This window comes from Streptomyces sp. NPDC101234, from assembly GCF_044767525.1.
In the GTDB taxonomy this organism is placed as follows: Bacteria; Actinomycetota; Actinomycetes; order Streptomycetales; family Streptomycetaceae; genus Streptomyces; species Streptomyces sasae.
Genome location: NZ_JBIWOA010000002.1, coordinates 169,589 through 217,497, shown reverse-complemented (window position 1 = coordinate 217,497; position 47,909 = coordinate 169,589). Strand labels below are relative to the sequence as shown.

Annotated in this window: 43 protein-coding genes (1 of these 43 cut by a window edge); 20 read left to right on the top strand and 23 right to left on the bottom strand. The window is 72.3% G+C overall.

Going from position 1 to position 47,909, the window contains the following annotated elements; genetic code table 11:
* The coding region (locus tag ACIRR9_RS04265; protein WP_403747368.1) for an RICIN domain-containing protein at nucleotides 1–801 on the top strand (801 nt) is incomplete at its 5' end.
* 4 nt (nucleotides 802–805) lie between these two features.
* Here the strand turns inward: ACIRR9_RS04265 and ACIRR9_RS04260 are convergent.
* The 3 genes from ACIRR9_RS04260 to ACIRR9_RS04250 form a co-directional block, all read right to left on the bottom strand.
* Nucleotides 806–2,764 (bottom strand): ATP-binding protein, encoded by a 1,959-nt coding sequence (locus ACIRR9_RS04260; RefSeq protein ID WP_403747366.1) that lies wholly within the window; start codon nucleotides 2,762–2,764, stop codon nucleotides 806–808.
* The gene (locus ACIRR9_RS04255; protein WP_403747363.1) at nucleotides 2,761–3,423 is read right to left on the bottom strand and encodes a DUF4255 domain-containing protein; all 663 of its coding nucleotides are present in this window, start codon (nucleotides 3,421–3,423) and stop codon (nucleotides 2,761–2,763) included. Before ACIRR9_RS04255 ends, ACIRR9_RS04260 begins: the two co-directional genes overlap by 4 nt.
* A gap of 112 nt (nucleotides 3,424–3,535) precedes the next feature.
* Complete coding sequence (locus ACIRR9_RS04250) at nucleotides 3,536–4,144, bottom strand: response regulator transcription factor (protein ID WP_185149239.1); 609 nt, start codon at nucleotides 4,142–4,144, stop codon at nucleotides 3,536–3,538.
* 498 nt (nucleotides 4,145–4,642) lie between these two features.
* Between ACIRR9_RS04250 and ACIRR9_RS04245 the strand changes: the two genes are divergently transcribed.
* Nucleotides 4,643–7,378 (top strand): LuxR C-terminal-related transcriptional regulator, encoded by a 2,736-nt coding sequence (locus ACIRR9_RS04245; RefSeq protein WP_403747360.1) that lies wholly within the window; start codon nucleotides 4,643–4,645, stop codon nucleotides 7,376–7,378.
* 9 nt (nucleotides 7,379–7,387) lie between these two features.
* On the opposite strand, the gene ACIRR9_RS04240 is transcribed toward ACIRR9_RS04245, so the two are convergent.
* Nucleotides 7,388–8,623, bottom strand: coding sequence for an amidohydrolase (locus ACIRR9_RS04240; RefSeq protein WP_403747358.1), 1,236 nt, complete (start codon nucleotides 8,621–8,623; stop codon nucleotides 7,388–7,390).
* A 62-nt stretch (nucleotides 8,624–8,685) separates the two neighbouring features.
* Here ACIRR9_RS04240 and ACIRR9_RS04235 point away from each other — a divergent pair, with 62 nt between their 5' ends.
* Nucleotides 8,686–9,762 carry an Lrp/AsnC family transcriptional regulator gene (locus ACIRR9_RS04235; protein WP_403747355.1) on the top strand — a complete coding sequence of 359 codons (1,077 nt, stop codon included), beginning with the start codon at nucleotides 8,686–8,688 and terminating at the stop codon, nucleotides 9,760–9,762.
* Between the two features lie 81 nt (nucleotides 9,763–9,843).
* Entirely contained in the window at nucleotides 9,844–10,077 is a 234-nt protein-coding gene (locus ACIRR9_RS04230; RefSeq protein ID WP_403747352.1) for an antitoxin, read from the top strand.
* 2 nt (nucleotides 10,078–10,079) lie between these two features.
* Here the strand turns inward: ACIRR9_RS04230 and ACIRR9_RS04225 are convergent, their stop codons facing one another.
* The 4 genes from ACIRR9_RS04225 to ACIRR9_RS04210 form a co-directional block, all read right to left on the bottom strand.
* Nucleotides 10,080–11,018, bottom strand: a complete 939-nt coding sequence (locus ACIRR9_RS04225; RefSeq protein ID WP_403747351.1) for an MIP/aquaporin family protein — start codon at nucleotides 11,016–11,018, stop codon at nucleotides 10,080–10,082.
* A 95-nt stretch (nucleotides 11,019–11,113) separates the two neighbouring features.
* Nucleotides 11,114–11,779, bottom strand: coding sequence for an SDR family NAD(P)-dependent oxidoreductase (locus tag ACIRR9_RS04220; protein ID WP_403747348.1), 666 nt, complete (start codon nucleotides 11,777–11,779; stop codon nucleotides 11,114–11,116).
* Between the two features lie 101 nt (nucleotides 11,780–11,880).
* Complete coding sequence (locus ACIRR9_RS04215) at nucleotides 11,881–12,522, bottom strand: DUF4328 domain-containing protein (protein ID WP_384565214.1); 642 nt, start codon at nucleotides 12,520–12,522, stop codon at nucleotides 11,881–11,883.
* Nucleotides 12,523–12,620: 98 nt separating this feature from the next.
* On the bottom strand, nucleotides 12,621–13,289 hold the full coding sequence (locus tag ACIRR9_RS04210; protein WP_403747346.1) for a hypothetical protein: 669 nt from the start codon (nucleotides 13,287–13,289) through the stop codon (nucleotides 12,621–12,623).
* A 137-nt stretch (nucleotides 13,290–13,426) separates the two neighbouring features.
* On the opposite strand from ACIRR9_RS04210, the gene ACIRR9_RS04205 reads away from it, so the two are divergent.
* Nucleotides 13,427–14,356 carry a formylglycine-generating enzyme family protein gene (locus ACIRR9_RS04205; RefSeq protein WP_403747343.1) on the top strand — a complete coding sequence of 310 codons (930 nt, stop codon included), beginning with the start codon at nucleotides 13,427–13,429 and terminating at the stop codon, nucleotides 14,354–14,356.
* A 16-nt stretch (nucleotides 14,357–14,372) separates the two neighbouring features.
* On the opposite strand, the gene ACIRR9_RS04200 is transcribed toward ACIRR9_RS04205, so the two are convergent.
* Both ACIRR9_RS04200 and ACIRR9_RS04195 read right to left on the bottom strand, forming a co-directional pair.
* Nucleotides 14,373–15,110 (bottom strand): DUF4232 domain-containing protein, encoded by a 738-nt coding sequence (locus ACIRR9_RS04200; RefSeq protein WP_403747340.1) that lies wholly within the window; start codon nucleotides 15,108–15,110, stop codon nucleotides 14,373–14,375.
* Between the two features lie 160 nt (nucleotides 15,111–15,270).
* Complete coding sequence (locus tag ACIRR9_RS04195; protein ID WP_403747338.1) at nucleotides 15,271–15,990, bottom strand: DUF6445 family protein; 720 nt, start codon at nucleotides 15,988–15,990, stop codon at nucleotides 15,271–15,273.
* 211 nt (nucleotides 15,991–16,201) lie between these two features.
* Between ACIRR9_RS04195 and ACIRR9_RS04190 the strand changes: the two genes are divergently transcribed.
* The gene (locus ACIRR9_RS04190) at nucleotides 16,202–16,993 is read left to right on the top strand and encodes a DUF4142 domain-containing protein (protein ID WP_403747335.1); all 792 of its coding nucleotides are present in this window, start codon (nucleotides 16,202–16,204) and stop codon (nucleotides 16,991–16,993) included.
* Between the two features lie 25 nt (nucleotides 16,994–17,018).
* On the opposite strand, the gene ACIRR9_RS04185 is transcribed toward ACIRR9_RS04190, so the two are convergent.
* Complete coding sequence (locus tag ACIRR9_RS04185) at nucleotides 17,019–18,665, bottom strand: glycoside hydrolase family 13 protein (RefSeq protein WP_403747334.1); 1,647 nt, start codon at nucleotides 18,663–18,665, stop codon at nucleotides 17,019–17,021.
* A gap of 305 nt (nucleotides 18,666–18,970) precedes the next feature.
* Here ACIRR9_RS04185 and ACIRR9_RS04180 point away from each other — a divergent pair, with 305 nt between their 5' ends.
* Complete coding sequence (locus tag ACIRR9_RS04180; RefSeq protein WP_403747332.1) at nucleotides 18,971–19,927, top strand: LAETG motif-containing sortase-dependent surface protein; 957 nt, start codon at nucleotides 18,971–18,973, stop codon at nucleotides 19,925–19,927.
* A gap of 107 nt (nucleotides 19,928–20,034) precedes the next feature.
* Here ACIRR9_RS04180 and ACIRR9_RS04175 read toward each other — a convergent pair whose 3' ends face one another.
* The 3 genes from ACIRR9_RS04175 to ACIRR9_RS04165 all read right to left on the bottom strand — a co-directional run bounded on the left by ACIRR9_RS04175 (nucleotide 20,035) and on the right by ACIRR9_RS04165 (nucleotide 23,020).
* Nucleotides 20,035–21,018 (bottom strand): nucleoside hydrolase, encoded by a 984-nt coding sequence (locus tag ACIRR9_RS04175; RefSeq protein WP_403747330.1) that lies wholly within the window; start codon nucleotides 21,016–21,018, stop codon nucleotides 20,035–20,037.
* 205 nt (nucleotides 21,019–21,223) lie between these two features.
* The gene (gene thrS / locus ACIRR9_RS04170; RefSeq protein ID WP_403747329.1) at nucleotides 21,224–22,441 is read right to left on the bottom strand and encodes a threonine--tRNA ligase; all 1,218 of its coding nucleotides are present in this window, start codon (nucleotides 22,439–22,441) and stop codon (nucleotides 21,224–21,226) included.
* 231 nt (nucleotides 22,442–22,672) lie between these two features.
* Nucleotides 22,673–23,020, bottom strand: a complete 348-nt coding sequence (locus ACIRR9_RS04165) for an alpha/beta fold hydrolase (protein WP_403747327.1) — start codon at nucleotides 23,018–23,020, stop codon at nucleotides 22,673–22,675.
* 161 nt (nucleotides 23,021–23,181) lie between these two features.
* Between ACIRR9_RS04165 and ACIRR9_RS04160 the strand changes: the two genes are divergently transcribed.
* Nucleotides 23,182–23,952 (top strand): hypothetical protein, encoded by a 771-nt coding sequence (locus tag ACIRR9_RS04160; RefSeq protein ID WP_403747325.1) that lies wholly within the window; start codon nucleotides 23,182–23,184, stop codon nucleotides 23,950–23,952.
* Nucleotides 23,953–24,048: 96 nt separating this feature from the next.
* On the opposite strand, the gene ACIRR9_RS04155 is transcribed toward ACIRR9_RS04160, so the two are convergent.
* Nucleotides 24,049–25,656 (bottom strand): amidohydrolase, encoded by a 1,608-nt coding sequence (locus ACIRR9_RS04155; protein ID WP_403747324.1) that lies wholly within the window; start codon nucleotides 25,654–25,656, stop codon nucleotides 24,049–24,051.
* Between the two features lie 206 nt (nucleotides 25,657–25,862).
* A complete protein-coding gene (locus ACIRR9_RS04150; RefSeq protein WP_403747322.1) occupies nucleotides 25,863–27,206 on the bottom strand; it encodes a helix-turn-helix domain-containing protein in 1,344 nt (447 codons plus the stop codon).
* Nucleotides 27,207–27,366: 160 nt separating this feature from the next.
* Between ACIRR9_RS04150 and ACIRR9_RS04145 the strand changes: the two genes are divergently transcribed.
* On the top strand, nucleotides 27,367–27,531 hold the full coding sequence (locus tag ACIRR9_RS04145; RefSeq protein WP_403747319.1) for a hypothetical protein: 165 nt from the start codon (nucleotides 27,367–27,369) through the stop codon (nucleotides 27,529–27,531).
* Nucleotides 27,532–27,581: 50 nt separating this feature from the next.
* Here ACIRR9_RS04145 and ACIRR9_RS04140 read toward each other — a convergent pair whose 3' ends face one another.
* On the bottom strand, nucleotides 27,582–27,806 hold the full coding sequence (locus ACIRR9_RS04140; RefSeq protein WP_403747316.1) for a hypothetical protein: 225 nt from the start codon (nucleotides 27,804–27,806) through the stop codon (nucleotides 27,582–27,584).
* Nucleotides 27,807–27,972: 166 nt separating this feature from the next.
* Between ACIRR9_RS04140 and ACIRR9_RS04135 the strand changes: the two genes are divergently transcribed.
* Both ACIRR9_RS04135 and ACIRR9_RS04130 read left to right on the top strand, forming a co-directional pair.
* The gene (locus ACIRR9_RS04135) at nucleotides 27,973–28,737 is read left to right on the top strand and encodes an NPP1 family protein (RefSeq protein WP_403747314.1); all 765 of its coding nucleotides are present in this window, start codon (nucleotides 27,973–27,975) and stop codon (nucleotides 28,735–28,737) included.
* A gap of 179 nt (nucleotides 28,738–28,916) precedes the next feature.
* Nucleotides 28,917–30,887 (top strand): Ig-like domain repeat protein, encoded by a 1,971-nt coding sequence (locus tag ACIRR9_RS04130; RefSeq protein ID WP_403747311.1) that lies wholly within the window; start codon nucleotides 28,917–28,919, stop codon nucleotides 30,885–30,887.
* 6 nt (nucleotides 30,888–30,893) lie between these two features.
* Here ACIRR9_RS04130 and ACIRR9_RS04125 read toward each other — a convergent pair whose 3' ends face one another.
* A complete protein-coding gene (locus ACIRR9_RS04125) occupies nucleotides 30,894–31,949 on the bottom strand; it encodes a hypothetical protein (protein ID WP_403747309.1) in 1,056 nt (351 codons plus the stop codon).
* A 428-nt stretch (nucleotides 31,950–32,377) separates the two neighbouring features.
* The gene (locus ACIRR9_RS04120) at nucleotides 32,378–33,535 is read right to left on the bottom strand and encodes a PP2C family protein-serine/threonine phosphatase (RefSeq protein WP_403747306.1); all 1,158 of its coding nucleotides are present in this window, start codon (nucleotides 33,533–33,535) and stop codon (nucleotides 32,378–32,380) included.
* Between the two features lie 106 nt (nucleotides 33,536–33,641).
* Between ACIRR9_RS04120 and ACIRR9_RS04115 the strand changes: the two genes are divergently transcribed.
* From ACIRR9_RS04115 to ACIRR9_RS04105, 3 genes are all read left to right on the top strand, one after another.
* A complete protein-coding gene (locus tag ACIRR9_RS04115) occupies nucleotides 33,642–34,082 on the top strand; it encodes a hypothetical protein (protein WP_403747303.1) in 441 nt (146 codons plus the stop codon).
* A 505-nt stretch (nucleotides 34,083–34,587) separates the two neighbouring features.
* On the top strand, nucleotides 34,588–35,493 hold the full coding sequence (locus ACIRR9_RS04110; protein ID WP_403748158.1) for a hypothetical protein: 906 nt from the start codon (nucleotides 34,588–34,590) through the stop codon (nucleotides 35,491–35,493).
* 114 nt (nucleotides 35,494–35,607) lie between these two features.
* Nucleotides 35,608–36,201 carry an HAD family acid phosphatase gene (locus tag ACIRR9_RS04105; protein ID WP_384572977.1) on the top strand — a complete coding sequence of 198 codons (594 nt, stop codon included), beginning with the start codon at nucleotides 35,608–35,610 and terminating at the stop codon, nucleotides 36,199–36,201.
* Here ACIRR9_RS04105 and ACIRR9_RS04100 read toward each other — a convergent pair.
* Complete coding sequence (locus ACIRR9_RS04100; protein ID WP_403747302.1) at nucleotides 36,180–37,556, bottom strand: PLP-dependent aminotransferase family protein; 1,377 nt, start codon at nucleotides 37,554–37,556, stop codon at nucleotides 36,180–36,182. The genes ACIRR9_RS04105 and ACIRR9_RS04100 overlap by 22 nt on opposite strands.
* Nucleotides 37,557–37,628: 72 nt before the next feature.
* Between ACIRR9_RS04100 and ACIRR9_RS04095 the strand changes: the two genes are divergently transcribed.
* The 4 genes from ACIRR9_RS04095 (at nucleotide 37,629) to metG (ending at nucleotide 44,259) form a co-directional block, all read left to right on the top strand.
* Complete coding sequence (locus ACIRR9_RS04095; RefSeq protein ID WP_403747300.1) at nucleotides 37,629–38,417, top strand: alpha/beta fold hydrolase; 789 nt, start codon at nucleotides 37,629–37,631, stop codon at nucleotides 38,415–38,417.
* Between the two features lie 37 nt (nucleotides 38,418–38,454).
* A complete protein-coding gene (locus ACIRR9_RS04090; RefSeq protein ID WP_403747298.1) occupies nucleotides 38,455–40,422 on the top strand; it encodes an FUSC family protein in 1,968 nt (655 codons plus the stop codon).
* A 154-nt stretch (nucleotides 40,423–40,576) separates the two neighbouring features.
* A complete protein-coding gene (locus tag ACIRR9_RS04085) occupies nucleotides 40,577–42,409 on the top strand; it encodes a VWA domain-containing protein (protein WP_403747295.1) in 1,833 nt (610 codons plus the stop codon).
* Between the two features lie 134 nt (nucleotides 42,410–42,543).
* A complete protein-coding gene (metG, locus tag ACIRR9_RS04080; protein ID WP_403747292.1) occupies nucleotides 42,544–44,259 on the top strand; it encodes a methionine--tRNA ligase in 1,716 nt (571 codons plus the stop codon).
* A gap of 108 nt (nucleotides 44,260–44,367) precedes the next feature.
* On the opposite strand, the gene ACIRR9_RS04075 is transcribed toward metG, so the two are convergent.
* Nucleotides 44,368–44,715, bottom strand: coding sequence for a DoxX family protein (locus ACIRR9_RS04075; protein ID WP_403747290.1), 348 nt, complete (start codon nucleotides 44,713–44,715; stop codon nucleotides 44,368–44,370).
* A gap of 81 nt (nucleotides 44,716–44,796) precedes the next feature.
* Complete coding sequence (locus ACIRR9_RS04070; RefSeq protein ID WP_365340559.1) at nucleotides 44,797–45,201, bottom strand: helix-turn-helix domain-containing protein; 405 nt, start codon at nucleotides 45,199–45,201, stop codon at nucleotides 44,797–44,799.
* Between the two features lie 127 nt (nucleotides 45,202–45,328).
* Between ACIRR9_RS04070 and ACIRR9_RS04065 the strand changes: the two genes are divergently transcribed.
* Nucleotides 45,329–46,219, top strand: coding sequence for an NADP-dependent oxidoreductase (locus ACIRR9_RS04065; protein ID WP_403747286.1), 891 nt, complete (start codon nucleotides 45,329–45,331; stop codon nucleotides 46,217–46,219).
* Nucleotides 46,220–46,292: 73 nt separating this feature from the next.
* On the opposite strand, the gene ACIRR9_RS04060 is transcribed toward ACIRR9_RS04065, so the two are convergent.
* Nucleotides 46,293–47,642: a polysaccharide lyase family 1 protein gene (locus ACIRR9_RS04060; RefSeq protein ID WP_403747284.1), complete on the bottom strand. Its 1,350-nt coding sequence runs from the start codon at nucleotides 47,640–47,642 to the stop codon at nucleotides 46,293–46,295.
* Between the two features lie 233 nt (nucleotides 47,643–47,875).
* Between ACIRR9_RS04060 and ACIRR9_RS04055 the strand changes: the two genes are divergently transcribed.
* A protein-coding gene (locus ACIRR9_RS04055; RefSeq protein WP_365340565.1) for a hypothetical protein crosses the window boundary here: on the top strand, nucleotides 47,876–47,909 show its start. Its footprint extends 443 nt past the window's final position; 34 of the gene's 477 nt are visible here — the first part of the coding sequence; it begins with the start codon at nucleotides 47,876–47,878; its stop codon lies off the right edge, out of view.

Genomic DNA, 47,909 nt, shown 5'->3' with positions numbered 1-47,909 from the left:
CAGCGCGGCTTCCTGCCCCGCTGGCTCGCCACCCTCTTCGGCACCCTGATGGCCCTCGCCATCACCTTCGCCCTGATCTGGATCTCCTACAAACCGCCGGTCAGAAGCCAGGCGAGGGAAATCCAGGAGGCGGGCGTGAGCTCCCTCGCGCCCAGCCCCTCGGCCAGTGCCCCGCTGGCCGCCGCACCGGCGCCCTCGCAGTCTCCGGTCGCGCAGCAACCGGAGAACGACGCCCCCGCCACACCGGACACCGGGTCGGGCGGCGGAGGCGGCCAGGCCCAGTCGTCGCCCAAGCCGAAGAAGACCGCGAAACCGGTCGTACCGGCCACGAACGTCCTGCTCCGCAATACGACGACGAAGAAGTGCGCGGACATCCCCGGCTACGGTGACGGCAGCAGCAACGGCCCGGTGCGGGAGTACACCTGCGACGAGACCACCGCCGACAACCAGCTGTGGAACCTCGAGGTGCGGTACGAGAAGGACGGCCCCGGCGGCGCGGCCCTCTTCCAGATCCGCAACGCCAAGGACCAGTTCTGCATGGACCTGCCCAACTACGGCTCGGCAGCGCTCTCCTCACCGATCACCGAGTACAAGTGCGACGGCACGAAGGCCGACAACCAGCTCTGGTGGATCGACAAGCAGCCCAGCGGCGCCTACTGGATCCGCAACTTCGCCAGCGACAACCTCTGCCTGGACGTGGCCGGCTACAGCACCGGCGGCAACGACACCAACCTGACCCTGTACACCTGCTCCGACTCCGACGACCAGGAATGGCAGATCATCCAGCCGTCGGGCGACTAGCCGGTCACCAGGTGCCCGGTACCAGGCGGCCTGCCTTGCGGTACTCGCGGCGGGCGCCTTCCAGGAGGTCCGTCGCGGTGACGTGCTGCCCGCGGCCGGCGGCCAGATACGCGGCCGTCACCACCGCGCTCCGGATGGAACCGCCCGCGAGTTCGAACTCGCCTGCCAGTGGCCGGAGTTCGATCGCCTCCTCGGTCGGCACATGGGCCAGCCCGTGCCGCCAGAGCGCGAGCCGCTGCTCCTCGTCCGGGAACGGGAAGTCGACCACCAGGTCGAGGCGGCGGGTGAAGGCCTCGTCGATGTTGGCGCGGAGGTTGGTGGTGAGCAGCGCGATGCCGTCGAAGGCCTCCAGGCGCTGCAGGAGGTAGGCCGACTCCAGGTTGGCGTACCGGTCGTGGGCGTCCTTGACCTCGGAGCGCTTGCCGAAGACCGCGTCGGCCTCGTCGAAGAGGAGCACGGCGTCGGTGCGGTCGGCCTCGGTGAAGATGCGTTCCAGGTTCTTCTCGGTCTCGCCGACGTACTTGTCGACGACGGACGACAGCTGGACCACGTACAGATCCAGCCCCAGCTCGGCGGCCACCACCTCCGCCGACAGGGTCTTTCCGGTGCCCGACTCGCCGGCGAACAGGCCCAGCACCCCGCGGCCCCGGCCGCCGCCCGCGCTCAGCCGCCAGTCGCCGAGGACGCGGTCGCGGTGGCGGGCCCGCAGGGCCAGTTCGCGCAGCTCGGTGAGCGGGCGCTCGGGGAGCACCAGGTCCCGCCAGTCGACGGCGGGCCGGATGCGGCGGGCGTGCTGTTCGAGGCCGGAGGCCGACTGCTGACGGGCGGCCAGTCGCAGATGGGCGGCGGTCAGCGGGGTTCCGTCGAAGGCCGCGAGGTCCTGCGCCGCCCGGGCGGCCCGGGCGAGACGGTCGCCGCCGAGGTGGTACGGGGCGACGGTGGCCGCGAGGTCGAAGCCCGGGTCGTCGGGCAGGACGGCCGCCCAGGCGTCCGGGGCGGCGGCGCGGCGGGAGGGGACGTCCAGGACGAGGGGGTCGCGGTGGTCGCACCAGTCGGGGTCGTACGGGCGGGAGGTCGCGACCAGCATCGTGACATCGGTGGCCGCTGCGCTCAACGCCGATACCAGGGGCCCGGGTCGCCCGGTGTCGACGACCACCGCGCGCCCGCTCAGCCGGGCCTCCCGCAGCACCTCCGGGACCCGCTCCTCGGGTCCGGTGAAGTGCCAGGCCGGCTGGCCCGCCAGTCGCATCGCGGCGGCCGCGCAGCCGAGCCCCTCGCCCTCCCGGCGCTCCCGCAGACACGCGAAGAGCGGCCCGGCGGCGATCCGGGCGGCCAGCCGGCCCACGAACTCCTCGTCGACGACTTCGCCGCCGTCGTACGACAGCGGGCGCAGGTTTCCCATCAGCGCCGCGTCCGGGGTGTCGTCGCCGAGGAGGTGGGCCAGGACCCGGTCCGGCACCCGCAACGAGCGGCTGAGGAAGGGGCGTTCGGGCTCCTCGACGGTGAGCAGGCCGAGCGCGGTGAGCGGGGCGGTGGGGTGGAAGCGGGCGCGGGCCGCGGCGAGGTGGACGGGGAGGCCGTACAGGTCGAGGGCGAGGCCGACGGTGGCGCGGCGGCGGCCGACGTCGTCGTTGAGGTAGCCGTAGAGAGGCTCGAAGGTGCGGTCGAGGTCCGGGGCGAGGGCGATGAGGAGGACCGTGGTGTCGAGGGGGGTGAGGGCGAGACGGACGGCGAGGTCGGTGAGACGGTCGGGGAAGTCCTCGGCCAGGGCGGGGAGTTCGTCCGGTGCCGGCTGCGGGCTCAGGAGGTGCCGTACCGCCTCTTCGGAGAGGTAGAGGCCGCGCAGCGGGTCGGTGGCCGTGGGGTCGCCGGTGGCGCGGTGCTCGGCCAGGGCGGCGACCCGGCCGCGCAGGGCGGACAGCCGGGCCAGGAGCGGGGCGGCCGGTTCCAGGGAGAGGGTCACGCCCGGGGACCCCGGGCGGCCGCCTTGGCCTGAGCGACCTGGCCGGGCCGGTGGGCGCGTTCCTCCAGCACCGGGGCGGTGTCGTCGAGTCCGTCGCGTACCCGGACGGCGGCACCCTCGGTGACGGGCGGACCGGCGTCGTACTCCGGGTAGGCCGGGAAGGGCGCCGTGACCACCACGTCCAGGGAGGGCTTGAGCTCACCGCCGAGCGCCGACCAGATCTCGGCGAGGGAGCGGGCCTCGGTCTGGATACCGGCCACCGAGAGGGGGACCGTCAGCCCCAACGCGCCCAGCGAGCCCGGCAGTTCGGAGGGATGGATCAGCTCTCTCGGGATCAGGGTCGCCAGCACGGCGCTGATCAGCCGGTGTTCGTCCTCCGGCCGCTTGGTCCACGACGTCACCAGGTACGACAGCCGGAACCACCGGGGCGGCTGGCGGCGCTTGACGACGACGTCCCGCTCGTCGCGGATGTCGATGTGCCCGCGCTGGCGCCGTTTCACGTCCTCACGGATGTCGTACAGATAGCTGTTGATCACGGGGCCGTTGCGGCGGGCCGCCCAGTCGCGGGTCGGGGCGTCGAAGGAGATGTCGATGCCGGAGCCGGCCAGCGCACCGCCGGTCAGCAGGTTCCGCAGCACCTGGTCCACTTCGTGGATCACGCCGTACTCCCCATTCCTTGCCCGTCCTCATCCTGCCGCCCGCCGCGCCCGCCCCGCAGGAACGGCCGGGCAGACCGCGCTGCCCCGCGGCCGGTGCCCGCTGCCCGTCCGGTCAGATGTAGCCTTCCCGCAGGGCATGGGCCACGGCGTGGGCCCGGTTGCGCAGATGCAGCCGGGTGGTCAGCCCGTGCATGACGTTCTTGACGGTGCGCTCGGAGTAGGACAGCTTGCTGGCGATCTCACCGGTGTCGAGCCCCTCGGCCACCAGTCGCAGGACGTCCACCTCACGGGCGGACAGTCCGGAGGCCGGGGCGCCCGGACGCCCGGCGGCGTTACGGTGCAGGGTGCCGACCTGGTCGATGAGCCGGCCGAGCAGATCGGCGGGCAGGTCCCCGTCGCCTCGCGCGGCCGCCAACACGGCCTGGACCAGGCGGTGTTCGGTGGCCTCCTGGCGCCATACGATGGCCCCGACCCCGCACTCGATCACATCGAGCAACTCGGTCTCGCGCAGCGTCCCGACCACGAGCACGGCCTGTGCGCCCTCGCTGCGCACCACCCGGCGCAGCCGGGTCAGCTCCGGCTCGTCGAGACTGTCGCTGATGAGCAGCGCCACCGTGCCGGGCCCGGTCTCGGACTCCTCGCGCAACTCGATCTCCGGGTGCCGCCGCAGCTGGCTGAGCGCGCCCTCCCGGGAGATCGGGTCCGGTGCGTACACGGTCACTGGCGTGCGCCCGACCGACGCGAATGAGCTGTGGCTGACCAACCGCTTCCCCTATGTACACGTGCCCGTCACCCCTGAGGGAACGGTGACGGGCGGGATGACCCCAGCCTGCCGGGGCCGAAGGGGCAGGACAATCGTGGAGCACCACGAGATGGACCACGAGATATGGGTTCAGGGGGCCTTGGGGTCGTGTGTTCGCCGCGGGTGTGTTGTGGCTGGTCGCGCAGTTCCCCGCGCCCCCAAGAAGGTGGGTGCACTGGTCGCGCCCGAAGGGGCGCGGGGCTGTATCGATGTGCGGCTCCGCCGCGTGGGCGCGAACAACCCCCACCGGCCCGCGGCGAACACACAGCCTCGGGCACCCCTCCCAAATCCACAGCCCCGTATCAAATGTGCCACCCATGCAACAAACGACCGCCCCACCCTCACCACCTCACAACCTCTCCCGCCCCCACCCGCTCTAACCCCCCGAACCCACCAGCGCACCGCGAGGAGCCAGGAATGACCCAGCCGTCCCCTGAACTCGCCGACGCCACAGCCCTGTTGGCGGCGGAAGCCGAGCGCGTGCGAACCGGCGGCGGTCGGCTCGTGCTGCTCCGGGGCGCCACCGGAACCGGCCGTACCACCGTCCTGGAAGCCGCTGCCGAGCAGGCTGCCGCCCTCGGTCTGAAGACCCTCCGCGCCCGCTGCTCCCCCGCCGACACCGCCATCTCCTTCTCGACGGTGCTCCAACTCCTCGGCCCGGTACCGGAGTTCGCGGACCTCGCGGTGGACGGCGACGAGCGGGCCACCGCCGCCGGACTCTGGCGGGTGCTGCGCGCCTACGCCGCGGCCTCCCCCCTCCTCGTCGCCGTGGACGACGTCCACCTCGCCGACGCGCCCTCGCAGCGCTGGCTCGTGGAGTCCGCCCGCCACATAGACCGCTTACCGATCCTGCTCGTGATCGGCGAGCGCAGCCAGTACGACCTCGATCCGCCCACCCCCGGCTTCGCGCACACCCTGCCCCCGGCCCTGGTCCGCACCCACACCCTCGCCCCCCTCACCCCCGAGGCCGCGGCGGGCCGGGTGCGCCGCGCCTTCCCCACCGCGGACCGGCCCTGGATCGACGCCTGTGTCGGGGCCGCCGCCGGCAGCCCGCTGCTGCTGCGCGCCCTCCTCGACGACCTGGACGAGACCCGGCACCCCACCGTGCCCACCAGCACGGCCGCGCTGTACCCGGGCTCGTACCCGGCCGCCGTGCAGTGGTGGCTGGACAGCGCGGGCCCGGCCACCACCGAGGTCGCCCGCGCCCTCGCCGTACTCGACGAGGGCACCGGCACCGGCCTGCTGCCCGAGCACGACATCACCCCCCTCCTCGCCGAACTCGCCGGCGCCGACCCCACCCGGGTGGCCGGCTGGCTCACCGCCATGACCAACCTCGGCCTGCTCACCCCGGGTCCCGACGGCCACCCCCATTACCCGCACCCCCTGCTGCGCGACGCGGTCCTCACCGGTGTCCCCGCGTCCCGCCGCCGCGCCGTGCACCGGGCGATCGCGGAGGCCATGCTGCGTCAGGACGCCCCCGCCGAGGCGGTGGCCCGCCAGTTACTCGCGTCCGGCCCGGTGGCCGCCGCCTGGGCACCGCCCCTGCTGAAGGACGCGGCCACACTCGCCCTCTGCGACGACCGCAGCGAGGACGCGGTCGCCTATCTGCGGCGCGCCCTGGAGGAACCCCTCTCCGACGACCACCGGCAGCGGCTGCTGACCGAGCTGGGCTCACTGGAGTTCGCGGCACCCCGTTCCTCCGCCGCGATCCCGCGCCTCGCCGAGGCGGTCCGGCTGCCCGCGGCCCCGCAGGACCGGGTGCGCGCGGTCGTCGCCCTCGGCACCGCGCTGACCGGCCGGGGCCGCACCCGCAAGGCCGTCGAGGTGCTGCACTCCGTGGACGGCGAACTGGACGGCCACCCCGACCTGGTGCGCACCCTGCACACCGCCTCGGTCCTCCTCTCCGACCAGGACCAGGAGGTACGCCAGGAGGTCTACCGCCGGCTGTCCGAGACCGCCGACCGTTCCCCGGAGCAGGTCGGCACGGCCGGCCAGGCGCTGCTCGTACGGCATGCCGCCTCCGCGGGCCTCACCTCGGCCCGGGACGCCATGCGGCAGCTGCGCACCCTGCTCGCCGAACCCGCCGACCCGCTCACCGAGCCGTTCCTCGTCGGTACGGCGGCCGCCGTCGCCCAGTGGGCGGACGAACTCGACGAGGCCGACCGGCTGGTGGACCGGGGCCTGGCCGGGCAGCGCCCCGATCTGCTGCACCCCATGCGCGAGGCGCTGCTCAACAGCCGTACGGACATCGCGGCGGCCCGCGCCGACTACGCGCACCTGACCGGCTTCCCCGAGTCGGTCGCGCCCGGCAACACCCATGCGCACACCCTGATCGCCCTGGTGGAGACGGGCCGTACCGCTCGGGCCGAGAGCCTGGTCGCCGGGATCGACCTGCGGGTGGCGCAGGACTCCTGGGAGCTGAACCGGTTCCTGTACGCGCGGGGCGTGGTGCGGGCCGCGGCCGGTGATCCGGCGGGGGCGCTGTACGACTTCCTGGAGTGCGGCCGCCGCCAGTCCGCCCGTGAGGTGGTCAGCCCGGTGGTCACCCCCTGGCGTACGGCCGCCGCCGAGTGCCGGCTGGCCCTCGGCCGCCCGCTGGAGGCCATCGCCCTGGCCGAGGAGGAGCTGCGGCTGGCCCGGATCTGGGGCACTCCGCGCACGGTGGGCCGGGCCCTGCGCGTCCTCGGCACGGCGACCGGCGGCCACCGCGGCCTGGACCTCACCGAGGAGGCCGTACGGCTGCTGCGGGACGCCCCGGCCGCCGGTACCGAACCGGCGGAGGCCCTGCTCGCGCTGGGCCGCCGGCTGACCGCCGCCGGTGAGGCCGCCCGCGCCCGTGACTGTCTGCGGGAGGCCGCGGAGCACGCCGAACGGCTGGGCGCCGTACGGCTGGTGGAGCTGGCCGAGCAGGTGTTGCGGCAGGGCGGCGCCCGCTCTGCCAGACGCCGTACCGGCGCCGCGTCCCTCACCGGCAGCGAGCGCCGGATAGCCGAGCTCGCCGCCGAGGGCCGTACCAACGTGGAGATCGCGGCCCTGCTCCATCTGGCCCGCCGCACCGTGGAGACCCATCTCACCCACACGTACAAGAAGCTGGGCATCCGCCGGCGGACCGATCTGCGCCCCGCCCTGGACCGGGGCGTCCCGCTCCCGTAGGGGCCGCGGTCAGGGGGCCAGCCAGTGGCCCGCCGTCGCCAGCAGGGCCCGTATGCCCGTCTCCAGCGTCGGCTCCGGGGTGGGCGCGAAGCGCGGGGAGTGGTTGGAGGGGATCTGCGGCGGGATGCCGTCGCGGACCAGGGCCTCCAGGTCGACGCCCTCGTACAGCTTCCAGTCGGCGCCGCCGACGAACCAGAAGACCGAGGGCACCCCCAGGGCGGTGCCGAAGGCGCCGAAGTCCTCGCTGTTGGGGACCGGTGAGGTCAACTCGAAGGTGAGGCCGGGGAATTCACCGGCCAGCGCGGCCTGCACGGCCTCGGTCGCCGCCGGGTCGTTGTGGGTGACCGGGAACGAGTCGATGGGGACGATCTCCGGCTCCCTCGGCGCGGCGGAGGCGGCGGCCTCGGCCCGGACGATCCGCTCGATCGCCGCCAGCACCCGCTCCCGTACCGCCTCGGTGGTGGACCGCACGTTGAGTTTCAGCTCGACGCTGTCCGGGATGATGTTCTCCTTCGTCCCGCCGTGGATCGAGCCGACCGTGACGACGGCCTGCTGGTTCGCGCCCACCTCCCGGGAGACGACGGTCTGCAGCCGCAGCACCACGGCGGCGGCCAGCACCACCGGGTCGACGGTCGCCTCCGGCGTGGACCCGTGCCCGCCCCGCCCGAACAACGTGACCCGCAGGCTGTCCGCGCCCGCCATCAGCGCCCCCGCCCGGGTCCCGACCAACCCCGCCGGGGCGGCCGCCACATGCTGGGCCAGGCACACGTCCGGCCGCGGGAACCGCTCGGCGAACCCGTCCGCGAGCACCTTCGGCGCCCCGCCGACCTCCTCGCCGGGCTGGAACACGGCCACCACGGTCCCCCGCCAGCCGTCCCGCACGGCGGCCAGCTGCCCGGTCGCCCCCAGCAGCCACGCCACATGCATGTCGTGCCCGCAGGCGTGCATCACCCCGTCGTTCTCCGAGGCGTAGGGCAGCCCGGTCTCCTCCGTGACCGGCAGCGCGTCCATGTCGGCCCGCAGCAGTACGACGGGTCCGTCGCCGTTGGCCAGCACCCCGACCACCCCGGTGCCGCCGACGCCCTCGCTGACCTCCCAGCCCTGCTCCCGCAGCCGGCCCGCGACGACGGACGCGGTCCGCTCCTCCTCGAAGGACAGCTCCGGATGCGCGTGCAGGTCCTCGTAGAGCGCCCGCAACTCGGGAAGCTGTGCGCTCAGGCCGGTGAGGAGGGGGCTGGTGCTCATGACGTGGTCTCCCGGGGTGTGTGCGTTGCGTGGCTGCCGAGTCAAGGATCAGGATCGACCTCGTGACCGAACTTCGCGCGCAAACGCAGGAAAGCGACGCCAGCGGATCCCCGCTGCCGGAATCCCGCGCCTTCTCCGAGCTGGATCTGGCCCTCGTCGACGCCCTCCAGACCGCCCCGCGCGCCCCCTGGACCCGGATCGGGCGGGCCCTGGGCGTGGACGCGACCACCGTGGCCCGCCGCTGGGAACGCCTGCGGGACTCCGGCCTGGCCTGGATCACCGGCTACGACGCGGCCCGCACCGCCACCGTCGGCTACGTCGAGGTGCGCTGCCGCCCCCGCTCGGCCGCCGCGGTGAGCGCGGCCGTGGCCCGGCTGCCATGGGTGTTCAGCGTCGAGGAGACGGACGGCGCCCACGACCTGTTCCTCAGCGTCGTCGCCACCGACCTGCCCACGCTCGGCCGGTCGGTCCGCGAGGCGATCGGGGCGCTGCCGGGCGTCCGGGCCGTCCGCACCCGCCTCGGCATCACACAGTACGGCGAGGGCAGCGACTGGCGCACCCGGGCCCTGGAACCGGCCGACCGGGCCGCACTCGGGGAACGCGGCCGGCACGGCCGTACCACCGAATACAGCACGCACATGTACGACCGCCCCGCGTCCGAGGACCAGGCGCTGCTCGCGGCGCTCGCCGAGGACGGCCGGCTCGGCTGGACCGAACTGGCCGCGCGGACCGGCGTCGGCGAGCACGCGGCCCGCCGCCGGCTCGGCCGGATGCTCCGCGAGGGCGCGGTGACCATCCGCTGCGACCTGGCCCGCCCGCTGGCCGGGCTGTCCGCCGCGCTGGTCTACCGCGCCCGTGTCCCGCACGGTGAACTGGAGCGCACGGGCGCCGCACTGGCCCGGCTGGAACAGGTCCGGCTGTGCGCCTCGGTGAGCGGACCGCACAACCTGCTGCTGGGCGTGTGGCTGCCCGGCCTGGCGGCGGTGGCGGTGTTCGAGTCCCATCTCGCGGACCGTTTCCCGGCGCTGGAGATCGGGGACCGGGCGGTGGTGCTCGACTCACCGAAGCGGATGGGCCGGTTGCTGGACCAACGGGGCCGCGCGATCGGCCGGATCCCGTTCGGGCTCCCCGGTGCCTGAGCCGGTCGCCCCATTCGCGCCCCGCCGGGTGCCCCGGGCGCCGTCTTGCCGGAGACCGCTCCCGTTGGCGACGATTCCGGCATGTTCGATGGAATCGACGGACTGAGGAATCTGGCGGCGAAGGCGAAGGACAAGGCCGAGGACATCGCCCAGGAACACGGCGACGTCCTCGACAGCGGCCTGGAGAAGGCCGGTGACCTGATCGACGAGCGGACCGACGGCACGTACACCGACCAGATCGACACGGGGGTCACGAAGGCTCAGCAGCTGGTGGAGCGCCTGGGCAGGCAGGCGGAGCCGCCGAAGGAGACCTGACGTCAGACCTCGTCCGTCGTGGGCCGGGTCTGCCCCGGCTCCGGCAGCTCGCCCAACCGGAGCCGGGCGTACAGGACGTCGCCGATGAACAGGTCGTAGACCAGCACCCCGATCACCGCGCCGATCAGCGGACCGACGATCGGGATCCAGAAGTAGTTGCTGAACCACGCCCCGTCCCCCGGGAACGCGAGGCTCTGCCACCCGGCGAACCAGGTGAACAGCCGCGGTCCGAAGTCGCGGGCGGGGTTGATGGCATAGCCCGCGTTCGCGCCGTAGGACATGCCGATCGCGGCGACGACGAGGCCGATGACGAACGGCCCCATGTTGGAACCCACGGCCGTGTTGCGCAGGTCGATGACCGCGACGACGAACATGACGAGGAAGGCCGTGCCGACGATCTGGTCGATCAGCGGCCCCCAGTTCCCGCCGTGGAAGTACGGCGCCGGGAACGTGGCGAAGATCGAGAAGGTCGCCTCGGTGTGCCCGCCCACCTTCGGCGGTTTCGACGCGGCGTCGAACGCGTTGATCGCGTCGTGGTAGACGAGATAGACCAGCGCCGCCCCGGCTAGGGCACCGAGCACCTGGGACAGCCAGTAGGGCAGCACCTTCACCCAGGGGAACTTGCGGCGCACGGCGAACGCCAGCGTCACCGCCGGGTTCAGATGGGCGCCGCTGACCCCACCGGCCACATAGATGCCGAAGGTCACGGCCAGGGCCCAGCCCCAGGTGATCAGGAGCCAGTCACCGGCGGCGAGGAAGATCGTCGTGGGCGTCGCCGAGCGCCCGGAACCGGGCAGCGCCGCCACGGCCATCGCCACGACACCGCAGCCGAACGAGATGAGGACGAAGGTCCCGAGAAATTCTGCCAGGCACTCGCCGAGCAGGCCTCCGCGCCTTCTGAGCTTGGAGGGCTTGAGGAGAGGAGTGATTTCCACAGCCATCGCTGGCCCCCTTTGAGGAGCAATCAGGCCGAACACCATTTTGGCCCAGACATGATGTTCGCGCAGGGCGGCCCGAGCGAGGCCGCTGCGAGTGGTCAGCTCTCCAGATCGTCGGCATAATGCCGGAACCCGTGCCGGTCCCGGTGCATCCCCCACAGGGTGTCGGCGAGCACGGCGGGATCCTTGCGGGCGTGCCCGGCGACGATCGCCCCCGGAATGACCAGCTGGGCCACGTGGATCCCCTCCCCGGCGAGCCGGTCGTGCAGCAGATGCCCGTACGCGCTCTCGGCGGCGAAGGCGATGGAGGTCCCGGCCCGGTCCGGATGCGGAATGACGGCGGTACCGCCGTTGACGAACAAGATGGTCCCCCGTCCCAGCTCCCGCATCCCCGGCAGCACCTGCTGCACGGCGGCGACGGGCCCGTACACGGAGAACTCGACAGGGCCCAGCAGGTCCGCGTAACCGGTCTCCAGCACGGGCCGCATGAAGTCCCGGTGCGGTACCGGGCTGTACTGGAGCACCTCGACGGTGCCGAGCTCCTCGGCCGCCCGCGCCAGGGCGGCGACGAGGGCCAGCGGGTCCCGTACGTCGGCCGAGAACCCACGGGCGCGGACGCCCTCCCCGGCCAGCTCGTCGACGAGGGCGCCGAGCCGCTCCCCGTCCCGTGCGAGGAGCGCGACGCCGTATCCCTCCCGCCCGAACCGCCGGGCGACGGCGGCCCCCAGCCCTGGCCCGGCCCCCACGATGGCGATGGTGCTCACGGCGTGACTCCTGACGGCTGAGGCGGCGGGGTTGCACCTAGGTCCGTACCGCGCCGCCCCGGAGTTCACACGTGTGCGCCGGCCTCCGCGCGGGCGGGACCCTAGCCCGCCCGTTCCACCTGCACACGCGTGACGGCCCGTACGACCGTCGCGCCCGCGACGGCCGCCCCGACGAGCGCGAGGTCGGACAGCACGAGCGGCCAGACGTTGTCGTAGGCGCGGGCGATGAGTTCGTCGGTGGAGTCGCTGTAGACGAGCCCGGCCCCGCTCAGGAGACCGACCAGCCAGAGCCCCCACCACACGTTGACGGCCCGGGGCAGCCGCCGCTCCGGCGCGCTGTCCCGGTACACGTCGGCGACGATCCCCCGCGGGATCCAGAGGTTCGCGATGGGGATGACCCACCCGAGGAGCACCCAGAACCCGTTGTAGCGGGGTGCCTGCCCGGAAATGACCCGTGCGTTGCCGCGCACGCGCCCCAGCCACACCAGGAAGGCGATGACGCACACGGCGGTGACCACGCCCCCGGCGGAGCTGACGAGGTGGTACCCGTTCTCCAGCGAGGTCAACGCCCGGTGCCGCCCGTCTCCCTGGTCCGGCGGCCCGCCCGCGGGCTCCCCGGCCCCGGCCAGCCGCAGCTCCCACCCGGCCCGCACGGCCCAGGCGGCACCGGCGAGCAGCAACGCGGAGGAGGCGACGGCACCGGCCGCCCGGACAGGGCTCAAGGCGACTATGTCTTCACTCACGGGACGATCCTGACCCACCGACCACACCAAGATCCAGGGCTGTTACGGGCCTGGGACAGCGCGCCCCCTCATCGGTTCGGCCGGTCCCGGTCCTCGGGTCAGTCCTCCGGGGGCTGAGCCTCCATCAGGCGTTCCGCGATGTCGTCCGCCCAGGTCTGGGCCCAGTGGCGGAGCCCGGTGACCGCCTGCTCGTCGAGGCCGTACGCGGCGAACTCCCTGTCGTCGATCCACTCCGTACCCGTCAGACGGGACTGCAGGTCGGTGAGGTCGAAGGTGTCGCGGGCGTGGCGGCGGCCCAGGTCCTCCAGGTCGGGGAGGGTCCAGCGGTCCGCCGCCGCGTGGACGATCAGGAGGTCGCGGGGCAGACCGCGGTCGGTCAGGGTCCAGACCCTCATGCCGACCACGTCTTCCAGGGCGAGGGTCAGGCCGAGTTCGGTCCGGACCGGCGGGTGCCACAGGGCTTCCTTGAGGATGTCGACCTCGCCCTCGTCGCCCGAGACCGCGTCGGTGACGACGAGTTGGGCCGACAGGGGGTCCGTCTCCCCTGTGCCGACGCGCCAGCCGTGTTCGCGCAGACCCGTCGCGACCCTTTCGGCGACCATCCGCATGGGCGCCGCGTGCTGTGTGGCCACGTCCAGGGTCGGGCCGGGGCGGTCGAACAGGCCGTGGGCCTGGGCCGCGTAGTCGCCGGCCAGGGCCAGGGGGTAGGCGGCGCCTGCCGAGAGCAGGTCGGGCAGCAGGCGGCGGTGCAACTCGGTCAGGTTCACGTGGCGGCCGGGGTCCCGTGCGGGAGTCCGGAGGCCGTGGGGGGTGCCATGGGGCGATTATCGCCGGTCGGGGGAGCAGTGCGGGCGGAGATCACCTGCGTTCACGCCGTCACAGGTGGCTGCGGCAGACTCCGCCCATGGAGTCCGCCCGTCCGCCGTCCGCCTGCTGCGCGCCCGCCGCCCCCGCGGATCACTCGATACGGCCTCTCCCCGCCCCCGCCGACATCCCGGAGACCACCGGTATGGTCGCCCTCCCCGGCGGTGAGTTCCTGATGGGCGCCGAGGACGCCGACGGCTTCCCGGCGGACGGCGAGGGGCCGGTCCGGGCCGTGCGGGTGTCGCCGTTCCTCGTCGACGCCTGCGCCGTGCGCAACGACGAGTACGCCGCGTTCGTCGCCGGTACCGGGTACGTCACCGACGCCGAGCGCCTTGGCTGGTCGTACGTCTTCGCCGGGTTCCTGCCCGCCGCGCTGCGCCGGGATGCGCCGCGGCCGCCGGAGACGCCCTGGTGGTGTGCGGTCGCGGGAGCCGCCTGGAACCGGCCGGCCGGGCCCGGCAGCGATCTCGACGGGCTCGGGGACCATCCCGTCGTCCACGTCTCCTGGTACGACGCCGCCGCCTACGCCTCCTGGGCCGGCAAGCGGCTGCCCACCGAGGCGGAGTGGGAGTACGCGGCCCGGGGCGGTCTGGAGCAGGCCCGTTACCCGTGGGGGGACGAGCTGGAGCCGGACGGGGAGTACCGGTGCAACATCTGGCGCGGCACCTTCCCCACCCGCAACACCGCCGCCGACGGCTACCGGGGCACCGCCCCCGTCGACGCCTTCGCGCCCAACGGGTACGGCCTGTACAACACGTCCGGCAACGTGTGGGAGTGGTGCGCCGACCGGTGGAGGACTGAGCACGGCACGGATGCCGGCCCCGCCGGCCCCGCCCGCGTCATCCGCGGCGGCTCCCACCTCTGCCACGTCTCCTACTGCAACCGCTACCGGGTCGCCGCCCGTACCGCCAACACCCCCGACAGCTCGACCGGCCACACCGGCTTCCGCTGCGTGCGCGACGCGGGGTGAACCGAGGGGCCCGTGGTCACTCACCGACGGGGCCGATGAACGTGCCCGGGTGGGTGGCGCCGTCCTGGAGCAGCACGGCACCGCCGTGCCAGGACAGGTCGAACGACGTGCGCTGGTTCGGCGCGGTGACGACGACCGTGGTCGGGGTGAACGTGGTGGAGTCGCCCTGCGCCGGCACCAGGAAGGTGATCGCGAAGTTGGTGGAGGCACCGTTCGCCAGGGTGACCCGCTTCGGGGTGGCGTTCGTGCGCTGCAGCGACCACTTCTGACCGCTGTTGACCAGGTCGACGCCCGGGAAGCCGTACATCGTGCAGGAGTGGCCGCTCTTGTTGGTGAACGCCACGACCGCGTGCTTCTGCTGGCCGGTGCCGCTGCCCGGGTCGGCCCAGGAGTAGCCGAGCTGGGAGGCCTGGCAGGAGGGCACCGAGGTGCCGGCGGCGGAACCGCCGGAGGAGGAGCCACCGGAGGTCGAGCCGGCGGAGCCCGACGTGCCCGAGTTCCCGCTTCCGCTGCCCCCGCCGCTGCCCGAGCCGCTGGCGCCGTTCGGCGTGGCGTCGGAGCCACCGGTGGAGCCGGTCGCCGAACCGCCGCCCGTGGAGTCGCCGGCGGCCGGCGCGGCCGCGCCGTTGTCGGTCTTGACGGAGCCGGTCGCGGTGCCGTTGCACGCGGTGAGCAGGGCCATCAGGGCGGCGGCACCGGTCAGGGCGGCGGCGGCCTTGCGGACGTTCCTGCGGCGGTTGCGAAGGTTCGACATGGGGTCCCCCAGTGGCGGTGATCTCCCCGGCTCTCTGCCGGACACCCCTTCCGATGCGGCCTCTGGAGAGGAAGTTCGGAGATCACCGTCACGGGCCTGTCGGGGTCGTGTCACGCCCGCTGTTACAGAACCCGGGACGTGGCCGACGTGCCCCGGCCGGTCACGCCATCCAGAAGAACACCGCCGTCATCCGCTTCTCCTCCAGCGTCTTCCCGGCGTAACCGGTCGCGCTGTGCACCAGGTTGGCGTTGTAGAGGAGCAGCCGGTTGTACTTGTGCGGGACCCGCACGTCCTCCTCGAAGTGGTCGGCCGGGACGAACCGCGTCCCCAGCGCCTCGACGAGGTTGTTGTGCGGGGCCTGGACGATGTTGCCGCCGAGCCGGCCGCCGGGAAGCGACTGGCGGTAGAACGCGGTGCCGCAGTCCTTGGCGACGCCGGGGTTGAGATACAGCACCGCCGCGTACCGGCACAGCGCCCGTGAGTCGGTGTGCGGGCGCGGCTCGCTCTCGCCCTCGCCGACGACCTGCACGCAGTTGTGGTTGAGGGTGCCGCCGCCGGGCGCCCGCTGCACCCACAGTTCCTTAGCGCCGGTCGCCTGCTTCACCAGCCCTTCCACGACGGCCAGTTCGTCGGGTTCGAGGCCGGGCATGGTGCGCAGTCCGGGCCAGGTCTCCGAGGTGTACGGATATCCCTGGACCCAGTCGTCCTTGGCCAGGCAGCGTTCCCGTACGGCGTCCACGTCCGGCAGGACGTCGTCGAAGACCCAGTAGTCACGGCCCTTGGAGGGCTTGCGGTAGGGCAGCACGGGGAGCGCGGCGGGACCCCGGGGAGCCGCTCCGTTGGGCAGGCGGGGACGTCGGGGCGAGGAGTGTGGGGGCATGCGGCGAAGCCTGCCCCCAACTTTGTCATGGCCACACAGACCAGGGGAAATCATCACCGTCCCCTGGAGAAGACATGGGCAGGTGGCGGGTCCCGCCGAGGAAGGCCTCACAAGTTCTTTGCCAAACCAAAAGGTTTCGAACGCATCCCTGTCCGTATTTCCCTGCGTCCGACCCGCAGTGCGCGGGACCCCGACCGGGCCGGAGGCACCGATGCCCTTTTCGCGTAACGCGACAGGCACTCTCTTCGTGGGAGGAGCCCTGAGCGTGACCCTCGCGGCACTCGCCTACCCGAGCATGCTGGGCGTCACCACCACGTCCAGCGCCACCACCAGAGTCATCGCCAACACCCAGTGGGGTCCACTCACCGAGGGCGACCGTGACTTCGTGGTGAAGGTGCGCGCGGCCGGGCTCTGGGAGTACCCCGTGGGCCAGCTCGGCCTGAAGAAGGGCACGTCCCCGGCGGTCATCACCGCGAGCAAGCACCTGATCGACGGCCACGCGGCGCTGGACGCCAGCTGCCGCAAGATCAGTCAGATGCTCAACATCGCCATCCCGAACCTGGCCTCCCCGCAGCAGCAGGGGTTCGTCAACACGCTGACCGCCGACAGCGGGAAGAAGTTCGACACCGACTTCGCCAACATCCTGCGCGTGACGCACGGTTCGATCTTCAACACCATCGCGAAGATCCGGTCCACCACCACGAACACCCTGGTGCGCACCCTCGCCGACCAGGCCAACGCCACGGTCCTCGACCACATCACGGTGATGGAGCAGACCGGCCTGGTCGACTTCCCCTCGGTCCTCTTCCAGGAGACGACCGCGCCGAAGCTGCCCGCCAACGACCTGACTCCGCCGCCGCCGGACCCGGGCCAGCCGCAGGTCGTGCTGACCCCGCCGGTCAACAGCACGACCAGCCCGCCGGCGCTGCCGGGGGAGCCGGGCTTCACGGGCAGCGGTGCCGGTGTCGGCAACGGCGGGACCCCCAGCCCCACCGCCGGCTGACACCGGCCGGCCGCACCAGGCCGCGTCAGGCGCCCAGCCACACCGTGGTGTCGGGCGGGAGCGTGCCGTCATGCGGCAACGGCACGCTCACCAGCAGCACTTCGCCCGGCGGCAGCGGCACCGGCGCGTGCGACACGTTCGTGACGCACCGCCAGCCCTCCGACCGGGCGAAGTGCAGCACCCCCTCGGGCGCCTCGGCCCAGGTCAGCGTCTCGCCGTCGAGGAGCTTGCGGCGCAGCCGCAGCGCGGTGCGGTAGAGCTCCAGGGTGGAGCCCTCCCGGCCGGCCTGCGTCTCGACGGCGTACGACGCGAACCACCCGGGCTGCGGCAGCCAGGCACCGCCGGCCCCGAAGCCGTACGACGGACCGTCCGCCGTCCACGGCAGCGGCACCCGGCAGCCGTCGCGGCCCTTGCGGACATGGCCCGTCTGCTCCCAGACCGGGTCCTGGAGGACCTGGACGGGCAGGTCGGCGACCTCGGGCAGACCGAGTTCCTCCCCCTGGTAGAGGTACGACGATCCGGGCAGCGCCAGCATCAGGAGCGTGGCGGCGCGGGCGCGGCGCAGGCCCTGGGCGGCGTCGACCTCCGGCGTACGGCCGCCGGACAGCAGCCAGGCGTTGTCGTCCGAGCCCGCCGGCAGCATCAGCCGAGAGGCGTGCCGTACGACGTCGTGGTTGGAGAGCACCCAGGTCGCGGAGGCGCCGGCCGTGCGGGCGGTGGCGAGGGAGCGGGTGATGGCCTCCCGGAGTGCCGCCGCGTCCCAGGAGGTCTGGAGATACTCGAAGTTGAAGGCCTGGCCGAGTTCGTCCGGGCGGGCGTACAGGGCGCGGCGGGCGTCCGGGACCCAGGCCTCGGCGACGGCCGTGCGCGGCGGGCTGTAGCCGTCGAAGATCTTGCGCCAGTCCCGGTAGATCTCGTGCACCTCGTCGCGGTCCCAGTACGGGTGGGTGCCCGGCGCCACCCGCTCCAGCGCCTCCTCGCCGGTCGCTCCCAACTCCGCCACGTCCCGCAGCGGTTCGGCGAGGTCCTTCACCAGGGCGTGGGCCACGTCGATCCGGAAGCCGTCGACGCCCCGGTCGGACCAGAAGCGCAGGGTGGTGCGGAAGTCGGCGCGGACGTCGTCGTGCTCCCAGTTCAGGTCGGGCTGCTCGGGGGCGAAGAGATGCAGGTACCACTCGCCGTCCGGGACCCGGCGCCAGGCGCTGCCGCCGAACACCGACTGCCAGTCGGAGGGCGGGAGTTCACCCTGCGTGCCGCGCCCCGGCCGGAAGACGTACCGCTCCCGCGCGGCGGAGCCGGGGCCGGCCCGCAGGGCCTCCTGGAACCAGGGGTGCAGGTGCGAGGTGTGGTTCGGGACGATGTCGACGATCACCTTCAGGCCCAGCCGGTGCGCCTCGGCGGCCATCGCGTCGAAGTCGTCCAGGGTGCCCAGGCGCGGGTCGACGTCACGGTAGTCGGCGACGTCGTAGCCGCCGTCGGCGAGTTCGGACGGGTAGAAGGGGCTGAGCCACAGGGCGTCCACGCCGAGCGCGGCCAGATGGGACAGCCGCTCGGTGATGCCCCTGAGGTCACCGAGCCCGTCGCCGTCCGCGTCGGCGAAGCTGCGCGGATACACCTGGTAGATCACGGCCTGACGCCACCAGTCGGGGTTCCTGGACGAGAGGTCGACCACGCGCGTTCCTTTCGGACGGGGAAACTCGGACGGGGAAACACCGACAACAAGCCTGTCCATATTGCCGCGAAAGCGAACCTTCACACCGCCCGGAGCGGATCCTTCCCTGTGTGAGGGAGTTGTGATGACTCCCGAACGAACCCTGCATCAGGGCAGGTTGACAGGGTTCGGCGAGGCAAACCACCATGGGCCGCACACCGTGGCGCATGTGACCAATGGGCCCGGTGTTTCTCTGCTTCCGGCTGCCTTGCCGCTGCTCATGACCAGCATCGATCCATATCGATGAGCATCACGATGGGATATCCATGTCCATAGCCAGACATGTCACCGCGCGCCGCCTGCTGGGGACGGGCGTCGCGTCGTTCGCCCTGTGTGCCGTCTCCGTCGCCGGGGCGTCCGGCGCCTGGGCGCACGGCGGTGCCCCCGGCGGTGACGGCTGGAAGTCCGGCGGCCACTACAGCCCCGGCACCGGTGCCGGCACGGAGACCGGCACGGACAAGTGCCAGTTCTCGATCGACGGCTCGAACTTCTTCGACTCGGTGAAGGTCGACGACCAGAACCTGAAGGTCACCGACGACGGCAAGGTCCACCTCAAGGTCCGCGCCGCCGGTGACGCCGCGAGCTGCACCGCCTCGCTCGCCTCCTACATCGCCCACGGCCCCACCTTCGCCACCTCGGGCCAGCAGGTCTTCGTCGACTTCGACTCGGTGACGGTCAAGCAGGGCCAGACCGACTCCCTCGACATCGCGGTCCCGGACGCCGGCTGCTTCGCGCAGATCGACCTCTACCGCGGCGCCGTCAAGTTCGACGGGAACAAGGACGCCAACGACGGTTTCGAGCACGGTGACCTGCCGGCCGGCCCGGACCACACGGTCATCAAGGACAAGCTGATCGCGTCCTGGAACGGCGGTACGAAGGACTGCTCGAAGACCGAGTCGTCCTCGCCGTCCCCCTCGGCCTCCGCCTCGGAGTCCTCCCCGGCCCAGCCGTCCACCCCGGCCACGGAGACCACGACCCCGGCGCCCTCGGAGAGCTCGGCGACCGGGACGGCCACCGCGTCCCCGTCCCCGTCCGCGTCCGAGTCGGAGTCGACGCCCACCCCGGCGTCGCTCCCGAGCACCGACTCCGGCAGCGGCGGCGACCTCGCCCACACCGGCGCCAGCTCCAGCACGGGCTACCTCGCCGGCGGCGCGGCGGTGCTGCTGGCCGGCGGTGCGGCGATCGTCGTCGCGACCCGTCGTCGTAAGGCGTCCCGCGCCTGATCCCCTCGGATACGCGTACGCCCCAGCCGCCACGGACGGCTGGGGCGTACGTATGGGTGGGTCCAGGTGACCTGCCAAAGCGGGCGTCGCCTTGTCGCCAGCCGGTCCTACCGCCGCTCGACGGTGTCGAGATACAGCTTCACGTAGCGCGCCACGTCCACGTCCAGGCCCACGTCCACCATGGCCTGTTCGCGGTGATCGCCGTGGATCTCGGCCTCGCCGGGGCGGGCGCGCCGGTCGACGATCGTCTGGCCGCGGGTCGGCCCCGGGGCCAGCGACACCTCGACGGGCAGCAGCCGGGTGGTCAGACCCTCCGGATCGGCGACGGCGCAGACCGCGCCCGCGTCACCGAGACCGCCGTCCGAGTCCGCACCGTCCGAATCGCCACCGTCCGGATCCGGGGCGGCGGGCCGGTGCGCGAGCAGTTCGCCGGCGAGCCTGGCGCCCGGTTCCGCGCTCGCGCGCAGCCGTCGTACCTGCGCACCCGGCACCACGACCCGCTGGAAGACGTCCAGGCCGTACATGGTGATCGGCACCCCTGCGGTGAGCAGTACCGCGGCGGCCTCGGGGTCGTGCCAGACGTTGAACTCGGCGACCGGGGTGGCGTTCCCGGTCGCGACGGCGCCGCCCATGAACACGATCCGCTCGATGTTCCGCGTCACCTCCGGGTGGGTGCGCAGCAGCAGGGCGATGTTGGTGAGCGGCGCGGTGGGGATGAGGGTGACCGGGCGGGGCGCGGCGAGGATCTCGCGGCGCAGCAGGGTGACGGCGTCGACGTCTACAGGGCGCCGGGCCGCCGGCACGGGCAGACCCAGGTCGCCCATCCCGTCCGCACCGTGCACATGCCGGGCCGACCGCGCCGCCTCGATCAACGGCCGCTCCGCACCCCGGGCGACGGGAACGTCCCCGGCGCCGGCCTGCTCCAGCACGGTCAGGGTGTTGCGGACCACCCCGTCGACGTCGGTGTTCCCGGCGACACAGGTGACGGCCCGCAGATCGAGCCCCGGGTGCCGTACGGCGAAGAGCAGGGCGAGAGCGTCGTCGACACCGGTGTCACAGTCGATGATCACGGGGATGGGCTGACCGGTCACGTGGAGCTCCTTCCGTCAGCCCGACCCTACGTCGCCGACGGAACCTTTCAGCGGGCGGCCCGGCCGAGCACCGTCCGCAGGTGACGGCACCCGCGGGTACCACCACCCGTCACTCGGTCCACAGGTCAGTCGGTCCACAGGTCAGTCGGTCCACGGGGCAGTCGGTGCACCCGTCACTCGGTCCACCCGTGCCTTGGTCCACCCGTCAGTCGGTCCACAGGGTGGTCCCCCGGCCCGCCACCCGCTCCCCGATCCGCCGCACCAGCTCCGCCTCCGGCAACGCGCCGGGCCGCCGCCCGTCCCGCAGCCGTACGGCCACGACCCCCGCCTCGGCCTCCCGCGCACCGATCACCGCCTGGTACGGCACGAGCCGCCCGGCGCGCACCCGTGCCCCGAGACTCCCCTCCTCGGGCCCGGCGACCTCGGCCCGCAGCCCGCCCGCGACCGCCGCCGCGACCAGCGCCTCCGCCTCCGCCAGCTGCTCCTCCCCGACCGGCAGGACGAGCAGTTGCACCGGCGCCAGCCAGGCCGGAAACGCCCCGCCGTGCACCTCGACGAGATGCGCGACGGCCCGCTCGACACTCCCTACGATGCTCCGGTGCACCATCACCGGCCGGTGCTTACGGCCGTCCGCCCCGACGTACCGCAACCCGAACCGCTCCGGCTGGTGGAAGTCGATCTGCACGGTGGACAGGGTCGACTCCCGCCCCGCCGGGTCCGCGATCTGCACATCGATCTTCGGCCCGTAGAACGCGGCCTCGCCCTCGGCCTCCTCGTAGGCCACCCCCGCCCCGTCCAGCACCTCCCGCAGCAGCACGGTGGCCCGCCGCCACAACTCCGGGTCGGCGACGTACTTCCCGCCCTCGCCGGGCAGCGACAGCCGATGCCGTACGGCGCTGATCCCGAGGTCGGCATAGGCGCGGCCGATCAGCTCCAGTGCCGCGCGGGCCTCTTCGACGGCCTGGTCCAGGGTGCAGAAGACATGCGCGTCGTTGAGCTGGATGGCCCGGACCCGGGTGAGACCGCCCAGCACACCGGACAGCTCGGACCGGTACATGGCCCCCAACTCAGCGATCCGCAAGGGCAGTTCACGGTAACTCCGGGCACGGGACCGGTAGATCAGCGCGTGATGCGGACACAGGCTGGGCCGCAGCACCACCTCCTCCGCCCCCACCCGCATCGCCGGGTACATGTCCTCGCTGTAGTGCGCCCAGTGCCCGGAGAGCTCGTACAGCTCACGCTTGCCGAGCACGGGCGAGTACACGTGCCGGTACCCGGCGCGGCGCTCCGCGTCCCGGACGTACTCCTCCAGGGTGTGCCGTACGACCGCCCCGTCGGGCAGCCAGTACGGCAGGCCGGCGCCCATCAGCGGGTCGGTGTCGAACAGGCCGAGTTCACGGCCGAGTCGGCGGTGGTCGTGCATGGCGGGTCTCCTCCCTCAGGAGGGCGAACGACCCGCGACACGACGAAGCCCCGGGGCGCTCGCCCCGGGGCTTCGGACTGATCAGGTGTCAGCGCGCCGGGACGTACTCCGGCGTCGTCGTGCGGAACGGACACGGCAGGGCGCGCTTCATACCGCCGACGCTAGCAACGGCCACGACGGGACACGAACGGTTTTCAGGGCCGTTCGCCGAGACGGCTTCCGTGCTGTGCGCTACGGGAAGGGGTGCGGGGGCAGTTCCGCGATGAAGTGGTCCAGGAGCGCCGTGAGTTCGTCCGGTGTCTCCTCCTGGAGCGCGTGTCCGGCGCCCTGGACGGTCTGGACGGCGCCGCGCCACAGCGTGGGGGCCTGGAGTTTCTGGAGGTAGCCCGGGTTGACCAGCTGTTCGTCCGCGCCCTGGAGGATGGCCAGCGGCTTGTCGAGACCGCGGACGATCTCCACCTCGTCGGCGTTCGGCCCGGCCAGGCCGGCGCCCAGGTCGCTGCGGGCGGTGCCGTCCGTGGCCAGGATGTCGGCGGACGGTGGCGTAGCCGGGCACCGAGTACACGCAGATCCGCGCATCGGGGACGGCCCGTACGGGCGGCCGCCAGCCGACCGGCCCCAGGTGATCCCATTCCGCCCGGGGACTCACCCGGACGGACCCGAGCGGTGGTAGGCGGGCGCCGGCGGTGATGGCGTGTGATCACGCGTCCGCTGCTCCAGCTCCCGGGGAGGCCCCCGCCATGAGAGTCATCGCCGCCGGTCTCGCCGTGGCCGGCCTGCTCGCCGCCTCCGCCTGTACGACCGCCCAGCCGCCGCGGGCGTCCGCCGCCGGCTCCTCCCCGACCGCCGCCGAGCGCCCCGCTCCGGCCAGCCCCGGCGCCCCCGCCGGTACCCCGCCGCTCACCGCCGGGCAGGCGCAGTCCGCGCTGATCAGCGAGGCCGACCTCGGGGTGCCGTGGACGGCGAGCGAGTCCACCGCCACCTGGCACGACGGTCTGCTCAAGGCGGCCGCCGGGCAGCCCGGCTGCCAGACCCTCCTCGACGACCTGTACGCCGAGGAACTGCTGGAGCCGGCCGGCCCGCATGCCGTCACCGCCCTCGACGACGGCGACGACGGGGCCCAGCTCCGCTATCAGGTGGTCGCGAGCCACTCCGCAGACGTGGACCGGACGCTGACCTGGCTGCGGTCCCTGCCCGGCAGCTGCGGGCAGTTCGCGGCGCAGACGACCCGGGCCGGGGTCGAGACCGTCCAGGTCTCCGAGGCCGGGCTGCCGCCCGTCGGCGACGCCCGGCAGGGTCTGCGGGTCGTCCTCACCGGGCAGCGCCCCGCCAACGGCGACGACCCCACCACCCTCACTCTCGACGTCGCCGTCGTCCGTGTCGGCGACGACGCGATCGTCCTCACCGCCGGCGCCCTCGGCACGCTTCCGGCGCGCACCGCCGAACAGGCCCTCGACCTCGGTGTCCGACGACTTGCGCAGGTGCGGGAACAGGGGCGGGCCCAGGCCTAGGGGTAACGGCACGGTGCCGTCGAGGCTGTGGGTCGGGTGCGGGCCGGTGCGGGCCGGTGGGGGCTGGTGGGGGTTGATCGCGCAGTTCCCCGCGCCCTATCGGGGCGCTACAACCCCGCCGATCACAGTGCGAACGGGCTTCAGGTCCCGCAGTTCGGTGCCGGTGGTGTTCGCGGGGTCCCGGTCCCACACCGTGAGGTCTGCCCAGCGGCCCGGGGTGAGGGTGCCGCGCAGGTGGGTCTCGCCGGTCAGGTCGGCCGCCTGGACCGTGTGCAGGGTGAGCGCCTCCTCGTAGCTGATCGCGTGCTCGGGGCCCTTCACACCGATGACCGTCTGCCTCGTCGTCATGCCCCACACCGAGCGCATCGCGCCGAACCGGCCGACCGGGAAGTCGGAGCCCGCGCTGACCTTGGCGCCCAGGTCGACCCAGCCGCGGGCCGGGAAGAGGCGGGCGACGCGTTCCGGGCCCCAGAAGCCCTCCTCGACCTCGGCGGTGTCGTGCAGCAGCGGCTGCTGGATGGTGACGGGGATGCCGAGGGCGACGGCGCGGGCGCGCTGCTCGGGGCCGGCCAGGCCGCCGTGCTCCATCACCAGCGAACCGGCGGGCAGGCCGGGGTTGCGCTCCAGGACGCGCTCGTAGACGTCGAGCAGGACACGGACCGCGCGGTCGCCGTAGGCGTGCGTACCGACCCGCCAGCCGCGCCGGACCACCGCCTCCACCGCCTCGACCAGCGCATCGGGGTTCCAGATCAGCGTGCCGGAGAAGGAGTGGTCGCAGGCGTACGGCTCCTCGGTGGCGCCGGCCTCCAGGCCGCCGTCGAGGCCGAACTTCACGCCCCACACCGACAGCAGCGGGTCGGAGGTGCCGCGCCACTGCTCCATGGTGTCGAGCAGGTCCTCCACCTCGGCCACGCCGGTCAGGCCCAGCGCGGAGATCAGCGCCCGCACCCGGACGTGCAGGGCGCCGGCCTCTCGGGCGGCCCGGAGGATCTCGTAGTCGACGGGCCGGACCATGCAGTCGCGCACCGTGCCGATGCCGGTGGCCGCGTACTCGGCGCTCGCCGCGCGCAGCCCCTCGATGCGCTGCGCGCGGTCCGGCTGCGGGACCAGGCGCTCCACCAGGCCCATGGCGTTGTCGATCAGCCGGCCGTCGAGCTTTCCGTCGGCGCCGCGGCCGATGACCCCGCCGGGCGGCACCGGGGTCTCCTCGGTGATGCCGGCCAGGCGCAGTGCGCAGGAGTTGACGACGTCGTTGTGGCCGCCGCGCTTGACCAGGACCGGGTGCCTGTCGGTGGCCGTGTCGAGTTCGGCCGCGGTCGGCATCCGGCGCTCGGCCAGGTTGAGCTCCTGCCAGTTGGTGGTGGTGCGGATCCACTCGCCCTCGGGGGTGACCGCGGCCCGCTGCCGGATCAGGTCGAGGAACTCGGGGATGTTCCGGGCCCGGTGAACGGGGACGTCGTGAGCACCGAGCCCGGCGAGGATCAGATGGGTGTGGGTGTCGTCGAAGGCGGGCAGCACGGTGGCGCCGGGCAGGTCGTGGACCTCGGTCTTCCCGGTCACCAGGTGGTCGAGGCCGTGCGGGTCCGCGGACACGGCGGCGATCCGGTCGCCGCGCACCGCCAGCGCCCGCTGCGGGGCCTGGCCGGGCACCAGGGTGTGCACCGCGCCGGCGCGGATCAGCAGGTCGGCTCCGTGGTCGGTCATCGTCTTCTCCCTCAGCTCGAAGCGATTCGAAGGTCGCGTGGATCACGTGGATCACGTGGATCGCGAACGTTTCGCTGACAAGACTGTTGTAGAAGCCGGACGGGGTTTTGCCGCCATAATGAGGGTGTTGGCGCATGAAACACGACAGCAGACCGTTCTGCTGAGCAGATCATGCGCCAACTACCGGAGAGTACGGACTGCCGCCCCTACAGCGGCGGCTGTGCCGGTGCCGGGCCCAGGGTCGTGGTGCCCGGGGCCGTACGGTGGCCGAGTCCGGTCCGGTACGCGTCCAGTGCCGCCTCCACCCGGCCGGTGCGGCGCAGCAGGTCGCCCAGCAGACGGCACAGGTCGGCGAGGTCGCCCGCCGCGCCCGCCCGTTCCAGCAGGCTCAGCGCCCGTACGTAGTGCTCCTCGGCCGCCTCCGTGTCCCGGGCGTCCTCGGCGATGATGCCGAGGAGGCGGTGCGCGGCGGCCGAATGGACCGCGCCACGCTCGGAGTTGAGGTCGCCGAGCACATCGTGGAGCAGTTCGGCGGCCTCGTCCGACTTGCCCCGGCGGTGCAGGACGTCGGCCAGCTCCACGGCCGCCTGGCTGCGGTACAGGGCGGCGCGGGTCTCCGAGAGCATCGCAAGGGCCTCCCGCAACTCCCCTTCCGCGCGCTCCAGTTCGCCGTTCTGGGCGTAGACGTAGCCGCGCATCCAGTGGCAGTTGGCGAGTTCGGTACGGAGCTGGAGCTGGCGGTACAGCTCCGCCGCCTTGGCCAGCGAGGCGTCGGCCTCGGCGACCCGGCCCTCGGCGATCAGGGTGCGGGCGACGGAGCGGTGCATCCGAGCGATCAGCGCGGGGTCGCCGGCCTGCGGGGCGAGGGCGAGGGCCAGTTCGGCGGACTGCGCGGCGCGGGCGTGGGCGCCCATGTCCATGTACGGGCCGATGGCGGAGGCGTACAGGAGCAGGAGGGCGTCGGGGTCGTGCAGACCGCTGCGGTTCAGCTCGTCGAGGGTGGTCTCCAGGAGGTAGACGGCGTAGCGGAGTTCGCCCGCGAGGTAGTGGCTGACCGCCCGGCCGCGGATCGCCGGGACGCGCACCGGCAGCGGTTCGTCGGCCGTCCACAGCTCGGCCCGCTCGAAGAACTCCCTTGCCTGCCCCAACTCTCCGGTGTCCAGGGCGCATTCGCCGAGACCGAGGAGCGCGGTGGCCTGCTCCACGGCGAGCCCGTGCGCCTCGGCCTCCTCGAACAACGCCGTGTACAGGGCGGCGGCTTCCTCGGCCGCGCCCGTGGCCAGGGTGCGCTGTGCCTCGGTGAGCCGGAGCCTGAGGTCGGTGGCGAGGTGGGCGGGACGCCCGCTGGCCAGCTCCTCGAAGCCGACGCCGAGCCGTCCTGCGATGTGGCGCAGCGCCTCGTCGGAGGCCCGCACCCGGCCCGCCTCCAGCGTGGAGATATAGGCGGGCGTGTAGGCCGGTTCGGCCAACTGCCGCTGGGTGAGACCTCGCTCGGTGCGCAGCTGCTGCACCCGGCGCCCTATGGTCTCCGGGTCGTCCCGATCCGACATCCTGCCACTCCCCCCAACTCCCCCTGGACCCCTTGCCGTTGCACTCTCACAACCCCTAGGTTAAACGGCGGATTAAACGTGCTTAACCCGCCCCTGTCGTTGCGAGGTCGCCGTGCTCGGACGCACATCCGCACGCCCCACCGCACGCTCCCACTCCCGAATGCGCTCGATCGGGGGGACCCCCACCGCCCGTAGCATCGCCGCCGCCGTCATAGCGGTGGCCGCGCTGATCACCGCCGCGAACGCCGGCCCGGCCAGGGCGACGGACGACTCCCCGGGCTCGTCGCACCCGGCGACGGCCCAGCACGCGGCCGCCCCCCGCTAGAAGGCCTCCGGGCATCGCCGCCCAGAACTCCGCCGTGTCGGCAGGCCAGATCACCCGCACACCGCCCGGTACCCCACGTCCGGCAGATACGTCCGCCACAGCTCCCGGGTCGGCCCGCTGCCGTCCGCCCTGGCGCACACCGTGCTCTCCACGTGCCCGGAGTCGATGTCGTACCGCTGCAGGGGCAGCCGGGCCGGGCAGCCGCGGGCCGCGATCTCCTCCCCGGAGGCGCGGGACCAGCCCGGACCGATCCACCCTATAGTTACAATTTTCAATCAAGGGTTCCAGCGATCGCCGAACCTATGGACGCCCGTTGATCAATTCGGCGAAACGCCGCCCCCTGTTTGACAGAAAGCCCTTCCATTGCACGCTGCGGACCGCCAGTCTCTCCCCAACCGGATGTCATGTCCGGAACGAATCGTGGACCGACTGGAGCCCCCGATGTCCCGAACCAGGACCCACCGCCTCGGCCGAGCGGCCGCCGTCGTGGGCAGCGCCGCCGCGCTCACCATCGCCCTGCCGTTCAGCGCCTCCGCGGGCGTACTGCAGAACCTGCCCGAGAACGCGACGACGTTCCAGAAGTTCTTCGAGCCGCTGTACGACTACGACACGGACAGCTGCTACCCCGCCGCCGCCATCGACCCCGACGGCAACCTCAACGGCGGTCTGAAGCCCACCGGTTCGATCACCGGCAGCTGCCGCACCGGCCACCTCGACCACGCCAACACCTACTCGCGGGCCAAGTGCAACAACGGCTGGTGCGGGATCATCTACGCCAGCTACTTCGAGAAGGACGAGGCGTCCCCCGGCATCGGCCACCGCCACGACTGGGAGTGCATCGTCGTCTGGGTCAAGCAGGGCGCCGACTACCCGTCGTACCTGTCCGCCTCCCAGCACGGCGACTTCGAGACCGAGGCGGTCGCCGACGTCCCGATGAGCAGCCAGCGCGTCCAGGTCGTCTACCACAAGGACGGCCTGAGCACCCACGACTTCCGGTTCGCCAAGTGGGGCGAGACCCCGGAGAACGACGACGCCGCCTGGCACCAGGAGAACCTGCTCACCTGGGACAACATGGCGTCCAACCTGCGCGACATCCTGAACGCCTCCGACTGGGGCAGCGCCAACTTCCCGCTCCAGGACGCGAAGTTCGACGACCACCTGAACAAGGCGAAGCCGAGCGCGATCACGTTCGACGCGTACGCCTGAGCAACTCCCGCCCCCCGCAAGGGAATCCGGATGTCGATTGTCAGTGGCATGACCTACTGTTCGTTGCATCCGCCACACGCGGCCCACAGAGAACTCACACATGAGACCTCGCACACTCGTGGGCCGCGTTCCGTGGCGCCCACTTACATTCGATCCGGGGGGTTCGAATCAGCGTGCGTATGCGCACCGTCACGGCCGCCACCACCCTGGCGGTCCTCTTCAGCTCCGCGGCCCTGGCCGCCACTCCGGCCTTCGCCGACACCAGCGCCCCGCTGCCCATCAAGTCGCTGGGCGACATCGTCGTCGACGGCGCTCACCAGCAGGTCTTCATCAGCGACCCGAGCAACGGCAAGATCGTCGTCACCGACTACTCGGGCAATGTGCTCAAGCAGCTCACCACCAACCTCTCCGGGGTCGACGGCCTTGCTCTGTCGGCCGACTCCGGCACCCTCTACGCGGCCGTGCGGGACCTTGACGCCATCGCCGTCATCGACACCGCGACGGACAACGAGACCACCAGCTACACGGTCGGCGACAAGCCGCGGAGCATCGCCCTCGCGGGCGGCAAACTGTGGTTCGGCTACGGCGGTGACGCGGCCGGCAACATCGGCTCGGTCGACCTGACCGACGCCCGGCACACGGTCACCCTCAACCAGGACAACAGCTGGTACTCCGCGCCCGTCCTGGACGCGGCGCCGGGCACCGACATCCTGGTCGCGGGCGACCACGACACCAGCCCCGCCTCGCTGACCTCGTACAACGTCTCGTCGGGCAGCGCGACCCAGCTGGCCCACATCCGCACCGACGGCGGCGACGTCAGCGACCTCCAGGTCACCCCCGACGGCAAGGACGTCGTGGTGGCCAGCGGAGCGCCGTACTACCACCAGGTGTACAGGACGTCCGACCTCAACGAGGACGGCAAGTACACCACCACCGCCTACCCGAACTCCGTCGCCATCGCGCCCGACGGTACGGTCGCGGCCGGCAGCGACGCCCTGTACGACATGGACATCTACGTCTTCCGCCCGGGCAGCAGCGAGGCCGTCCGCAGCTACGACCTGCCGAACACCGGCGGCGGCAGCGGCTCCGACCTCGTCGCCGCCGCGGGCCTCGCCTGGGCGCCGGACGGCTCCCGCCTGTTCGCGGCGACCTACAACAGCCAGGGCGCGTACGCCCTGCGCGAGTACGACAGCCCGGCCAAGGCCGCCGGCACCGTCACGGTGAACGCTCCGGCGTCGGCGCCGCGCGCCAAGAAACTCACCGTCACCGGCACGCTCTCCTCGACGACCGCGCTCCCCGCGGGCGCGCAGCTCACGGTCACCCGCACCGACCTGGACTCCCCGAACGGCAAGGCGCTGCCCGCCGTCACGGTCAACACGGACGGCACCTACTCGTTCACCGACACCCCGCCGGCCGGCGGCAAGGTGACGTACAAGGTCTCCTACGCGGGCGACATCGACCACGCGGCCGCCTCCGGCAAGGACACGGTCGACGTCTCCCGTGCGAAGCCCACGCTGACGCTGAACAACAACGGCAAGGTGTACGCGTACGGGAAGGACGTGAAGTTCACGGCCCATCTCGGGACGACGTACAAGAACCGCACGGTGGAGATCTGGGCCGACCCGTTCGGCTCGGACAAGCCGAACAAGAAGGTGAAGTCCGGCAAGGTCGACGCGCACGGCAACCTGTCCGTCACCCTCGACCTCAAGCGCGACACCAAGGTCACCGCGAAGTTCTCGGGCGACGCGCGCTGGCAGCCGCGGTCGGTGTCCAGCACGGTGGGCGCCAAGGTCAGCGTGTCGATGTCGGTCAGCCGCCAGTACAGGACGAAGTCCGCCTGGGGCCAGACGTACTACGTCTTCCACCAGACCAAGAACCCGCTGTTCACGACCAAGATGCCGTACTACGACGGCCGTTCGCAGCGGTTCGACTTCCAGGTCTACTACCAGGGCAAGTGGTACTCGGGCGGCGACTCCGAGTACTTCCGGCTCGCCACCAGCGGCCTCTCCTCGGTCGAGTTCACGGGCAACCACAAGGAGGACGTCGGCTGGCGCTTCCGCGTCCGCTCCGACTACATCAACGGCGGCTCGGGCGACACGGTCAACTCGACCACGTACGGCGCGTGGAAGTACTTCATGTTCACCGGCTGACCCGCGTCACTGGGTCTGCAACTGCCGGAGGTGCTGCTGGACATGGTCCAGGGCACCCTCCCGGCGGCCCGGCACCTTCAGTCTCAACTCCGCGAGCGCGGGCCCGAGTTCACGGGCCCGCGCCGCGTCCTTGATGGCACCCCACTGGTGGTGGGCCCGGTCCACGGCGGCCTCGACCTGCGGTGCGTCGGCGGGCTGCCCCGCGCCCAGCCGGGCCTTCGCCACCGTCAGCCAGGTACGGCAACTGCGCGCCGCGTCCCCCGCGAACATCGCGAGATCGGCCCGTACCTCGGACCAGTGCAGCGCGTCCTCGGACGACGGCCCGTGCGCCCGTGCGGCGGCCTGCTCCCACCGCGCCGCCAGCTCGTCCGCCTCCGCGTACCGACCGTCCCGGGCGGCGGCGCTGATGACGTCGTGCGGATCCCCGCTGTCGGCCGTGTACGTACTGAACAGCACATTGCCCGCGGCCTCGGCCCCGATCCGGGCCAGCACCTGCTGGTGCAACTGCCCCATCGCCGGCCGGTGCCCACTCCGCAACACGGTCGCCACGGCCTTCATGTACGACGGTGCGGCGATCTCCCGCCGGGCGGGCCGGGGCGCGATACGCCCGTACACGGCGTTGTTCCGCCCGGAGTCGAGGGGGACGGTGCGCAGTTGCTCCCAGGTCTCGTGGTCCGCGTGCAGATCGAGGACGAGAGTCGTCGCCCCGGCAGGCCGCAGCCGCAGCTCCTCCCGGATCCAGTGCCAGGGGAGCCCGGTGTAGCGGACGGTGGCCGACGTGGTCCGCGCGAGCGCGAGATGCGGCAGCCGCTGCCTGCGGTCCAGCTGCAACTGCCCCGTGACGAACACGGTCAGCGGGCCGGGGGCGGCCGCGGCGGCCCGCAGCCGGGTGAGGACGGCCTGCGGCTCCAGGGGGTCGGCGAGTTCGACGACGTTGGCGGTGTCGGTGCCGGAGAGTATCGCCGGGGGTACGGCCGCGAGCACGGGGAGCACGGAAGCGGCGTCCACCAGACGCGCTTTGCCCACCGGCGAGACCGCGAGCAGCAACACGGTTCCGGGCATCGGGCCCTCCCCTTTGTTCCCCAGGTTCACTTACGTCAGCACGTTAACCGCTGCGCTTGCAAAGCGGGGGTCGCGGGAGGAGTTTGGGCCGGGATGGGGGTGTTACGGGGTACACACAACACGAAAAGCCCGCGCCACCCCACCCACAAACCTCCTACCGCTCCCCCCTGCCCGCCGCAACGGCGCTCAGTCACGACGGCGGTGCCCGGCGGTGCCTGACCGGCCGATGCCCGCCGTTGTCGCGTTCGGGCCGTTGCGGTGTGCGGGTGCGTCGTGGCTGCTCGCGCGGTTCCCCGCGCCCCTACCTCCTCCACTGCGCCCTTTCCCTCCGCCGCTGTCCCTTTGTCCGCCGTAACGGCGCTCAGTCACGATGGTCGTGTCCGGCGGTGCCGGACCGGCCGGTGCCGGGCGCGTAGATTCCCGCGGTCCTAGGGGGCTGTGGCTCGGTGTACCGCGAAGATCGTGGTGTCGTCCGAGAGGTGGCCCTGGGTGTGGCGGAGTACGCCGTCGCGGACCTGGGCGACCAGGAGGCGCGGGTCGGAGGTGGGGGACCGGGCGAGGTCGTCGGAGAGGGCGTAGAACTCGCCGTTGCCGTCTCTCGCTTCTGTCACGCCGTCCGTCGTGATGAGGAGGGTCTCGTCGGGGGAGAGGGTGACCGTGAGGGTCGGCGGGGGACCGTCAGTCGACGCCAACTCGCCCAGACCCAGCGGTAGTCCGTGCCCCGGCGGCAGGGAGCGCACCCCTGTCGCGCTCACCGCCAGCGGCGGCTCGTGGCCGAAGTTGACGATCTCCACGACGTCGGGGGCGCCCGGCGGGAAGCCCAGGAGGACCGCCGTCGCGAAGCGGTCGCCGTCGTCGTGGCCCAGGGCGACCGTGTGGCTCCGGTGGCGGACCATCCGGGTCTCCAGGCGGTCGGCCACCGTCGCCAGGTCCTTCTCGTGATAGCCGGCCTCCCGGAACGTGCCGAGCAGCGCCGCCGCCGTCTCCACCGCGCCCAGGCCCTTCCCCTGGACGTCCCCCACCAGCACCCGCGTCCCGTGCGGCCCCGGCTGGATGTCGTAGAAGTCGCCGCCCACCCGGGCCTCCGTGTCGGCGGCGAGATAGACCGCCGCGTGCTCCAGCCCCGCCCACCCCGGCGGCAGCGGACGCAGCACGGTACGCCGGGTCGTCTCGGCGATGTCCCGCATGTGCAGCATCCGCCGTTCGCCGTTCAGCCGGAACGCACAGGCGAGGGTGGCCAGCAGCCCGGCGAGGGCGACCAGGATGAAGTCGGGCAGCCCGGCCTGGTACCGGCGGGGCCAGAAGTTGTCCACGACGACGTAGTCGAGGACCGAGAGCACCGCGAAGGCGGCCGTCGTCCAGACCCCGCAGATCGCCGCCGCGATACCGGGCACCAGCACGATCCAGGAGATGACCCGGAAGTGCTCCGCGGTGTTGAGGTCGACCAGCGTGATACCCGCCAGCAGCAGGAGCGGCGGCACCCAGGCGATGCTCCTACCCCGGACCCGCAGCAGATCCCTCCGCCGCCACAGGGCCTGGTGGTCGGTCACGAGAGACAGGGAAACACGCGCCGGGGCGGCCTGCATGTCGTACGGGGCCGGACGGGTTCGACGGGTTCGGTCGGCCGACTTGCCAGGGGGTACCCGCAGGTGTGCTCTGGAAGGTGGGGGGCGAGGAGAGAGGAGAGCTCTCATGGCTCAAGCGGCACCCACGTCCGGCGGTATGGCCCGGGGCGGCCGTACACCCGACATCTTCAGCACCCGGACCCATGCGAGGACCCGGGTGGCCATGCCCGTGGTGACCGGCCTCATCTACGGCTACTGGGCCGCCGCCAACCGCCGCGCCGGCGGTCCCATCACCGGCTGGAACCTGCTGTCCGGCTTCATCAGCGCGTTCGTGTTCGCGGTCGTGCTGTGGGCGGTCATGACCTTCGCCCCGCGGCTGCGCCGGGAGCTGCACGCGGCGGTGTGGGCGGCCTTCGCCGGCATCGCGTTCGGCTTCCTGTACAGCTCGACCGGCGAGGCGATCCTGCGGTCCGTCGGCATGTCGCTCGCCGTCTCGGCCGTTGTCCTCATCCTCACGTTCTACCGCTTCTACACGCACGAGGACGCGGCCGGGCATCGCATCCGGTAGCGCCGCGACGCTGTACGACGTCGTACAGCGTCATGGGTGTCGTACGACCAGCTTCACAGGCGTCGTACGACGCCGTACGCGTGGGCCCCGGCCCCGGCATGCCACGGCCGGGGCCCACGCATTCCCCTTTTACCCCTCACCAGTCGTCGAGGCCACTCGGGGGGCTCGACGACGTCCATGCGAAGCCGCTCCGGTCGTTCCGGCGGGGAGGAGATCTCCGCAGATCTCCTCGAAACCAGGAAACACCCGTTCGGGTCAACCCTCCACCGGAGCGCGGCGCCCCAAGGATTTCCGGCGCCTTCGCCGCCGTACCGTCCGTTCGGCTCGACTTGGGTCTTCCGATGCCCCGGATGCAGTCCTCCCGCTCGCCTGACCGGCCCTCAGCGGCTTGCCTGGAAGCGTGCCCCCAGTGCCCCCAGCGCCCCCAGGGCCGCCGGCACCCCCAGGGCCCGCGCGGCCACCACGGCTCACCCGGCCCGACCGGCCCGCGTCCCTCCGGCGCGCCCTGTCGGCCCTGCTGATCGCGCTGTCCTGCCTGCTGCTGCCGTTCGGCGCGCTGGCGGCCTGGGCGGCGTACGGGCTGGCGGACACCGGACGGTACGTCAGCACGATGGCACCGCTGGCCGACGACCCGGACGTCCGGGACGCCGTGGCGGACACGGTCGGCGACGGCATCATGCGCGAGGTGGACGTCGGCCGGCCGATGCGCGGCACGGTCGCGCCGTTCGTACGCGAGGCGGTCCGTTCGTTCACCCAGACCCGGGCGTTCCGGCTGGCCTGGGACGCGGGCAACCGGGCCACCCACGACGCCGTCCTGAGCGCGCTCCAGGACGAGCGCGAGGAGTCCGTGACCGTCGATCTCGCCCCGGTCACCGCCCAGGTCAGGGACCAGCTCGCCGAGGACCATGTGCCGTTCGCGGCCCGTATCCCGGTCCAGCACACGGCCGTGGCGGTCCTCCCGGCCGCCGAACTCGACCAGCTCCGGAAGGGGTTCCACGTGCTCGAAGTCGCCGGCTTCTGGCTTCCCGTCTCGGCCGTCGTCTTCGCGGTCTGCGGTATCGCCCTCGCCGTCCACCGCCGTCGTGCCGTCACGGCGACCGCGCTGGGCACGGCCCTGGGCGGCGCCCTGCTGGGCCTGGCCCTCACCGTGGGCCGCCGGCTCACCCTGGCCGACCTGCCGTCCGACGTCCCGCACCCGGCGGCCGCCGCGGTCTACGACGCCCTGACGTCCACCCTGCGCACGGTCTCCTGGCTGCTGCTCGCCCTCGGCCTCACGGTCGCGGCCCTGGCCTGGCTCAGCCGCTACTCCCGCCGCCCTTCCCCGGTGCACGAACCGGCCTCCGACACACCCGATTCCCCGTCTCTCAGTGCGGATTCACAGAATTCTGACCAGAACATGCCAGTCACGTAACCGGCTGCTCCGCCAGGAGTCATGTGGCGGGCGCCCCGGCCGATCACTGTGGCGCAACGACGGCCGCCGGTACGGAACACCGGTGGCCGACGTGAGCTGAGGAGCCCCCACCCGATGAACCGTCTCACCGCGCGCCGTGCCGCTGTCACCGTGACGGCCGGCCTCGCCCTGTCGTTCGCCGCCGCCCTGCCCGCACAGGCCGCCGACTCGACCGTCACCGAGGCCCAGTGGCTGTCCGACGTCGCCGCCGTCACCGGCCCCGCGCAGACCTACATCGACTCCCGCGCCGCCGCCAACACCTCCGGCGCCAAGCAGGCGATCGTCCTCGACATCGACAACACCTCGCTGGCGAGCTACTTCGAGGGCGGCTATCCCACCCCCGCCACCGCCCCGGTGCTGGCCCTCGCCCAGGACGCGCACGCCAAGGGCGTCAGCGTGTTCTTCGTGAGCGCCCGCACCAACCTGATCGACCTGGCCACCAAGTACAACCTGACCCACGTCGGTTACACGGTCGACGGCCTCTACACCCGCACGCTCGCCGAGATCGCGAGCGAGAGCGTCGCCGACTTCAAGACCTCCCAGCGCAAGGCGATCGAGGCCGACGGCTACGACATCATCGCCAACATCGGCAACAACACCACGGACCTGTCCGGTGGTTACGCCGACACCACCTACAAGCTGCCGGACTACGACGGCCTGCTGGACTGACCGTCCGGAAGGGGGTGCCGCGGACCGCCCGCCGCGAGTGCGGCCAGCGTCCGCAGCGCCCCCACCAGTTCCGGCTCGTCCGCCGACGCGAGCCCGATCCGCACCGCGTCCGGCGTCCGCTTCGGATCGACGCGGAAGGCGGTGCCGGGCGTGATCCCGATCCCGTGCGCCGCCGCGGCCGCCGTGAAACCGTCCGCCCGCCACGGCGCGGGCAGCTCCCACCAGGCGAAGTACCCGCACGGATCCGCCCGTACGGCGAACCCGTCGAGCAGCTCACGGACCAGCCCCTGCCGCCGCCGGGCCTGCTCCCGTTTGGCCCCGACGAGCCGCGCCACGGTCCCGTCCCCGATCCACCGCACGGCCGCCTCCAGCGCGAACGCCTGCGCGCTCCACCCCCCGGACCGCACGGCGGCCGCCACCGCGTCCACCCGGTCCTCGGGTACGACGACGAAGCCGACGGTGAGCCCGGGCGCGACCCGCTTGGAGAGCGAGTCGACGACATGCACGAGGCCGGGCGCGAGGGCGGCCAGCGGCGGCTCGGCACCGGTGCGCAGGAACGCCCAGACCCGGTCCTCCACGACGGGAAGACCCAAGTCGGTGACCGCCCGGGCCAGTTGCAGGCGCCGCCCGGTCGTGACCGTCACCGACGTCGGGTTGTGCAGGGTCGGCTGGAGGTAGAGGGCGGAGAGCGGCGCGGACCGGTGAGCGGCGAGTACGGACTCGACGACGGGACCCTCCGCATCCGACTCCACCGGCACGAGCGTGACGGACAACCGCCCGGCGATCTCCCTGACCAGCGGATACGTCAACGCCTCCACCCCGAGCCGGCCGCCCGGCCGGACCAGGGAAGCCAGGGTGGCGGCGATGGCCTGCCGGGCGTTGCCGGTGAAGAGGACACGCCCGGGGCCGGGCCGCCAGTCGCCGGTGGCGAGCAGCTCGGCGGCGGCCTCCCGGGCCTGCGGGGTGCCGTCGGCGGGCCCCGGCCGCAGGGCATCGGTGAGCACATCCGGCCGGAGCAAGGGTGCAAGCGCGGGCGCCAGCAACTCCGACTGACCTGCTACGGAAGGATAGTTGAGCTCCAGATTCACCTTCACCGGCACCGGCGAGGGGTCGGCCTCGACAAGCGCCCGCCCCTGCGGTGCGGCCTCCGTCGCACGGACGAAGGTCCCCCGCCCGACCTCGCCCACCACCAGCCCGCGCCGCACGAGTTCGGCGTACACGCGCCCGGCGGTGGACGCGGCGATCCCGTGCCGCCGCGCGAACGCCCGCTGCGGGGGAAGCCGTTGCCCCGCCCGCAACCGCCCCCGCGCGATGTCCAGCGCGATCCGGTCGGCGATCCCCCGAAAGTCCGTCATGCCCCCTCCACATTGCACCGAGAGCAAAGATCTTATTGCACCGATGAGTTGGGGGAACCTAGGGTCGACCACATGCCACCTTTCCTCGCACACACCGACACATCGCCACAAACCAGCCGCACTCCCCTCCTCCTCATCCACGGCCACCCCTTCGACCGCACGATGTGGCATCCCCAGCTGACGGCCTTCGCCGCCGACCGCCGGATCATCGCCCCCGACCTGCGCGGCTACGGCGCCTCCCCGGTCACCCCCGGCATCACCCCGCTCTCCCGCTTCGCCGCGGACCTGGCGGAACTCCTCGACGAGCTGGGCGTACGGACCTGCGTCCTCGCGGGCCTCTCCATGGGCGGCCAGATCGCCATGGAGTGCTACGACCGCCTCGGCGCCGAGCGCGTCCGGGGCCTGGTCCTGGCCGACACGTTCCCCACGCCGGAGACACCGGAGGGCAGACGGAGCAGGAACGCCATGGCCGACCGCCTCCTGCGCGAGGGCATGCGGGGCTACGCCGACGAGGTCCTGGAGAAGATGGTCGCCCCCTACGCCCACCCGGACGTGAAGGCCCACGTCCACCGCATGATGACGGCCACCGATCCCGAGGGCGCCGCGGCGGCCCTGCGCGGCCGCGCCGAACGCCCCGACTACCGCCCCCTGCTGACGAAGGTCACGGTCCCGGCGCTGGTGGTGGTCGGCGCGGACGACGAGTACACCCCCGTCTCCGACGCCGAGGCGATGCACGCCCTCCTCCCCGACTCCACCCTCCACGTCGTCGACGCGTCGGCCCATATGCCGAACCTGGAACGCCCCGAGGAGTTCAACCTGGTGCTGGGGGAGTTCCTGGCACGGGTGGACGGACGGCCGTGACCGAAGACCTCTGCGACCGGCCCCCGATAATGGGCGCATGTCCCGCGAGTTCCCCATCGGCCTCACGCCTCCCGACTGGCTGGTGAGGAACCTCCGGCCCCAGCAGGCCCCGCCCCTCAGCCGATCCACCCTCGTCCGCGCCGCCCTCGGCCTGGCGCTCCCGCTCGCCGCCGGGCTCGCGGTCGGACAGCCCGCGTACGGCGCGCTCGCGTCGATGGGCGCCCTGTCCGGGGTCATCGGCGACACCGCCGACGCCTACCGCATGCGGATCCTCAACATCGCGGTCCCCCAGCTCTTCGGCGGCGTGGGCGTCACCCTCGGCTCCCTGGCCTATGGCCAGGGCTGGGTCACCGTCGCCACCGTCACCGGCATCGCCCTGCTCTCCGGGATGATCTCGACGATCGGCGCGGTGTCCTCCGTCTCCGGACTCCTCCTCCTGCTCAACTCCGTGATCGGCGCGGGCCTGCCGCTGCCCGGCGCCTGGTGGCTCACCCCGGTGCTGATGACCGGCGGCGGCCTGTGGGTCCTGCTGCTCGCCCTGCTGGCCTGGCCGCTGCGCTCGGGCGTACCGGAACGCTCGGCGGTCGCCGACACCTACCGCACCGTCGCCGACCTGCTCGCCCTGAGCGGCGCGGACCACCACGACAGGGACGCCGAACACAAGGACGCGTACGACAGCGCCCGGCACACCGTCACCCTGTCCCTGAACCAGTCGTACGACCTGATCCTCGCCCGGCGCGCCCGGTTCCACGGCCGCAACCGCGACCTGACCCGCATGCTGGCCCAGTTGAACGCGATCACCCCGGTCGTCGAGGCCGCCCCCGCCATCCACCTGAGCGGGAAGCCGCTCCCGGAGGAGCTCCCGGCGGCGGTACGGCATGTCGCCGACGCGATCGAGACGGGCTACACCGGCCCGATAGGGCTGCAGCTGCCCGAGCCACGCAACGAGACCGGCCGGGCCGCCGACCACGCCCTGCGCCACGCCGCCGAGGTCGCCACCTCCCCCGACATCGACCCCCGGGGCATCGACGACCGCCTCGGCCGTCCCGCCGCCCTCGGCATCCGCACCGCCCGCGCCACCCGCAACATGGTCCTGTCCGCCAACTCCTGGCGCTACGGCATCCGGCTGGCCCTGTGCATCGGCATCGCCCAGGCACTGGTCTCCCTCGTCCCGGTCCCGCGCTCCTACTGGGTCGCGCTCACCATCACGTTCGTCCTCAAGCCCGACTTCGGCTCGGTCTTCTCCCGCGCCCTGCTGCGCGCGCTCGGCACGGTGGCCGGCCTGCTGGTGGCGGCGGCGGTCCTCGCACTGGTGCCGCTCGGCTGGTGGGACGTGGCGGTGCTGCTGGTCCTGGCCCCCCTGATCCCGGCCCTGACCCCCCGCGGCTACGGCTTCCAGACCGCCGCCATCACCCCGGTGATCCTGCTCCTCTCCGACGTCCTGAACCACCAGGGCACGGCACTCCTCCTCCCCCGCCTCCTGGACTCCCTGATGGGCTGCGCGATCGCGCTGGTCGCCGGCTATCTGCTCTGGCCGGAGAGCTGGCGCACCCGCGTCGGCGACCGCCTCGCCGACGCGGTGGCGGACACGGCGGCCTATGTCGAGCTGGCCTTCAAGGACGGCGCGGACCCGGCCGCGCGCGCCCGGATGCGCCGCCGCCTCTACCGCGACCTGTCGGTCATCCGCACGGAGTTCCAGCGCGCCCTGACCGAGCCCCCGCCCACCGGCCGCCGGGCCGCCGCGTGGTGGCCGCTCGTCGTCGCCGTGGAACGCATCGTCGACGCGACGACGGCGGCCCGGGTCCGGGTACGGCACGGAGCGCCGCCCCCGGCCGCGGCCGAGGTGGACCAGGCGGTTCTCCAGCTCCGCGAGTTGGCGGACGGCGTCCGGGAGGCGGAGACCCTGATCGCGGTCCGCACGGACCTCACGGGCCCGGCGGACAGCGTTCTGGAGCCCCTGCGCCAGGAGGTGGCGGCGGCCAGAGCGATCGCGTCCCCGCACTGACGAGAGCACCGGAACCCGCCCTCGTTGGTCCAGCGGGCTGCCGACGATTGCACGACACCGCCCCTCCCCAAGATCGCAACCTGGGGCCGCTAACCTTACGTGTCCGTCCTGGCCAGGGATTGACGGGAATCAACTCACGCGAAGGGTTGCGCACATGGGCATTCTCACTCTCCTGCGGAACGCATTCGGCCGGTCGCGAAAGCCGCGCCCCGCCGAAGCAGAGGGTGCGGACCAGCTCCCTTCACAGCCGACGCCGACGCCTGAAGCGTCGACACCGGCATCGACGGTGGTCCCGGAACCCCGCCCGGCGACGTCCGACGAACACGACCTGGTGTCGGCCGCTTTCGACAACGTGACGGTGCCGAAGCAGGCAACCCGAACGGCCGAGGCTGAGGTCGGAGGGGAGCCGACGGCAGAGACCGAGCCGGCGGCCGAAGCGACCGCCGAGGCGGAGGCAGCGACGGAGGCCGAGCCGACCGCCGAGGTCACACCCGAGGCGAAGGCCGAGACCGAGACCGACGCGGAGCCGGTCGCCGAGGCGGAAGCCGAGGCTGAGGAAGAGGCTGGGACGACCGCTGAGGCCGAGGTCGTGGTGACCCTCGTGGTCGAGACCGAGCCGGAAGCAGAGCCGACGGCAGAAGCGGCCCCGGAGCCGGAGGCCGAAGCGGTGGCCGAGCCGGAGACCGAGGTCACGGCCGAGGCGGAGCCCGTGGCCGAGCCGGTCACGGAGGCAGTTGCCGAACCGGCGGCGGACGCCGAGCCGAAGGCCGAAGCAACCATCGAACCCGAGCCGGAGACCGAGGTCGCCCCGCTCGCGGAGCCGGAGCCGACCGCCACCGTCGAGCCCGAGACCACGACGCCGGAACCGGTCGCGGAGACGGACACGAAGCCCGAGCCGGAGACCGAGGCTGCGCCCGAGCCGGAGGCCGAGGTCGCCCCGGCCGCGGAGCCGGAGCCGACCGCCACCGTCGAGCCCGAGACCACCCCGGCCGACGAGCCCGCCCCCGCCACGGCCGAGACCACGACGCCGGAACCGGACCCGCAGCCGGAGGCCGAAGCGGCGCCCGAGCCGCAGGCCGAAGCCGTTGCCGAGGCAAGCGTCGAGCCCGAGCCGGAGGCGGAGGAGGTCGCCCCGGTCGCGGAGGCTGCGCCCGTGGCCGAGATCGTCGCGGAGCCCGCCCCCGAGGCCACTCCGGAGCCGGTCGAGGCGGCAGCCGAGACCGACACCCCGGAACCCGCCGCAGCCGCCGACGGCGAATCCGCCCCACAGGGGCCACTCGCACCCGACAACGAAACCGTCACGGGTGGTGCGGGCGGGAACGACCAGGCCGAAGGCGAGGCCGAAGCCTCCGTCGGCAGCGACGCCGCCGCCACCGCCCTCGCCAAGGCCGGCCTCACCGGCACCCGCGCCGCCACCTACCTCGTCCTCGACCGCTCCGCGAGCATGCGCGCGTACTACAAGGACGGCTCCGCCGCGGCCCTCGCCGACCAGACCCTCGCCCTCGCCGCCCACCTCACCCCGGACGGCGACACCCCCACCGTGCATGTCGTCTTCTTCTCCACCGAGGTCGACGGCACCACCGACCTCACCCCCGCCTCCGCCGAGAACGCGATCGACGAGGCGCACGCCGGCCTCGGCCGGATGGGCCGTACCAGCTACCACGCCGCCGTCGAGGCCGTACTCGCCCACTACGACAAGCACCACGACAAGAACGCCACCCCGGCCACCCCCGCCCTGGTCGTCTTCCAGACGGACGGCGCCCCGGACGCGAAGACCCCGGCCACCCAGTCCCTCACGGACGCGGCGAAGTCCCACCCCGCCCTCTTCTTCTCGTTCGTCGCGTTCGGCGAGCACGAGAACAAGGCCTTCGACTACCTGCGCAAGCTGAAGACCGACAACACGGCCTTCTTCCACGCGGGCCCGACCCCCCTGGAGCTCACGGACGCGGAGCTCTACGACGGCCTGCTGATCGACTGGCGCCCGTAGCCCCACCGGCACCACCGCACCCTGATGCCGTCCGCTTCTCACCCAATAAAACGGGAAGCGGGCGGCATACACATGTCGGCTACGATTTCAAGGTTCGCAATAGCAGCAACAGACCGACCTGGGAGCAGCCCCCGATGGCTCGACACCTCATCACCAGCGCCCTTCCGTACATCAACGGGATCAAGCACCTGGGCAACATGGTGGGGTCCATGCTCCCGGCGGACGTGTACTCCCGGTACCTCCGCCAGCGCGGCCACGAGGTCCTCTACATCTGCGCGACGGACGAGCACGGCACCCCCGCCGAGCTGGCCGCGAAGGAGCAGGGCCTCCCGGTCGACGAGTTCTGTGCGCAGGCGCACGACGCGCAGAAGGCGGTCTACGACGGCTTCGCACTCGCGTTCGACTACTTCGGCCGGAGCTCCAGCCCGGAGAACCGCGAGATCACCCAGCACTTCGCCCGCCGCCTCAACGAGAACGGCTTCATCGAGGAGCGGGCGATCCGCCAGGTGTACAGCCCGGTCGACGGCCGTTTCCTCCCGGACCGCTATGTCGAGGGCACCTGTCCGCACTGCGGCTACGACAAGGCCCGCGGCGACCAGTGCGAGAACTGCACCCGCGTCCTGGACCCGACCGACCTGATCAACCCGCGTTCCGCGATCTCCGGCTCCACCGACCTGGAGATCCGCGAGACCAAGCACCTCTTCCTCCTCCAGTCCAAGCTGGAGAACGAGGTCCGCGAATGGGTCGCCAAGCACGACAAGGACTGGCCGCAGCTGGCCTCCTCCATCGCCCACAAGTGGCTGACGGAGGGCCTGCACGACCGCGCGATCACCCGTGACCTCGACTGGGGCGTGCCCGTCCCGGCCGACACCTGGCCGGAGCTGGCGGCGGAGGGCAAGGTCTTCTACGTCTGGTTCGACGCCCCGATCGAGTACATCGGCGCGACGAAGGAGTGGGCGGACCAGGACCCGTCGACCCGCGACTGGAAGTCGTGGTGGTACGACGTCGACACCGACGTCCGCTACACGGAGTTCATGGCGAAGGACAACGTCCCGTTCCACACGGTGATGTTCCCGGCCACCGAGCTCGGCGTGCGCGAGCCGTGGAAGAAGGTCGACTACGTCAAGGCCTTCAACTGGCTGACGTACTACGGCGGCAAGTTCTCCACGTCCCAGAAGCGCGGTGTCTTCACCGACCAGGCGCTGGACATCCTGCCCGCCGACTACTGGCGCTACTTCCTCATCGCCAACGCCCCGGAGTCGGACGACTCGTCCTTCACCTGGGAGCACTTCACGGCGACGGTGAACAAGGACCTGGCCGACACCCTCGGCAACTTCGTGAACCGCGTCCTGTCCTTCTCCCGTAAGCGCTTCGGCGACGACGTCCCCGCGGGCGGCGAGCCCGGCGAGGCGGAGGCGAAGCTCGGCGAGCAGATCGCGGAGCTCCTCGCCGAGTACGAGGCGCAGATGGAGGCCCTCCAGTTCCGCAAGGCCGCGGCCGCGCTCCGCGCCCTGTGGTCGGCCGGCAACTCCTACCTGGAGGAGAAGGCCCCCTGGCTGGAGATCAAGACGGACAAGGACGGCGCGGCGCTCACCCTGCGCACGGCGATGAACCTGATCCACCTCTACTCGGTGGTCTCGGAGCCCTTCATCCCGGCGACGGCGAAGACGATGCGCGAGGCGTTCGCCCTGACCGAGGACACCGCGAGCTGGGTCACCGCCGACGAGGCCCGCGCCCTCACCGCCGTCCCGGCCGGCACGGCCTTCACCGTCCCCCCGGTCCTGTTCGCCAAGCTGACGGACGAGGACCTGGAGACGTACAAGGAGCGCTTCGGCGGCACGGACGCCTGACGCCCGCCGCAGCACCCCGCCCGTACCACCACGCACAGCCGTCGGCCCTCCGGATCCACTGCCCAGCGGATCCGGAGGGCCGACGCGCGAACCGGCAACCCACCACCCTCAGCTCATCAGCCCCAGCACCAGCGCTCCGGCCACCGGCGCCGCGTAGACCAGCGGGAACGGGATGTGCGAGTACCACTTCGCCCGGGCCACGGTGATCGCGGCCCCCGTGAAGTAGAGCAGCAGCCCCACGGCCGCCAGTACCCCGACGACCGGCACGAACAGCCCGACCAGCAGCCCCACCGCCCCGGCGGCCTTGGCCAGCCCGAGCGGGGTCCACCAGGCGCGCGGCACCCGGTAGTCGGTCAGCGCCTTGACGATCCAGTCGGCCCGCAGCAGCAGGACCGTCCCGGAGAACCCGGCCAGCAGGGCCGCGAGAACGGTGACGACATCATGGGCGATACGCACGAGAGGCTCCCCTCACAACAAGGTGTCGGACACCTCCCTGACGCACGCGCCACGACATGTGTGACAGCCGGCCCGGAGAACCTAGCCCTCGCCCTCCGCGTCATACCGCTCGCGAGCCTCGTGGACCTCCTCGATATGGGTCTCCGCCCAGTCCTTCACGCCCGCCAGCAACAGGGTGAGGCTGATGCCGAGCGGGGTGAGTTCGTAGTCCACGCGGACCGGGACGGCCGGGGTGACCGTGCGGGCGAGGATGCCGTCGCGCTCCAGCGAGCGCAGGGTCTGGGTGAGCATCTTGGGGCTGACGCCGGCCATCTTGCGGGCGAGCTCGCTGTACCGCATCGGGCCGGGGGAGAGGGCGCACACGACCAGGCTGACCCACTTGTCGCTGATCCGGTCGAGGAGCTGGTGGGTGGGGCAGGCCCGGATGAACGCGTCGTACTCCACGCGCGCCTGCTCGCGGCGCTGGGCCGCCGTCGTCGTCGGCATGGCTCTCCTCCGGGGGACCTAGGCACCTTCAGGTAACTACTTACCAACGGATAGTAGCTCTTCCTAGGGTTGCGGACAGCCGCGGAGAGACCGAGGCGGGAGTCAGTCGTACAGGGAGTGATCCGTGATGCGTGCGGTAGTGGTGAACGGTTTCGGCGGGCCCGAGGTCGTCGAGGTCGTGGAGACCGAGCGGCCCGAGCCGGGCCCGCGCCAGGTGCGGATCAAGGTCGCGGCAGCCGCGCTGAACCCTGTGGACGACGGGGTGCGGGCCGGGTTCTTCGGCGGTGCGGGCAAACGGATCGGGCTCGGCTGGGACGTCGCCGGGACCGTCGACGCGACCGGCGTCGCCACCGCCTGGAGCGCCGGCGACCAGGTGGTGGCGCTGGACCCGGGCATGGTGCGGCCGCTCGGCACCCACGCCGAGTACGTCGTGGTGGAGACGGACGCGGTGGCGAAGGCGCCGGCCACGGTGGACGCGGCGCATGCGTCGACGCTGCCGCTGAACGGGCTGACCGCCGTACAGGCCCTGGACCTGCTGGAGTTGACCGCGGGGCAGACCCTGCTGGTCACCGGTGCGGCGGGCGCGGTGGGCGGCTTCGCCGTCCAACTGGCCGCCCGTCGGGGGGTGTCGGTGACCGCACTGGCCCGGGAGGCCGACGAGGAGCTCGTACGGTCGCTGGGCGCCGCGCACTTCACGGCGGGTGCCGTCGAGGCCGGAAGCTTCGACGCCGTACTGGATGCGGCGGTCCTCGGCGCGACGGCCCTGGAGTGGGTGCGTGACGGGGGCGGCTACGTCGGTGTCCGGCCCGGCGGCGAGCCGGCCCCGGTGCGCGGGACACGGACGGCCTCCGTCGCGGTGACCCCCGACGGTGCGCGTCTGGCCGAGCTGTCGGCACTCGTGGACGAGGGCGCACTGACGCTCCGGGTGGCCGGGACCTACCCCCTGGACGAAGCCGCCAAGGCCCACGCCCGCCTCGCGGAGGGCGGGGTGCGCGGGCGGCTGGTGCTGGTCCCGTAGCGGTGCCCGTGCGCGGGGACCAGGGGAAGGGCGTACTGCCTGACGCGCGCCGCTTCCCCCGGTAGCGGGCGGCTCAGTTCGCGGTCAGCACGCCCGCCCCGGCCGTCTTCGCCAGCTCGGCCGGCAGGTTCTTCGCGCTGGACTCCAGGCCCGCCGTCAGGGTCGGCGTCCAGTTGACCGTCGTCTTGATCTTCTTGGAGTTCGCGGCGTTGTAGGCGGCGACCAGGTCGGTCGTCGTGCCGTTGACGAGGTTGCCGCTGCCCGCGACCGAGCCGGTGCCGTCGCCGCTGAGCAGCTTGGAGACCTTGACGGAACCGGGCACGGTCCAGAAGTTGTTCTGGGCCACGACCTGGGCCTTGGCACGCGAGTTGATGCTGTACTGCAGCGTGTAGCCGTTCAGGGGCGTGACGTCGTAGACGTTGTTGAAGATGTGCACCTGGCCGACACGGGTCAGCGGTGCGCGCTGGACGATGCCCTTCCAGACGTTGTGGTGCAGGGTGACGCGCAGCTTGCCGCCGGGCTCGCTGTCGCTGCTGCCGATCAGCATCGTCTTGTCGTGGCTGTTGAACTGGTTCTGCTCCACGGTCACCAGGTCCGAGCTCTTGGTGATGTCGAGGGCGCCGTCGTGGACCTGGTACTCCCGGCCGTAGTACTTCGGGTTGAGGCTGTCGAAGTGCCCGGCGTCGGTGAACGTGTTGTGGTCGGCCCAGACGTGTGTGGCACCGCGCAGGGTGACCAGGTCGTACTGCGAGTTCCAGTTGCCGCTGTCGCCGTCGGTCGGGTCCCACTGCGGGAAGCAGTCCTCGGCGTCGGCGAACGTCAGGTTGCGGACGATGACGTTGTCGACCTTCTGGATCTGCAGATCGCCGCCGGTGATGCCGGCCTTGGTGCCGGGGACACCGACGATCGTGGTGTTGGCGGGCACCTTGAAGACGACGTTCTTCGCCTGCTTCGCCTGGGCGGCGGCCCGCGCGGTCTCCTGGGTGCCGGAGGGCAGCTTGGAACGGCCGTACGTCGACGGGTCGAAGGCCTTCAGGTACGCCGACAGCGAGTACCCCGTGCCCGCCGCGTAGTCCGCGCAGGTCAGCTTCTTGCCGGAGTCGTCGGTGTTGGCGTCGATGGTGCCCTTGATCTTGATGATGCGCGGGGTGGTGTCGGACGCCGACCCGAGCGCCTTCACCAGCTGGGCGCGGGTGGAGACGGTGAAGGTGTGCGCGGCGTCGGCCTTCGAGCCGCCGGTCGTACCGGAACCGGAGGACGCCCAGCCGTCCTTGGCCGCAAGGGTCTGGTGGTAGAGGTCGGTACCGGAGGCGTTCGCGTTCAGCACGAGCGCACCGGCACCGACACCGGCGGCCACGACGGCGGCGGAGACGACGAGGGTACGGCGGGTGCGGAGGGACCGGCGGTGAGAGGCAGTGGCCACAGGGGAGTCCTTATGTGCTTCCGGGTGCTTGGGGCGGGCCCGCTCAGCGGGCTTCACTCCTCTGTGGTTGTGGAGATCGAAAAGGTTGCCGTGTTTTTTTGTGCGATACGGCGGCCTTCTCGCGTACGGGCAGCGAAAGTTGACCAGGGCAGCCGTTTCCCGGCCGGACGGACCGGCGGGCACCGGCCCACCCCAATACCCGCATGTCCACAACACATCCGTATGGTTTCGCCATGGCACCCCCTGAGCTCATCCCGATCGCCTACG

Bases quoted from the DNA above. Each gene is read 5' to 3' on its own strand.
- ACIRR9_RS04245 (WP_403747360.1), top strand. From the start codon at position 4,643: ATGACCCAGCCGTCCCCTGAACTCGCCGACGCCACAGCCCTGTTGGCG.
- ACIRR9_RS04240 (WP_403747358.1), bottom strand. From the start codon at position 8,623: ATGAGCACCAGCCCCCTCCTCACCGGCCTGAGCGCACAGCTTCCCGAG.
- ACIRR9_RS04230 (WP_403747352.1), top strand. From the start codon at position 9,844: ATGTTCGATGGAATCGACGGACTGAGGAATCTGGCGGCGAAGGCGAAG.
- ACIRR9_RS04225 (WP_403747351.1), bottom strand. From the start codon at position 11,018: ATGGCTGTGGAAATCACTCCTCTCCTCAAGCCCTCCAAGCTCAGAAGG.
- ACIRR9_RS04205 (WP_403747343.1), top strand. From the start codon at position 13,427: ATGGAGTCCGCCCGTCCGCCGTCCGCCTGCTGCGCGCCCGCCGCCCCC.
- ACIRR9_RS04200 (WP_403747340.1), bottom strand. From the start codon at position 15,110: ATGTCGAACCTTCGCAACCGCCGCAGGAACGTCCGCAAGGCCGCCGCC.
- ACIRR9_RS04195 (WP_403747338.1), bottom strand. From the start codon at position 15,990: ATGCCCCCACACTCCTCGCCCCGACGTCCCCGCCTGCCCAACGGAGCG.
- ACIRR9_RS04190 (WP_403747335.1), top strand. From the start codon at position 16,202: ATGCCCTTTTCGCGTAACGCGACAGGCACTCTCTTCGTGGGAGGAGCC.
- ACIRR9_RS04180 (WP_403747332.1), top strand. From the start codon at position 18,971: ATGTCCATAGCCAGACATGTCACCGCGCGCCGCCTGCTGGGGACGGGC.
- thrS (WP_403747329.1), bottom strand. From the start codon at position 22,441: ATGCACGACCACCGCCGACTCGGCCGTGAACTCGGCCTGTTCGACACC.
- ACIRR9_RS04165 (WP_403747327.1), bottom strand. From the start codon at position 23,020: ATGCGCGGATCTGCGTGTACTCGGTGCCCGGCTACGCCACCGTCCGCC.
- ACIRR9_RS04160 (WP_403747325.1), top strand. From the start codon at position 23,182: ATGAGAGTCATCGCCGCCGGTCTCGCCGTGGCCGGCCTGCTCGCCGCC.
- ACIRR9_RS04155 (WP_403747324.1), bottom strand. From the start codon at position 25,656: ATGACCGACCACGGAGCCGACCTGCTGATCCGCGCCGGCGCGGTGCAC.
- ACIRR9_RS04150 (WP_403747322.1), bottom strand. From the start codon at position 27,206: ATGTCGGATCGGGACGACCCGGAGACCATAGGGCGCCGGGTGCAGCAG.
- ACIRR9_RS04145 (WP_403747319.1), top strand. From the start codon at position 27,367: ATGCGCTCGATCGGGGGGACCCCCACCGCCCGTAGCATCGCCGCCGCC.
- ACIRR9_RS04135 (WP_403747314.1), top strand. From the start codon at position 27,973: ATGTCCCGAACCAGGACCCACCGCCTCGGCCGAGCGGCCGCCGTCGTG.
- ACIRR9_RS04130 (WP_403747311.1), top strand. From the start codon at position 28,917: ATGCGCACCGTCACGGCCGCCACCACCCTGGCGGTCCTCTTCAGCTCC.
- ACIRR9_RS04125 (WP_403747309.1), bottom strand. From the start codon at position 31,949: ATGCCCGGAACCGTGTTGCTGCTCGCGGTCTCGCCGGTGGGCAAAGCG.
- ACIRR9_RS04120 (WP_403747306.1), bottom strand. From the start codon at position 33,535: ATGCAGGCCGCCCCGGCGCGTGTTTCCCTGTCTCTCGTGACCGACCAC.
- ACIRR9_RS04115 (WP_403747303.1), top strand. From the start codon at position 33,642: ATGGCTCAAGCGGCACCCACGTCCGGCGGTATGGCCCGGGGCGGCCGT.
- ACIRR9_RS04105 (WP_384572977.1), top strand. From the start codon at position 35,608: ATGAACCGTCTCACCGCGCGCCGTGCCGCTGTCACCGTGACGGCCGGC.
- ACIRR9_RS04100 (WP_403747302.1), bottom strand. From the start codon at position 37,556: ATGACGGACTTTCGGGGGATCGCCGACCGGATCGCGCTGGACATCGCG.
- ACIRR9_RS04095 (WP_403747300.1), top strand. From the start codon at position 37,629: ATGCCACCTTTCCTCGCACACACCGACACATCGCCACAAACCAGCCGC.
- ACIRR9_RS04090 (WP_403747298.1), top strand. From the start codon at position 38,455: ATGTCCCGCGAGTTCCCCATCGGCCTCACGCCTCCCGACTGGCTGGTG.
- ACIRR9_RS04085 (WP_403747295.1), top strand. From the start codon at position 40,577: ATGGGCATTCTCACTCTCCTGCGGAACGCATTCGGCCGGTCGCGAAAG.
- metG (WP_403747292.1), top strand. From the start codon at position 42,544: ATGGCTCGACACCTCATCACCAGCGCCCTTCCGTACATCAACGGGATC.
- ACIRR9_RS04070 (WP_365340559.1), bottom strand. From the start codon at position 45,201: ATGCCGACGACGACGGCGGCCCAGCGCCGCGAGCAGGCGCGCGTGGAG.
- ACIRR9_RS04065 (WP_403747286.1), top strand. From the start codon at position 45,329: ATGCGTGCGGTAGTGGTGAACGGTTTCGGCGGGCCCGAGGTCGTCGAG.